Source organism: Gallintestinimicrobium propionicum (assembly GCF_025567525.1).
Taxonomy (GTDB): Bacteria; Bacillota; Clostridia; order Lachnospirales; family Lachnospiraceae; genus Gallintestinimicrobium; species Gallintestinimicrobium propionicum.
In genome coordinates this window covers 1-56,697 of record NZ_JAOQJY010000012.1, presented here as the reverse complement: position 1 = coordinate 56,697, position 56,697 = coordinate 1, and the positions used below count along the sequence as shown (strand labels likewise).

Genomic DNA, 56,697 nt, shown 5'->3' with positions numbered 1-56,697 from the left:
CCTGCGGCACGTACTGTTTATGGGAAAGGGATGTTTACCTGCAGGACAGCCACGAAAATAAGGTGTGGCGGTTTTACCATGAGCAGACGAAAGATTCTATCCTGGCGTATGCAATCCGGCTGGACGGCATACAAGACGGGAAAGTCACCGGCTGTATCTGGCCTCTCGATTATCACGCCCATGTAGAACGGGTCAAGCTGCTTTCCTGTGCGATTGAAAAAGTATCAGTATTGTTCCAGGATGGCACACAGGCGGTATTCCCCTATGATTCCTATATGCAGCAGATTAACATGTTTAAGGCCGAGCATGGAACTTCCAAATGCGTGACCTGGCTGCCGGAAAGTGAGCGGGAATTACAAACAATCCTGCGGCGGGAGCATGTTAAGCGAGATTACCATGCAAAGCCCGGTGATATTCAGGAATATATGGATAGCCTGAAAAAGAGCACACTGCGGGGGAAACTGAAAGAGGTGCAGGCGGCAGCCGCTTTCACCCGGAAACCGCCTTCCCATAAAAAGGAGCCTGAACGATGAAGGCCGGGCATAACAAAAAATCCGTCCGGGTGGAATTCGTCATGTCCGAACAGGAGGCGGAGCTGATAAAGGGGCGCATGGCGGAGCTCGGCATTACCAACCTCTCCGCATATCTGCGCAAGATGGCGGTAGACGGTTATATCATCCATCTGGATATGAGAGACATTCAGGAAATGATACGGCTTCTTCGTATCTGTTCCAATAACTTAAACCAATATACCAGACGCGCCAATGAGACCGGCAGTATTTACGCTGCCGACATGGATGATCTGCGCACACGCCTGGACAGTTTGTGGGATGGCATGGATAAGCTGCTGCGGGGATTTGCGAACATTTCGTAAACGGGAAAAAACGCCGTTGCTTTCCAGAAACCGGCACGGTAGAATTTTGATAGAGGGAGAAATATGTTTCTCTTTGAAACACCCTTCGGGCATACCTGAATGTCCTGAAAAAACGGACATGGAAAAGGAAAGGAGGCGGGCGTATGCGTCTGATTGGCAAACTATTGGCACTTCCCTTTGTACTGGTTACAGGAATTCTTTATCTTGTATGCAAATTTCTTGTGGTGATTTCCGGCGCTGTTCTGGGAATTTTATCCGGGATCGTATTTCTGGCGGCGTTGGTGCTGTTCTTTGCAGCCGGGTTCTGGCCGGGGCTTTCATGGCTGGTGATCGCGTTCCTGATCAGCCCCTACGGTCTGCCAATGGCGGCGGCCTGGCTGGTGGGGATCATCGGCGGCGCAAACAGCGCGTTAAAGGATTTCGTATTTGGTTAAACAGTTTCGGCGGGACTCATTGGCAGCCCCGCCCTTTTTCTATAATTATGGCTGTCTGCTATGGCAGCTTTTTGATTGGAGGGATTTGATTGAAAGATACAACGCCAATTTATTTTCATTCTGCCACCTATGCGCATGAGCATGGGGAGCTGGATCAGTACCGTGCTTCCCACAAGGCAAACATTGCGTGTAAAGAGGCAATCGAACAGGCCATTGCGGACAACTACCGGGATAACCGTTTAGGCCCCGCATGTGTGCAGCAGGTCTTACAACAATTTGATCCTGGCCGGATTTTCTATGTCCTTGCCAACACGGTCCGGCAGAAAGAACATGACGGGCGAATTTCCCGTGATAACAAAGCCTGGGCGCAGACAATCCCGGTCTGTGAAGATAAGGACGGTTTCGGATATGACAGGAATGTTTCCTTTGTGGTAGACCGTAGCCATCCAGGACTAATGGATTTATTTCTTACCCAAGCCAGAGACATTGCAAAGGAGGATTTCAAGATGAATCAAGAGTTTATGAGCCGTAACCAAGTGGAGTTTATACGTCAGACCTACCCACCGGATACCCGGATTTTGTTGCAGCACATGGACGATCCCTATGCCCCGGTGCCCGCTGGCACCCGTGGAACTGTCAAGTATGTGGATGATATAGGCCAGATTGGGGTTGCCTGGGACAATGGACGCAGCCTTTCACTGATTCCCGGTATGGACACATATCGGAAACTGACCCAACAGGAGCTTACTCAGGAACAAGGTGAAAAGCCTTCCATACATGACAGTCTGGGCAAACATGCCGGTCAGCAGGCGGCTCACAGCGACAAACCGAAAATGAAAAAAGAACAGACACGATAACAGAGCCGGTTTTACAGTAAGGGGGTGATGGGATGGCGACCACACGGCTCATGCCGCTGCACGTTGGGAAAGGCCGGGATGTTTCCACGGCCATAGCGGATATTATTGACTATGTGGAAAATCCGCAGAAAACCGATTTTGGAAAATTCATTTATGGCTATGAGTGTGACACCCGGATCGCCGATGCGGAGTTTCTTCTATCCAAGCGCCAGTATGCGAACCTGACCGGACGTAACCGGGGCGCGGACGATGTGATTGCCTACCATCTCCGACAGGCGTTCAAGCCTGGCGAGGTCACGCCGGAAGAAGCGAACCAGATCGGGCGGGAGCTGGCATTGAAGCTGACGAAGGGAAACCATGCTTTTGTTGTCTGCACCCATGTGGATAAACACCATGTTCATAATCACATCATCATAAATTCTACCACACTGGATTGTCAGAAAAAATTCCGCAACTTCTGGGGTTCCACCTGGGCAATCCGGCGTATGAATGACAAGCTCTGCTTGGAGCATGGGCTTTCTATTGTAGAGAATCCGAAACCCAGCCGAGACCATTACGGCACATGGATGGGAAGTCAGAAACAGCCTTCCCACCAGGAGCAGCTACGATGGGCCATCGACGCAGCCCTGGAAGAAAAGCCGAAGGACTTTGAAGAACTTTTGAAGAAGCTGGAGGCGGCTGGGATTGAAGTCAACCGGGAGCGAAAGTACCTCCGTTTTCGCTTGTCACCGGAGGATAGATATACCCGGTGTGACACGTTAAAGGGCGACTATACCGAGCAGGCCATCAAAGAACGGATCGCCGGCACCCGGACGGTGAAGCCGCGCCGTACCTCTCCCCCAAAGCCGGTTTCCAAAGTCGGACTGCTGGTGGACATTGAGGCGGCGGTCCGTTCCGGCAAAGGGCCGGGGTATGAACGCTGGGCGAAGGTGTTCAACTTAAAGCAGCTTTCCCAGGCGGTAATCTATCTCAAAGAGCATGGCGATATGAGCTATGAGGATTTGCAGAAAAAATCAGATGCCGCTACCGCCAGCTTCAATGCGCTGTCGGTACAGATCAAGGAACTGGAATCACAGATGGCCGCCAACGGGGAGCTGCAGAAACAGATCGTAAATTATGCCAAGACGCGGGCGGCCTATGTGGAGTACCGGAAAGCCGGGTACAGCAAAAAATTCCGTGCGGCGCATGAGACGGAAATCCTTCTGCACCAGGCGGCGAAGAAACACTTTGACGAGGTTGGGATTACAAAGCTGCCCTCCGTCAAATCTCTGCGTGAGGAATATGCCGGACTTCTGGAACAGAAACGGAAAGCCTATTCTTCTTACAAACAGGCCAGAGCCGATATGAAGGAGCTTTATAATATCCGGGCAAATGTGGAGCATTTGCTGGACATTCCTACCGGACGGGAACCGCAGAAGGAATCGCAGAAGTCGCGGCAATAGTTTTCCTTCTGCTTTCGGTTTTCAGCGTTCCAACGGAACGCGCAGCCATCACCGCAGGTGATGATCTCAGGGGTTTGGGGATATGTCACCAACAAGCATTTTGGCAGGAATACCGGAAACGGATTCCTGCCAAAATACGCAATCTTACGGAAGATTGCATTGCTTGCCAGCGACAGTGGGTATAAATTTGAATCCGTAATATAAGAAACGCCGGACAGATCCAGTCATCATGTCCGGCGTTCTTTTTCCTTAGCTTCTCGCATTTACAGCTCAGGATAGGTGAACTTTTATAGCCCTAAATTCATAAACAAAAAAAGGGGGTTGTATCCTGAAGCCTCTTTTTATACCAATGTCAAAAAATAAGAGTTGTTTTATAGCCGCAGTTCAGCGCACTTTCAATTTTCATTGTACCACTATGTGCTTCTACAATTTGCCGTACCAACAATACACCAAGTCCATGACGGAGGTTTAGTTTTTCATCTGTGCTTTCAAGATAGTGCGTTTTGGCATTCAATTCTTGCAACTTATCAGCAGATACCCCCACGCCATTATCCGCAACAATAATTTCTGTATGTCCATCCGTACAGTCAACCGAGATTGTTATTGCACAGCCGTTTGGATTGTGGCCGATGCTATTTTGAAGAAGATTTGTAATCGCCCGCTTTAAGAGCGCTTCATCACCCAGCATATAGTGCAGCTCGCTTTCTTCATCCGATTGAAAATCAATAGAGAAGCTTTCATCAAGCCCACTATCCAGAAAATCACATACCACTTGCCGGGCCAATTCTACTGGGGAAATTTTCTCAGTTCGTAATGGCTGCATATCATATTCCAGTTTTGAAGTCAAATTCAAATCCTCAATGAGCTGCTTAATTTTGGTAGCCTGCTGGCGGATTGCCACAATCTTTTCTTTCTGTTCTGTGTTCAAATCCCGGCTTTCCTCTAAGCTGCTGGAATAGCCAAGCACCATTGATAGAGGTGTGCGGATGTCATGTGAAATACCGCTGATCCAGTTTGCCCTTGCCCTGTCCCTGCGTTGCAGGGTTTTGGCGACCTTATTCAGCTTTGCGTTGATTTCCGCCAATTCCCCCCGTTCAACTAACTGTGTTTTCTTCCCAGATGAAATTTCTTCTATGCCGGTGAGGATCGGCTTAATGGATTTTTCAATCTTGCGGTTATTGTGAATGAACAGGATCAGCACAATGATGATATTGAACAAAAATAAAGTAACCAATCCAAATATGTCTATTTTAATGCTGTCAGAAGTTTTGTAAGCAGACAGTTTCCAAAAACTATCCTGCGGGTAGCCGACAACCAGCAGACCATAAGATTGATTTGACACGAATACTGGATAATCCTCTAAGTACCACCTTGTCATTTCTGCAATATCGCCCGGTGTATAGTGCAGAGGTAATTCGGACGGTATTTTGTAATTCCAGACCACATCGCCGGTGTCATTGCTTATCAGCATACACCATGCGTTTTCATTTGTCATTTGGATAGCCGTATTTTCTGAAAGACGGTAGCTTTCTTCACTTTGCTGCAAGTCTGCGGAAACCTGCTCTAATAGTTGCGTTGGGCTATGGCTGCCCCGACTGCTTGACACCACAGCCAGCACAACAAAAAGGACAATGTTTATCAGGATAAAGAAGCAGAACAGCTTCACACTGGAATGAACATACCGCTTAAAAAATCGTTGAATATTATTCATAGGCTCACCTTGACTTGTCCTTTAAGATCAACTTATATCCAATGCCTTTTACCGTTACCAGCGAAACCGGCGAAGATGGTTTTTCCTCAATCTTTTCCCGGATATGGCGAATGTGCGACATAAGTGTTTTCTCATAGCCTATATAAATATCCCCGCAAACCGTTTGGCAAAGCGCACCCAAAGTTACAATGCGGCCCGCATTTGCATACAGTTTTTTCAATATCTCCACTTCTTTTGCGGTCAGGGAAACTGGTTCCTGTCCCTCACGATAGACTTCTGCCTGTTCTAAGTCCACTTTGCAGGCATCCAGTAAGAAGCTGCTTTCCTCACTTTCTTTATAGGTTCGCCGCAGAATGGCCGTAATGCGCCATACAAATTCCTGCGCGATAAATGGTTTTACCATGTAATCATCCGCACCGGCCTCAAAACCTTTTGATTTATCGTCGATTTCTCCTTTTGCCGTCAAAAAAAGAATAGGGATCGGGTTCTGTTCTCGGATTGTCTTTGCCAACATAAAGCCGTCCATATCCGGTAGCATAACATCCAAAACAGCCATATCCGGCTTTGCACTCATTCTTTCCAATGCGCTCAGGGCGGTATTGGCGGTTACTATATTTTCAAAACCATTCTCTTTCAGAATGGATTGGCACATCTGTAAAATTGCCGGTTCATCATCAACCAGCAAAATAATTTTGTCCTTGATTGTACCCATCGGCTCACTCCTTTCCTTATGTATTATACCATATCTTTTCATATTTGCAGCTTTGATCGTGAAAATCAAGGTAAAATCAAGGTTCTCTCCAATGCAATGCAAGGTGGGGGCTATATGATATAAGCAGCTTAGGAAAGGAGCAAGAAAAAATGATTGTAGCAACAGATAATTTGTCAAAAGAATATGACGGTGTTTACCGTGTTCAGGAATTAGATATTCGGATTAAAGAGGGCGACATTTACGGCTTTCTCGGCCCGAATGGGGCAGGCAAGTCCACCACCATGAAAATGCTGCTCGGACTTGTCAAACCCACCAGCGGAACCATTGAAATTATGGGAAAACCGTTCAACGAAAAGAACCGCCGTGATATTCTCGCGTCCGTTGGTTCCCTGATTGAATCCCCGTCCTACTATGGACATTTGACTGGCCGCGAGAATATGGAGATCATTCGCAGGCTGCTTGACTTGCCCAAAAAGAACATTGAAGAAGCGGTGCATATTGTCCGTATGGAAAACCAGATGGAGAAGAAAGTCAAAAACTATTCTCTCGGTATGAAGCAGCGGCTCGGCATTGCAATGGCACTGGCCCGGTTCCCGAAACTTCTGATTTTGGATGAACCGACCAACGGGCTTGACCCCGCAGGCATCGAAGAAATGCGGGAACTCATTAAGATGCTGCCGAAACAGTATGGCATGACAGTGATGATTTCCAGCCACATTTTAAGTGAGATCGATCAGATGGCTACTGTTGTCGGCATTATCAATCAGGGCTGCCTGATTTTTCAGGAAAGGATGTCAGTTCTGGATATGCAGCGGGAGCCACAGATTATATTGAGAACCAGCGATAATAACCACGCTTTCCAGCTTCTTAAAAAGGCCAACCCGCAGCGTACAACGGATGGTTTGCAGATCGGTGCGCTGACTGACGAACAGACCGGCGCTGTTGTGCAATGCCTGTGTTCCAATGGTATCTCTGTTTATCGTGTTGAGGAACACCGGGAAAGTCTGGAAGATATTTTCCTCAACCTGACAGGAAAGGAGCTGACACTGTGATGAAATACCTGTGCCTTGAATTATACAAACTGAAACGCAGAAAGGTTTTTCTGACCTTTGTGCTGATCCTCGGTGTGGAATTGCTCTTTGTATTTTCCAACTATGGAAACAATGAAAATTTCCTCGGTATGATTTCCGACCCCAATGCACCGGCATGGGAGGATTTGATCGTTGGGCCAGCTACTATGAATGGGCTTTTTCTTCCCATTCTGGCAGCGGTTATTGCCAGCCGCATTTGCGATATGGAACACCGGGGAAATACATGGAAGCTGTTGGAGTGCAACAATGAAAACCGCAAGGCAATTTGGTTCTGCAAGTTTACCGTAGTAGCCGTTCTCATGCTGGCGGCAATTCTCATTCAGGCTCTTGTGATTGTCGCCTACGGTAATGCTGTGGGGATTGTTGAGCCGCTGCCGGTAAAAACGCTGTGGGAATTTGTTTTGGGGACAGTAATGGTTACATTTGTGGTTGTAACTATTCAGGTGTTTTTCTCTCTTGTTTTTGCGAACCAGCTTGTCCCGATGTCTATTGGTATGATTGGCGCGTTGATTGGCTTTATTTCTACTTTGCTCCCCACAGGCATCCGCAATATCCTCATTTGGGGAAATTACGCAGAAATGATGGTGCTGGGGCAGGACACTTCTTCCGGCAATTTGCAATCCAGTGAACTTGTCGTTCGGAATATTGACTTTCTTCCGCTTACGATCCTCTTTATTGTTGGATTGATTGCCTTTGTCCTGTTTGAGAAGAAGTTTCAAAAATACGAGTATTAAAGGAGGGATTGTAATGCTTATCAATGCAATTCGGGCGGAAAATCTGAAAAGCCGCCATTCTAATATGTGGGTAGCAGTTCTCATTCTGCCACTTTTGACCGCCGCCATTGGTGCAATCATTTATGGCATCAATGCTTCGGCCAATTTGTACGACGGCGCAGTATGGCAGCAGCTTTGGCTTCAAACAGGGCTGTTCTATGGGTATTTTTTCTTTCCAATCCTGATTGCCATTTGTGCGTCCTATTTGTGGCGGCTGGAACACACAAATCACAACTGGAACAGCCTTATGACAACGCCGGTTTCCCGGCCAACCATTTTCATTGCGAAGCTGGTTGTGCTGACAAAATCTATTCTGACCGCACAGGTTCTTTTGATGGTGTTTATCATTATCGTAGGAAAGGTTGTGTTTCGGTTTGAACAGCCCATCCCTATCAATATGCTATGGTGGCTGTTTATGGGCTGGTTTTCAGCTTTAAGCGTTGGTGCTGTTCAGCTTTACTTGTCCATGCGGATCAGGAGCTTTGCGGTGCCGGTAGGTTTGGCGGTTTGCCTTAGTATCGGCGGTCTGGCTTTCCATATTGCTGGTTTAAGTGAGATGTTCCCTTATTCGCAAATTATTCTCGGTCTATCGTCACAGGACGAAGTGTTGCCCATTGACAGCATAATGACTTTGGTTCCAATGGTTCTTGTTTACACGGTATTATTTGTGATTTTGGCTACTAATCATCTGAAAAAGGCAGATGTTGTAGCCGGATAAAGGAGAAAAAATGAAAGCAGAAAATTTAGGAAGATTATCTTTGTTGGTAAGCGTACTCCCATTGACCCTGTTTATCATCCGGCACTTGAAAATCGGCATGGAAGCGCCGTGGGTTTATATCATCTTTGCAGTGTACGCGCTTTTGATTATTGCGGGCTTTGTATTCGCAATCTGGCTGGTGAAAAACAAAAGGACACGGACGGCCACATCTAAAGCGGCATTAACGCTTAGTTCTCTGTATGTTGCGTTTTTCAGCTTCTTTATTTACCTAACAGTAGCAGCCAGAATTTGACCTAATGGAAGCTGATTATAGCAGCAAACTTATTTCAGATAGCGAAAACCTGCCAGATGACGGCAAAAGGAAAAAGCCGTTGCATAACAAACACATTCAAATCACTTATGGGACAGAAATTTTGAATAAAAAATGGAGGTGATGATGTGATGGGACATTAGCTGTTTTTGATATAGAAGAATCCGGAAAACAGATTGGCGAAAAGTTATTTCTGCTTCTTAACGAGGAACAAAAGAATGCTCTAATGCAATATATTTTGGAACAAGGAGTCTGTCATGGAACGGTATTCAATTCCTGTCACACTTCCTTTGCTGCAAAGAAGAATCCTCTAACAGAAATACAGGAAGGCGAGCTTTATCTATGCCTGGAGCACCGCACTGTCAGGGTTCGCGAACGGATTATCAACCTGACAAGTAAGGAGTTTGATATACTGGCATTACTCATTGCCAATCCCAAACGTGTTTTTACTTACGAACTGATTACCGATTTGGTTTGGAAAGAGGATTGTGATTTCTATTCGAGAAAAGCCATTCATAATCATATAAGTAAGTTGCGTAAGAAATTGCGCTTTGAACCAGATCTTCCAAACTATATTGAGAGTGTCGCCGGAATCGGCTATAAATTTGAACATTTGTAAGCTAAAGCCACGAGATTTTCTTGTGGCTTTAATTAACATCCACTTCCAAACGCTTAATATTGAAGGTTGTATTGTTCGAGCTAAAGAACTATAATAGATTCTATGGAGGTGCGATATGGAATATATGACACTAAAAGAGGCCGCCGAAAAATGGGGTGTGACGCCTCGTAGGGTAAATTATTATTGTGCTGGTGAACGTATCTCTGGAGCAGTAAAGATGGCCGGTATTTGGCTGATTCCCAAAACTGCAGAAAAGCCGATTGATGGTCGGACAAAACAAGGGAGAGAATTGCGCCATGAATAAAATTTTGATTATAGATGATGACAGAGAACTATGCGCTTTGATTAAACGCAGCGTACAATCGGAACATATAGAAGCCGATTTTTGTAATACCGGAAAAGAGGGATTGCAGAAATTAAAAGAACAGGAATACCAGCTTGTAGTGCTGGATGTAATGATGCCTGGTATGGATGGCTTTGAAACGCTGGAAGAAATCCGCAAAGAGAACAGCCTGCCGATTTTGATGTTCACATCCAAAAATGACAGTGCTTCTAAAGTGCGGGGGTTACGGGCCGGAGCGGACGATTATCTGACAAAGCCGTTTGACATGGACGAACTGATTGCCCGTATTGCGTCCCTCATTCGCCGCTACACTCGCTTTAATCAGCAAGCTGGAACTATGCAAAAGCTGGATTTTGACGGATTGCAGATTGACCTTGAAAATCGTTCCATTACTACGGGAAACGGCACTTTTGAGCTTCCTCCAAAGGAATTTGATCTGCTCTTGTACTGTGCAAAACATCAAGGGAAAATTTTGACAAAACAGCAAATTTATGAGGAAGTATGGGGCGAAGAATATTTCTACGATGACAGTAACATTATGGCGATTATCAGTCGGCTTCGTAAAAAATTAGAAGTCAATCCTTCCAGTCCAAAGTATATCCAAACGGTTAAAGGGATTGGCTACCGCTTTAATAAGGAGGTGTAGCCGGTATGGAGATTATCGTTTTCTTGTCCATTGTGATTGCTGTTGTGGCTGTACTGACATCCATTGTTCTCGTTCGGCGCGTAAAAAAGCAAATAGCAGAAATGACCGACGCTCTGGTTGATGTGAAAAATGGAAATGGCAATCGGCGTATTTTGTCTGCAACAAATGAACTGGTATCCCCTCTTGCCTATGAAATCAATGAGATTGTTGTGTCCTATGAAAGCAGACTTTCGATTGTCCGGCAGACAGAGGAAATCAACCGCCAGCTTATGACGAGCCTTTCCCACGATGTTCGGACACCCCTTACAACCCTCATCGGGTATCTTGACGCTGCATATAAAGGGCTTGTTACAGGGAAAGACCGGGATGATTATATCGAAATTGCCCGCCGGAAAGCTCATGATTTGAAAGAATATATTGATGTACTCTTTGACTGGTTCAAGTTAAATTCCGACGAGTTTGCTTTGGAAATCCAGAGCGTTGAAGCCGCAGAGTTGACAAGAAATATCCTGATCGACTGGATACCGATTTTTGAAGATAAGCAAGTCGATTATGACATTGATATTCCCGAACAGCCTGTCCGGGTAAGATTGGATACGGACAGCTATATGAGGATTATCAATAATCTCATTCAAAATGTAATCGCTCACAGCCATGCGGACAAAATTAAAATTTCCCTGTCAAAGCAGGGAAATAACTTGAGGCTGCTGTTGGCAGATAATGGTGTAGGAATTGAGAAAGAAGATTTGAAACACATTTTTGAACGGCTTTATAAGTGTGATAAAGGTCGGTCTGAAAAAGGAAGCGGTCTTGGTCTTTCTATTGTCCATCAGCTTGTAGAAAAGATGGGTGGAAACATAACAGTTGAAAGTTTGCTGGGAAAAGGAACGGAATTTATGTTGCTTTTTCCTTTGGAGATTTAAGCGGGTTCCCGTCTTTATGGCGGGAACCTTTGTCATTTTGCCAGATTTCAAATTGCAAGGTTAATGCAAGGTTGCGGCAAGGTTAATGCAAGGTTGGCATGATAGAATACCTTACAGAACAGGAGGTTTTGAATATGGACACAAATTACATCATTGAAACGAAAAATCTGACGAAGCAATACGGTTCACAAAAGAGTGTGGCTGACTTAAATATCCATGTGAAGCGTGGGAGAATTTATGGTCTGCTGGGCAGAAACGGAGCCGGAAAAACTACTACCATGAAGATGCTGTTGGGCTTAACGAAGCCGACTTCCGGGGAGGTCAAAATCTGGGGAAAGCCCTTGCAGGGGAATGAAAAGAAATTGCTGCCCCGTATCGGAAGCCTGATTGAATCCCCCGGTTTTTATCCAAATCTGACCGGCACAGAGAACTTGCGTATCTTTGCTACTCTGCGGGGCGTACCAAACAATCATGCCATCAAAGACGCTCTGGATTTGGTAGGACTGCCCTACAAAGATAAAAAGCTCTTTTCACAGTATTCTCTTGGTATGAAGCAGCGGCTTGCCATCGCCCTTGCCGTTATGCACGACCCAGAGCTTTTGATTTTGGATGAGCCGATCAACGGGCTTGATCCCATCGGCATTGCAGAAGTACGCTCCTTTATTCGGGAGCTTTGCGACGCAAGAGGAAAAACCATTTTGATTTCCAGTCACATTCTTTCGGAGATTTCCTTGCTGGCTGACGATATTGGAATTATCGACCACGGAGCATTGCTGGAAGAAGAAAGCCTTGCTGAGCTGGAGCAAAAAAGCAGTAAGCATATCCGATTTACACTCTCTGATACTGCACAGGCGGCAAGAATTTTGGAACGCAATTTCCATGAAAATCATTTCTCTATACAGGACGACCACAATCTGCGTCTGCACAACCTTGATCTGCCTGTGGGGAAAATTGTAACTGCCTTTGTAGAAAACGGATTGGAGGTATCGGAGGCGCATACCTGTGAAGAAAGTCTTGAAGATTACTTCAAGCGTGTGACGGGAGGCGAGGGAATTGCTTAAACTGATTAAATGCGAATTTTGGAAATTAAAGCGGAAAAGATTATTATACGCACTGATGTCATTATCGTTATTTTTTCCGTTGATTTTGGCATATATGGCAAAGGCGGGAACAGGTGCAGATACAACGGAACATTATCTTCAAACCCGATTTGATTATGTTTATACAATGATGTTGGGATATGGATTGGTTTTTTTGCTTCCATGTCTAATTGGTATCATTGCCGCTATTTTGTTTTTTATAGAAAGAGATTGCGATACTTCCAAAAACCTTAGAACAATTCCTGTTACAAATACACAACTCATTATGGCAAAAATTTCTATGCTCTTTATTTTTAGCATTGCGTTTTGTCTGACAAGCACATTATCTGTTGCGTTGTTTTGTAAACTGTTTCATGTAGGAATGGTTTATGGTATGACTTATAAGATATTTATGAGCCTTATTTTTGGAGTTCTTATCGTAGCAGCTTCTTTGCCGATTGTATTTTTAATTATTTGTTTTAACAAAAGTTTTTTGCTTTCTATCCTGCTTGCGTTTTTTTATTCTATTTTTAACTGGGGCATACTAGGGACAGTTGGAACATCTATAAGTGCTGCAAAAATTGCTTTCTTAAATTCTTTCCCAGTTATATGTGTTATGAACTGGACAAGCGGCTTAATGATGGATCATTTGCAAAAAGACAATCTTTTGCCGGAAGCCTATGCGATTGTACCAACCACTTGCCATACAATTTTTATTCTGGCAATTACTGTTACACTTTCATTGTGGTTGATCATTCGCTTTTATAAAAAATGGACGAGGTAAAAGATATGGGAAATATAATAAAAACTGAATTTTTAAAACTAAAACGCTATTCCGTAATAAAAGCCGGAATTATTATGACAGTGCTTTCGCCGCTGCTGTCACTGTTTTATTCCACAGCCAACAGTGGACAGACATGGACATTTGACTATTTTATGCAGCAAGTTATGATTAGTAACTGTACCTTGTTTTTTCCGATTATCATTGCACTGATAGCAGGTTATATTATAACAAGGGAATATACAGACGATACGATGAAGAATATATCAACAATTCCTATCCCATATAAACAGTTGCTTTCTGGAAAACTACTTGTTCTATTGTTGTTGACAATCATCTTTAGCCTTATAGGTTGTGTGATAGCATTAGTAATTAACATTATTGCCGGATTTCCGGGAGCGCATTTTGGCAATCTGTTTAATATGTTTATTCGTGTTACTGGGGCGAATATAGGGATCTATATTTCAGTCTTGCCGATTATTTTGCTATTTTGTTGTTCGGCAAATAATTTTTTGGGTGGGGTTGCACTAGCTTTTGTGTATGGATATTTCGGAACTTTTGAAGGAACACTGTTAAATTATTATCCGATTAAAGCAAGCATGATTTTAGTAGACCCTACTTGTGGTGCGGAATATGGTTATACTTATCACATTTTTCCTGCCCTGATCACAATAGCTTTGACTTTTTTAATTTCTATCATTATTCTTGCAAACAAAAAGAAAGCACCCGGTACATTGACTGTCACTAAAAAGAAAAAAGTAGTTAGAAAAAAGGGATGGTGACGTGATGGGACATTAGCTGTTTTTGATATAGAAGAATCCGGCAAACAGATTGGCGAAAAGTTATTTCTGCTTCTTAACGAGGAACAAAAGAATGCTCTAATGCAATATATTTTGGAGCAAGGAGTCTGTCATGGAACAGTATTCAATTCCTGTCACACTTCTTCCGCAGCAGAGAAAAATCCTCTGACAGAAATACAAGAAGGCGAGCTTTATCTATGCCTGGAACACCGTACTGTCAGGGTTCGTGAACGGATTATCAACCTGACAAGTAAGGAGTTTGATATACTGGCATTACTCATTGCCAATCCCAAACGTGTTTTTACTTACGAACTGATTACCGATTTGGTTTGGAAAGAGGATTGTGATTTCTATTCGAGAAAAGCGATTCATAATCATATAAGTAAGTTGCGTAAGAAATTGCGCTTTGAACCGGATCTTCCAAACTATATTGAGAGTGTCGCCGGGATCGGCTATAAATTTGAACATCTATAACATGAGCCCACAAGGTGTTGTTTTCCCTTGTGGGCTTGCTTTTTGTAGCATATATTCTAAGAGCAGAATATGTAGAAAATTGCGAATATAAAGAGTAAAAAGCGAATGTCTGCGGACTGATACAGGAAACATAAACGATATAATTTTCTCCCAAGGAGGTATCAAGCAGCCGATTCAGGTTCCTCCTTGATGGGAGGAAATGCCTATGCGTCTATGCAACACAGATCCGCAGATAAACTGCTTTACATTCAGTCACCTATACGTCGTAGTCCAGCTCGTATGGATTGCGGCGTTTTTGGTTTCGACAAAGTTTGAGCATTTTCGCTGTCAACCTCCCGGAAAAATTTCATACTGCTGCTTTGGCGCGCCTGTTCTTTGTACGGGCGCGCTTTTTTGTACCCTTTTTTTAATCAGAAAGAGACTTAGACCTTATCGCTGCCGCAGCCCACCCTCTGATTTCGATTTTTGCCATCAACTCAAACATCGAAATTGGAGGAAATTACTATGAAGAAAATCAATCTTCGGGATTATTACCCGTATTATACACAGGACATGATCGTTGAGGTGCCGGATGAAGTTGCTTTGTTGCTTCGGGAGTATATGTTGCTGGAAGAAGCCTATCGGATTCGTACATACCGCTATAAAGCATTTTACTCCCTGGATCGAGACGAAGGTATTGAGCGTGAGATATTGCAAAAGCCTCTTAACCCGGCAGAAATTTGGGAACAGCGTCAAATGACGGAGTTGATTTATAAAGGTCTTTCCAAACTTCCGGTAAAGCAGCGCCAACGGATCTATGCACACTTTTTTCTTGGCATGAGCAAAGCAGATATTGCCAAAGCGGAAGGAACACACAAAAGCCGGATCACCCGTTCTATCGAAGCCGGATTGCGTAGTCTGGAAAAATATTTCAAAGAAATTTTATAACAGACGGCAACTTTGCCCCTAAAAATGTACTGAATAGTAGAGGGACATATTCGGCGGGACAAGCTGGACGGGTGTGGTAAGGAAGCATATATCTCCTCCCACCCCAACTGCAATATCAATTTGTCTGCCATGCCCCTTGCTTGTTCCTTGACAACCGAATATACGCTGTTACAGGTACTTCATTCTGTGTTCCGAGCGGCAGATGGGGCGGCGCGGTGACAGGCGGCCTAAGGAGGTGATGAATCCAGGCTGTCCGAGCGATAAACGCAACCTACGAAACCGGCTGTGGCAGGCCGGACGCGATAACGACGCAGATCATAATGGTACTTCTTCACAGCTTCCTAAAGACTTGGGGAGAGTTCCTGCGGCGTTTGCTTGCTCTGGCAAAGCGGCGGCGTATGTGGGACTATGATGCGGTGACGCTATCCGCAGCCTGTAATAGCCCCGTCCTTATAACAGAAGGACTTGCCGGGGTGCGTGGCAAATACGGCAGTAAAATCGAAATCAGATATAATGGGCCGGATTTATGTGTGTAACAACCGTAGATCCGACCTATTCATGTGGTTTTGATAACACAGTTTTCAGAAGGGAGTTGATACTATGGAAATGAACACCATTGTCAGTGAAGTGGGTACGCTGGTAGACATTCGGGATGTTTCTGTCAACAAAGAACTTTCCCGTGATGAACGGATTGCAGAATTTGTTCAGCAGATAAAAAATCCATACCATTTTAAGTGTGGCCGTTTTACTGTACAGGCCAGCTTTTCTGCTGAAGGTGCTACCCTGGAAGAATGTATCAAGGGTATTTTACGATAGGCGCAATTTTAAGAAAGGGGCTGACTTTTCCGTAAAAGCATGGTAGAATAAGAATCGGAAAAGGAATTGAATATGGACTAACCACACTTCTTGAATTGCGGGGATTTTTCTGTGCAACGAAAGGAGTGTTTTTTTATGCAGGTTTACAAAGCGATTAAGTACATCCGTCTTTCTTATACGGATGATAAAACAGTAGAAAGTGACAGCGTTGCCAATCAGCGGCGCCTGATCGATGATTACATAGCCCGACACCCGGAAATTGAGGTTGTGGCAGAAAAAATTGACGATGGTTATAGTGGCGTTTTGTTTGATCGCCCGGCATTTCAGGAAATGATGCAGATGATCGAACAAGGCGAAGCTAATTGCGTGATTGTCAAAGACCTCTCCCGCTTAGGTCGTGAGTACATAGAAACAGGCCGCTATATGCGCAGGGTGTTTCCAGCCTATGGAGTGCGTTTTATCGCAATTAACGATAATGTGGATACGGAAAATGACGCTGCCGATGATCTCACGGTTTCTGTCAAAAACATTATGAATGAGGCTTACTGTCGGGATATTTCCGTTAAGACACGGAGTGCCCTGGAAGTAAAACGGCGCAGCGGGGATTTTGTAGGTGCTTTTACCATCTATGGTTATGTGAAAGTCGGCGATAAACACAAGAGCCTGGAAGTAGACGAATATGCTGCCAATGTTGTGCGGGATATTTTCAGAAAACGGCTGGAAGGATTCAGCGCTTCCCATATAGCGGATGAACTGAACCGATTAGGAATTCTTTCACCGTTGGCGTATAAGCGCAATCACGGAATGCCTCATGCAAAAGGTGGCTATACAGACCGAAAGGATTGCAAATGGTCTGCAACTACAATCATCCGCATTTTACAGGATGAAACTTACACCGGAACACTGGTCCAGGGCAAGCAGACAACGCCCCATTTCAAATTAAAAGAGCGTGAGGACAAACCTTCTTCGGAATGGATTCGTGTGGAGGGAACCCATGAGGCAATCATACAAAAGCACGATTTTGATCTGGTGCAAAGGCTCCGCAGGATTGACACAAGGACTTCTCCTAAATCGGATAAGGTTTACCTGTTTTCCGGCATTTTGATCTGCGGCTGCTGTGGCTGCCGTATGACCCGCAAGACGAACCGCTATAAAGATAAAGAGTATCACTATTATTACTGCCCGACCGGTAAAAAGAATGGCTGCACATCGTCGGTCATGCTGAAAGAGTCGGATCTGATTGAATGTGTACAGGACAGTTTGAAAGGACATATTGAAAATGTTGCTTCTCTGGATGCCCTGCTGTCCAGTATCAGTCAAGAACGGATTAACCGGGAATTGGCGCAGGAATATGCCGCACAGATCAGAGTAAATGAAAAGCGTGTGGCACAGACCGAGGGCTTTAAGGCAAAACTCTATGAAAATCTGGTGAGTGGAATTCTGACAAAGGAAGAATTTCTCTCTTACAAGCGAAAATACAATGCAGATATTGAACTGTTCCAAAAAGCAATCGCTGAATGGAACGAAAAACTTACAGATGTATTAGAAAACCGAAGCGAACGAAACCGTTGGATCAACCATTTTATGAAATTTTCTACTATGGAGGGTATTGACCGTCGGGCAGTCATGCAGCTTATCCGAAGCATACGGGTAATGGGTAAAGATGAACTGCATATTGAATTTAATTACCAGGATGAGTATCAGAAAGCAATCTCTTTGGCGGAACAGATTGCTACAAAAAACGAAGAAAGGATGGTGGGCTAAATGGCAAGAAAAAGCAGAAAACAGACGGCAGCTCCCATGCCGGCACCATCTTTGTATGTACATGTGGCTCTGTATATCCGTCTTTCTGTGGAGGATAACAAAAAGCGGGGCTGCTCAGTAGAAAACCAAAAGTTGGTACTGAATGACTTTCTTTCAGATAAACCGGACTTCGTTGTGTATGATACTTATATCGACAACGGAGCAACAGGGACAAATTTTCACCGCCCTGGATTTCAGCAAATGCTATCTGATATTGAAGCAGGCCACATTAACTGTGTGATTGTTAAGGATCTTTCCCGATTAGGGCGAAATTCTATTGACACAGGTTATTATATCGAACAATATTTTCATGCGCATAATGTTCGGTTCATTGCTGTTACGGATCAGTTTGACACAGCGGATTCCGGAAATCTTCATGGCGGTATCATGCTGCCTTTGAAAAATATGATCAATGAAGCCTATGCTCTGGACATTGGGCGAAAAATCAAAGCACAGGCGCGGCAGGCTATGAAAGATGGCGACTATATTGGTGCACGGGCACCTTACGGTTACAGGAAAGACCCGGATGATTGCCATAAACTTCTGATTGATGAAAATACTGCCCCTGTAGTAAAACAGATTTTTGAATGGGCACATGAACATGTGGCACTGAACCGGATTGTCCGCAACCTAAATGAGATGGGGATTCCGGCACCGAGCCATTATAAAAAGACCACTGGCGAGATTACCAGTCCGGGACTGATCGGAAGCGGCAAATGGCAGACCCGTACAGTGATGAAAATCTTAGAAAGCGAAGTTTATACAGGCGATCTGGTGCAAGGGAAAACAAAGATTGTAGATCATCAGCAGGTCAAGGCTGGAGAAGATAATCTGATTATTGTAAAATGCACCCATGAACCGATCATCAGCCATGAGTTGTTTCATGCAGTTCAGGAATACAGAAAACAGATCTGTGAAGAAAGCAAAGCAACTCCAAAACGTCCCTACACACCAAACATTTTCAAAGGTAAAGTGTTCTGTACTGATTGTGGCAGAAGCCTTCACAGGCAACGCGCCGAGCGCCGGAAAGGACCCGACACTTACTGGTTCCACTGCCTTACAAACAGCCGGGTAGAAAAAGATAGCTGCAAAGGTGCGATGATACAGGAGAAAGAACTGATTTCTACTGTTACGGCTATTCTTGAAAAAGAGCTGACAGTTGCGCTGGGAATGTCGCTGCCACTCTTTCAGTTGGAGGCAAGACAAAAACAGGAAAAAGATAAGCTGAAAATTCAGATGTCGGCCAAACGACAGGAAATTGAAAAAACACGCCGGCTGATCCGTGGCCTATATGAAAATTTTGTACAGGGTATTTTGACAAATGACGAATACTTTGAATTGAAAGCGGATTATGAACATGCTATCAATGCTCTGTCTGGTGAGATTGAAGTATTTGAAAAATCTATGGACTCCCTGGACAACCAGCTTGCCAGATACCGTGCAATGGAAAAGGATGCAAAAACACTGGCACAGGATCATGTACTGACTGCAGAACTGATTGAACGGCTCATTGAACGAATTGAGATCGACCACGAGCGGAATATTCATGTAACCTTCCGTTTCAAAAATGAATTTCAGGGAAAGGCGGTGGAACCGTGCGCAACTATGTGATTGCCCTTTATATCCGTCTTTCTGTGGAAGATTTCAAAACCGAAAGTTTGAGTATACCAAATCAAAAACTGATTCTTCGTGAAAAAGCTATGTCTCTGCCGGAATGGGATAACAGTGAGATTTTGGAATTTATTGACAATGGTCATACAGGGACAAACTTTGAGCGTCCGGCGGTGCAGGAACTTTTAACAATGGTTCAGGCTGGAAAGATCAACTGTATTATTGTAAAAGACCTTTCCCGATTTGGACGTAACAGCATTGAAACCGGCTATTTTATTGAGCGGGTATTTCCTCTTTACCACACCCGTTTTATTTCCGTCAGTGATGATTTTGACACGGCTAATTTCAAAGGTGATACCGGAGGGATTGATATTGCTTTCAAGTATCTTATTAGCGAGTGTTATAGCCGGGATATGTCCATGAAAACCAAAAGTGCAAAATACGCAAAGATGCGTCGTGGAGAATATCAGAGTGTCATCTGTCCTTACGGCTATCGCAAGAGTGCAGACGGACGTATGGAACCGGACGAGGATGTTGCCCCGAATGTGCAGATGATATTTCAATGGGCGTCTGAAGGCAACACCGCAGCCGAGATCACAAGAAGATTGTATGCTATGAATATCCCCACCCCTGGGGAATATCGCAAACTTAAAGGCAAGGACTATTACAATGTTTCCCGAACAAACGGCGTTTGGAGTACATCAACGGTCCTGCGTATTTTAGAAGATCAAAGATATATCGGTACCTATGTAATTGGCAAGAGAAAGGTAAAAGAGATTGGCAGCCGACATACACAGTTAAAGGATGAAAGTGAGTGGTTCAAAATACCGAACCATCATCCGGCTATTATAAGTGTGGATCTATTTGAGAAAGCCAATGCTTCAATTAAGCGTTTCTCTCTGTCAAATAAAAAGCCGCGTGATTATCTGCTCCGCGGTAAGGTATTCTGTGGATGCTGCGATCATGCAATGTCTCTACGAAATGGTGCGTGGTTTTATTGCCGTCATTCCGAGGTGGCTGAAACGCTTCCTTGTCATGGTGTGCGCATAAAGATGGCAGATCTGGAGCAGGTTGTATTTGAAATAATTCGGGCTCAAATGTGTCCGGCATTGGGAATTGACAGCAATAAGGATAAATTGGATTTGCAGACAGTCCAGCAGGCCGAACATGAAGAAAAACTCCGTTCTATTCAAGACAGCAAGCGGCATCTTTATGAGCAGTATGCACTCGGAGAGATTGATTTGGAAACCTATCGAACACGAAAAGCGGTTTATGATACGGAACTGGTACAAGCCAAAAATGTTCATGCTGTCATCACTGCACAGACAAAGCAGATAAAAAGTGATTATGAGATTAAGCTGAAACAACAGGAAATTGTGCAGGAAGTCGGAAACGCCAACATGCTGACAAAAGCTCTGATTGACCGGCTTATCAACAAAGTTTACGTCTTTCCAGGAGATCGGATTGAGATTGAATATGCAACACAGGATTTCTTAGAAACTAAGGAATCCGAAAAGGTATAACCGTGAACACCCATTTGAAACAGCTATGGGCAGCTATGAAGCTGCCCGAAAAACTTCAAAAAAAGTTATAATTTTTTTTGTCGTGGGCTTGACATACGGGTGTCTCAGACCATGAATTGAAATTTCAGAAATACCACATGCCTTGCAGTGTCTGGTTAGCACATCATTAACCGTAGAATTATAAATTTTTTTATCTCCGACAAAAATCGGTTGATCTTCTGGCAGGTTCTTTGTTAATTCAGAAAATTTTACTACAATCTGCCAGTCAATTTGTATTTTTCTTACAGAAGATTTATTTTTTGTTGGTAAGAACCCACCTTTCCCTTTATAATCCCACGTTTTGCTGACAGATAACGTCTGTCTGGCAAAATCAAAATCTCCGGGAGTAATCGCTAACGCCTCAGAAAAACGCATGCCGGTTTTTGCAACCAATAAAATAAACCAATCCCAGTTCACTGCTTCTTTAATATCTAAATGTGCAATCAATGTATGAAGCTCAAACTGATTCAAATATTTTATTTTTTTAACTCCCGGCGATTTTCCTTTAATGATCGCCTTTCTGGTTGGATCGCGTTCGATCATCCCTTCGTCTACTGCATCCAGTACTGCCCCTTTCAACTGATGATGGAAATCCAATGTAGTCTGTTTTTCATGATTTTTCGCATAATCATTCAACAATTTTTGATACGCAGTTCTCGTAAGTTCATACACTTTTAATTCCGGTGCCAGTTTTTCTACCCATTTCTGCGTCATCAAATATTTGTCCAACGTTGCTTCTCTGATTGCTCCCTTTTTGTATACGTCAATCCACTGTCTGTAATACTCATAAAATAATTGTGCATTTTCTACAGGCTGTTGCATAAGTTTTTTCCTTTCTCGAAATCACTTACGCTGATATAAACAATTATTCTCTCGTATTTCTTATCCTGCAATCGTCAGTAATGGCTTAATCTCCTCATCCAGTGTTTTTCTTAATTCTGCCATACACTGGGTATAATATCTGAATTTAGGCAATGCTTTTTCATGTACATCCTTATAACTCTGATAATCAATCGTTGCTTTAATCACACTCTCATTCGGGATCTCACCATTCCGATAATGCAGTGCAGCATACATCACATCATCTTTAGAAGCATACCAGGTAACACAAAAATCTGAGATCACTTTATTGATGCAATCAAGTTTCATATTTTCAACAATATTTAAAATAGACTGCCCTTTATACTTATTCTCATCCTGAGCTATCTCATTGATCAACTGAAGCATAATTTCTGCTACTTTGGGATTATCTTTCTGCATTTCTTCAACATATTGTTTTACTTCTTCAATTTGTTTCTGTCTTTCTTCAGGTGTAATAACTTCCGCTTCTTCGCTTGGTGTTACGATATTCTGAATCAGATTGATGATATACTCATAATCAATTTTGGTGCTGCTGTATGCCATCAATTCATAATCCAAATCTACCGTATCATCTTCCTGATGCTCCTTATCCGAATCGTCTTCCGCTTCTGCAAGTTTGATCTCTTCCAATGCATTTTTATAAACACCGGCATACTTATCATACTCTTCTTCTGTAATTCCATAATCATCCAACATACTATCTTCATATTGCGTAAAAGATTTGAGCTGCGCAAACAAATGATCAAAGGTCTGGAACATCTTAACAAATACTTTTTTCTCTTTTATAGACATTGGTGTGACCTTTTCCGGTGTCTCGGCAGATACTTTCAATGCTGCCAACGCCTTCCGAAATGCCGGTTCAATTTCTTCCCATTCAGCTACCAGTGCTTTCTCTGTACTCCCTGCAGAATACAATTTTACGGCATTATCCACACTTTCTTTAAATAATTTAGGTGCCTGAAAAGTTACAATCTGTCCATAGGTTTTATTTTTGTCAAAAATACGATTTGTCCTTGAAAATGCCTGAATCAAATCATGCGGTCCCATCGGTTGTCTGTCAATAAATATTGTAGACATACACGGCGCATCAAAACCTGTCAGCAAACGATCTACCACAATTACCAGATCCAGCTGTTCATTCCTTCTCTTGAATTTTGCATCTTTTCGTGCTAATCGTTTATTCAGGTTTCCATTATATCCCTGAATCTGTGAAAGCTCATACTTTGTACCAAACATTTCATTATAATCATTTAAAGATTTCTGCATCTTCTCCTGATTGACATGTGATCCTTCTTCATTTTCTGTTACCGAATATGTGATGGCAAACTTCGGAAAATCCGGAAGAACCTGTTTGATTTTTTCATCAATTACAAGCGACGTTTCACCACTTTTAACTTTACACAAAAGCTCATAATATTTCTGTGCCAGCTGAATCGAGCTTGTTGTAAGAAGTCCTTCATACGTCTTCCCTTTTCCATTCTGAAATCCCAATTTATAAAAAGACTTATTGAGAATAATATCCAACACTTTCAGCATATGAGTTTCATTATCATATACGCTGGCATTTGTCTCATCCTCAAGATTTTTTGCTCCATTATGCTCTACCTGAAATCCAAGCACAGCATTATCATGAATCGCATTTTGAATCGTATATTTATGAAGACGTTTTCCATATAATTCTTCTGTAGTACGAGCTAAATCCCCCATCTGTGGATACGGATTTTCAGCAAACCTGGGTGTTCCTGTAAATCCATACCAAAGTGATCTTCCAAAAAATTTTTCCAGTTCTCTTTTGGTCTTTGGTGTAACCGCTCTGTGACACTCATCTACTACAAATGCAATTTTCAGATTCTTGATCTTGCTATATTCTGTTGTTCCTTCCTGAAGTCTTTTACTAATCAGGATCTGCATTTTCTGAATCGTAGTAACGATCACCTGCCGATCACTGGATTTTAGTTTTTTCTTCAGATCATTCACATTATCAGTCTCATCCACATCTACCAGATCATTATTTGCATATGCCTGAAATGCCATGGTTGTCTGTGCGTCCAGATCTTTTCGATCAATCAGAAAAATTGCTTTATCGATCGCCGGAATATCCATAAGCAAATTTCTGGTTGCTTTGTAAGAAGTCAGCGTCTTTCCGGAACCTGTTGTATGCCATACATACCCGGATTTTCCTGTCCTCGAAGCCTCCCTTATAGATTCAATTGCATGAATCTGATATGGACGAAGTAAAATCAACCTTTTTGCATCTTCATCTAAAACCGTATACCGGGCTATCATTTCATGCGCTTGTGGAATGCGCAGGACACTCTTGGCAAAATCGATATAATCGGATACAGGATTATTCTCTGTATCAACCCAGCCGCTCATAAATTTCGGATTCAGTTCCGTATCACCTGCCGCTGCAAAGTATTTCGTATCTACTCCATTACTGACCACAAACATCTGAACTGCAGAAAAAATTCCAGTAAATTTTCCCTCACTGATATACTTTTTTATCTGCCAGAAAGCATCCATATATGAATGCTGACGATTTTTCAGTTCAATATGTATCATCGGAAGCCCGTTAATCATTAGCGTAACATCAAATCTTCTGTCCCTTTCCGCTATACTCTCTTCATCGTCTGACTTTAATGCACTGTACTGATTGATTACCTCATAAACACTGCTTCCCCCCGCAATGTGTTCATGATTCATCACAACTAAATGCAGCCTTTCCGTATCTCGTTGTACATGAACCATCACTTTTCCATTTTCACCAACCAACCACTCACCTGCCTTATAAAAAGAAGAAAACTGCAACTGATTCTTCACCTGTTCAAACTCTGCATCCGACAAAGCTTCTCCATTCAGGCGATCTTTATTATTCTGTTCCAGAATATACTTGAAATTTTTCCAAAGATCGTCCTCCGTCTTTAAATCTTCCCGGTAAGTCCACTGAGACTCTCCATAAATCAATTGCTCTATTAACTTTTTTTCGATTATTTTCTCCAATTCTGGCATTTTCGTTCTCCTTTACGTTTATTAGAGTTCTTTTGTTTGGTTAAATGTATATATATGATAAAAATACTTCTGCTGGTGAAGGGTGATAAGGGTGTCGAGCTGCTTGAAAAAACCGCCAATTTGCTCTTGCTCTAAAAGGCTCGGCAGATATATTTCCATTGATTCAACATCTCTGGCATTGTAGGACGGTAATGCTCCAACTTGAACCAAGGAAGTCAAATCAACTGTTCCAAAGAGAGCCTTTGCAAAGTCTGCGTCCCACTTCGTTGAGCTGAGAGAATACGCCATTGTGTTGTTGTCCAAAAGGAACGGAAAACGGCATAAACGCTTGCGATTTAGCATCACAGCAGCTCCAACCTTTGCAAAGAAAATAGCTGGCAATTCTGTAATAGGCGACCACCTGTGAACAGCGATCTGCTCTGCTGTAACATAGTTATTAGCAACCGTCATTTCATTCTCATTGCCGTCTAAATTCATATCGGAAACTTTGAAGAACGGTATACCGGTTACCCCTCCTTGTTCGGCGTCGGGAAATCCTACTCCAGAGCGAGCTTTACCAATATCACCGAGCTTACGCTGTTCCCAAGCGAAAATGGCTTCCGTATGCAAGCCAACTTGACTTACGCTGGTGAAGAGTGATAAGGGAATTTAAATTGACAATACACGTTGCAATTTTCTTTTGTTCCTCAATTTCAGGTATCGGAACTACAAGTTTTGTGTAGTCTTTCAGATTATAGTTCGACCTTCCATCACCTGTTGCCATTGAAATAGCCCATTGCTTATGAGTATCGGTATTCAAATAAGTCGCAAAATAATTCGAGTCCAATATTTCTTGATTTGGTCTAGTTACAATTGTTGCGAAACCTATTGAATTTACTTCATTTTCGCCTATTACAGCAGATGTTCCTATATCACCAGTATGCACTGTTATTACATCACCTAGCTGATGCATTCTTGATTTATTCTGCTCAGAAAACTCTTCATCAAGATAAATTGGATTTTCTCCAAATTCAAAATATCCATCTTTTATATCTGAATTTCTAATCAATAAATGCCCCTTATCGGTATAGTGTTCTGTCATTGTCGTTACTAAACCAATATATATTTCACCTAAATCTGTAACCTTACGCTGTTCCCAAACATATGGATCATATTCTTTCTCTCACCATCATCAAAGCGTAACCAAGTAGATTTTGACCTTGCCATTTCATCCGATTAAGCCGGTCTGGGTCATGCATTGATAAACCAATCCCCCATACCCGATCTTTCACTGCACACTCTGCCAGAATTGCTTTTCCCGTTTTTTTTAATTTTTCCCGCAATTCAGGATTTTGTGAGAACTTCTCCAAGAGTCCCTCATAAACAATAATCTGTCGAACACCATTCCACATATTTTCGTCATATCCAGTCACATTCCTTCCAAAAGCCTTGATCTTCGCACAGTCCTCTGTAGCAAGAATCTGCTTTGCAATCTTATCATCCTTAAAGCATACTGCCTTACTGTACATCATATACTGTTCCATTGAAGAATACCTAATACCATTAATAGAAAACGTAGATGGATACCAGTTACTCAGGTATCCATTTTCTTCATTTTCGTTATGAAAACAAACTATTGCCATTATACCACCCCAACTTTTTTCACTGCCAAATCAAGTTCCAGGTCATGAAGTCCTGTATAAGCTTTTTTCAAAAAGGAAACCGGAATTTTTCTAACTACCTCCGCACTCGGTAAGTTATAATACCACTGATAATAGGCATAGAATTCACCAATCCAAAATGGCATGAATCCTTCCAGCGCATTGCCATCTCTCAAATGATAGTTTTCTGTTTTATTAAAATAATTCCAAAGTTCCTTTGCATCCATCGTATTGACATATGCTTGGGCTTCATCAATACTTTTTCTTGTTTTGCTTGCCATATAAGTATTGATAAATTCCTCCGTATCCTTATCAGGATACGTCTGTGCAATAAAATCAAAGAGCTTTCCTTGATTTTCTACCACATCATTTAAATACTCCTCTGCGTATGCTCGCATTATCATCACCTCAAAATAAAGTACTGAATACTTTTGTAACCTTATTTGCATCAGAGTCAACAAGATCACGCATATTTTTTCTAGCCATCACGTCTCTCTGATTATATCTATCATTAAACTCAGCATATGGAACAATACGCAAGTCATCGCTCTTCTCCGTCAGATTCGCATACGCTTTTTCTGATTTGATGCAATACTGGATTCCCAAACCCCCCAGTGAAAGAAGTTCTTCAAGAATATCGATATCAATATTATCCCGAACAAACTCCTTCGCAATATAAAAATAAGACGCATTTGCTCTCCACCCTCGAATAACGTCATATTCGTTTGTATCTACTCCGTATTTTTCAATAAACTTTGCTGCAAGCATGCGATATCGTTTAGAATCCGCTGCATCCCTATGCTTCATCAATTCAGCAAGCCATGAAAGTACATCCTTCTGCTGAAAATCTAAAATTTTTAATCCATCTGTTTCAAGTTCATACTTGTGAACCCAGCCATTTATTTCATTTGGGCGGCAAACCGCCCACTCCTTAGCAAGTTCAATACTTTCCGTGAGATAAAAACCTTTTCCATAATCGTGTTTTTCATCCCCACCACCGTATTTCGGCACAACAACCCGATCCGGAGTCCCGTGATAAAGAATTATTTTTCCCATTTTCTACGTTCCTCCCTTATACAAACATCTTTCCAAGCATAAATTTCTTGATATTTTGGAGATTTTCTAACTCTCGCTGGTGAAGAGTGATGAGGTGGTCTATTTGAGAAAAATAAGAACCAATTTTTTTCTGCTCTTCATATGATGGAAATAATCCAATCATATTTTTAAACTTTTTCAATGATAAAACATGCTGCCCTGTTCCCTCAGAATTTATCTTGATTTGATCCTCTAAACCATAATTTAATCTGCGTAACAGAAAATCTGAATCTACTCCCCTTGGTTTGAATACAGGGTAAAAATAGCTTATTATTCCCATATCCACTGCATCATTACGGTTAAAGACAAATACATCATTATCACTTCTACTTCGAAAAGCAAAGTATCCACGCGGAATTATAAAATACCCTATATTTCCATTTTGATTCACTCTATCCCCTGCGAAAAAATCGTCTTGTAACACAATTCCTTTTCGCTGAGATGAGGTTAAAACAGGATATTGATCTTCCACTGTTGTTTTTTCGACATAATCTTCAACCACATCCCCCAACTTACGCTGTTCCCAATCATCAGTAAATCCTGAAAATCGAATTTCTGGAACTTTTTCCCCATTTTGCGGAAACATTTTTTGAAGCATATATTTTTTCAGTCTTTTTGTTTCATCACACTTTCGCTGGTGAAGAGTGATGAGGGTGTCGAGGTTGGCAAAATATTGACCGATTTTCTTCTGTTCTTCAATATTCAAAGGAAACACAAATTCAAAAGAATCTATTTCTTTTGATGAAACATTTGGTTGTGCACCTGCCACTAAGACTGACATTAATTGCTCTTTAAATAAATCAGAACGAACAATTGTAGAAACAAAATCATAATTATATTGTATATTTCTTTTAAAGTATCCAACACGCTGATTTTGATAGTATTTATCAGTATTTTTGCATTTTAAAATAGATACTTTTCCAGTTGTAGCTCCTGACATTGCAAGTAATGCGTCACCATTTCTAAGGGATATATTTTCATCATTCTCCATATCATCATAACATGCAAAATCAGCCCCAATTGAACCATCCGGAAGAATATTTGATATTCTAACAATTGGTGTGCCATCTTTTTTATATTCACTACTTTTAAATGCATATCCACCACGTAATGGTGCAACATCTCCCAACTTACGCTGTTCCCAATCATCCTGATATCCTTTAAATCTAATTGTAGGTTTTGCCATATCCATTACCTCTCCATCCTTCCAATCAGCTCATTTAATGAAGACATAATAGCCTCATCTGATGATGTCAGCTCTTTTAAAAGGGATACAAATTCTCCATGCACCTGTTTCAGCTCATCATCCGTTTTTTCCATATCTTTTAAAAGTGCATCAAGATCGATTTCTTCTTCTTTTTCAAAATTATCAACATATCGCGGGATATTCAGATTGAAATCATTTTTTTCGATCTCATCAAAGCTTGCTAAAACTGCTTCTCCTTCTACAGTTTCTCTCTTGCTATACAATGCAAGCACTTCGTCAATATGGGCATCCGTCATCTCGTTTTGTTTTTTGCCTTTATTAAATTTCTTAGAGGCATCAATAAACAGTACATCCCGTCCATCTCTGTGTTTCTTTAACACAATAATACAAGTCGGAATGGACGTATTATAAAATAAGTTTGCCGGAAGACCGATTACCGCGTAAATATTGCCGGAGCGCAACAATTTCTCTCTGATTTTTCCCTCTGCTGCTCCTCTGAAAAGGACGCCATGCGGAAGCACAATTGCCATTGTCCCACTGCTTTTCAGATGATACAATCCATGCAGTAAAAAAGCATAATCTGCTTTTGATTTTGGTGCCAGTACACCATAATCACTGAAACGCTCATCCTGTAAAAATCCTGCCGCCGCGCTCCATTTTGCAGAATAGGGCGGATTCATAAGAACCATATCAAAATCCGTTTCTTCTCCAGTCGGCCAGTCTCCATCCAGTGTATCACCGTTTCTAAGCTTTTGGTTCTCCGCTGCAATTCCATGTAAAAACATGTTCATTCTTGCCAAATTATATGTCGATGTATTCAATTCCTGTCCGTAATACTTAATATACTTTGGCTTATCCGCATACTTTTTTGCATTTAATAGGAGCGATCCTGATCCCATACACGGATCATATACAGACAGTCCAATCTTATCTTCCTGTCCCGAAATAGCGATTCGTGTCAGGATTTTCGATACAGCTTGGGGCGTATAGAATTCTCCTGCTTTCTTTCCAGTTTCAGATGCAAACTGCCCAATCAGATATTCATATGCATTTCCAAGTATTTCTGCATCCGAATTCAGTAAATCAGCTTTATCAATTTCTTTTATAAGACTGGCTACTGTATCGCTCTGTTTCTGATCTCCTGTACCCAATCGATTGGAATATAAATCAATATCAGCAAACAAATCAGCAAAAATAGGATCACTCTGCTCAATGTTGTTGAAGCCTTTTTGCAGCTGCTCTCGGTTAAAAGAATTATTTCTTGCTTCCTCTGCAAAATGCGTATATGTAAGTTCTGGTTCCATCACATAATGGCATTCTTCTGCAAGCTGTTTTTTTAATTCTTCTGAACTTTCTTCGTCATTCAATGCCTCTTTGTATGCCTCTACTGCATCCTTCAGTGTAGATGGTTTTTCATCGTAAAGCAGATCATATACCTTGATCAGGAAGGAATCAGAAAGATATTTATAAAACACGATCCCCAGCAGATAATCTTTATACTCATTTGCGTCCATTTTTGAACGCAAGATGTCTGCCCCACTCCATAATACACTAATCAGATCTTTACTATTTTCAATTTCTGTCATTTTCTTTCCCTCACATTCGCTTTATCTCTCAAACATTTTACTTTTTATGATGCCAGAGTCGAAAGAGCTAAGCTCACATGAGCTTCCTCATAAATAAGTGAAAGTCTTTTTATCCGACATCTTTTTATCATTGTAGCACATTCCCTGTTCCTTGTCAGGAAACAAAAATGCAGTGCTGTATAACGCACTGCATTTTTGCTTTTCAAAATACATTTTTACTTTTCCACAATCACCGGTGCAGACAAAATGCCGACCTTCTGCAGCACATATTCCTCTGACCAGCCATCGTCCTGTGTGCGCCAGCTGCCGGGATTCAGGAATCTGTCATCCTCACCAACCATATGGACTGCGCCAAAGGTATTGACGCGGTTTCCAAACAGCACCAGTTCCAGGGACTCTGTCTTTCCAACAGTCAGATCATAGGGTGCAAATGTCGTCTCACCCAACCGTTTTCCATCTTTTTCTATTGCAACGAGTGCGCCGCGATAATGAGGAATATGTACAACAGCGCCATTTGCTCCGATCGATACCGGCAGATGATAGGTAATATTTCCACCATAAAAAGGAAGTCCCTGGGGTACGATATCCCCAAAGCTTAACGCTCTGACAGGTGCTGTCACCACACCGGCTCTGCCTTCGATACGCACGCCAAAATCACCGAGGAGATAACACCATTCGAGACCGATTCTGTGCGTGAAAGGAACTGTCGCTTCCACTATATTTGTGCCTTTCTGAAGTGTGCCGATTTCAATCGTCCCGATGCAGTGGTCCGTATACCAGCCGGACACCTTTTCGTTCACTGTTTTCCCATTCAGTTTTACAGATGCATGCTCCGCTTCCTCCAGCGCCAAACGTACCGGTACTTCCACTTCACTTTCTATCGTAAAGCGAAGTGTCGCAAAATGTTCTGTCTTTTCCTCCGGCAATACCCAGGGCTGCGCCACTTCTCCACCGCGGGCCGAAAAGCCCAGCTGGCTGCGCAGTACGTTATCAGCCCGCAGAAGCTCCTGCGCAGGCTGATATGCTCCGCCATCCAGACAAAATTCCGCTCGATCCAAAAGAAGAACGTTCGGCTCACTTAAAGTAACGGCAACACGATTCGGAAGGGTTTTCGGCGCCGCGCCGGACGCAAGGAGCTGTTCCCGGAGGGCTGCAGCCGAAGTAAAATCGCCGCATGCTGCGCAGCTTTCTGCCGTGCTGGATGCGCCAGATACCGCCTGCATCGCGCCAGGCACGCCAGCTGCTTGTGTTGCATCGTTCGCTGCAGCCGCCTGCACGCTGCCGCTCGCCTCGCCCACTGGCATCAGCTTTAACAGCAAGCTGCTCTGGTTATAAAAGATATGATTTATAACCGTCTGCGCCCCTCTTTTTGCCGTCTTCACATCCCGGATTCTTCCGGTCATGGTATCGTATTCTTTCACCGTGAACCTGCCGTTTAACACGATGTTCACAGGATCCTTTTTCACAAAATCCAGATTTTCTGCAGGCTCTCCCACTGCAATAAACAGCCAGCCGCAGTCCTGATCTATGCGCAGCTGATAGATGTAATGGTTTGTCAGGCTTCCCGTCTCATTTTCCAGACGCAGTGCGCGGTACGGTTCAACCGCTTCCAAAAGCGCCGCTTTTTCAAAAACGATCTGTCTGGAAAGGGCTGCAAGCTCTGCGCCATCGTTACTGGGCACTGCATCTGTCATAGTCGGTGCTTCTCCCATCAGAATCAGCTTACCGCCCGCTCTTGCAAAGGTTTTCAAACGTTCTATTGTCGTACTGCGCAGCGTTTCGCAGCCGGGAACGATAACAGCATCATAGGACATTGCACCGACCTTCAGCGGGTTTCCTGCTTCTGTACAAAGTCCGGGCAAAAGAGATTCATCAATATAATCAAAGTCACAGCTGCCAAACAACAGCCAGCGGGTCACATTCTGGAACCGTTCCTCCATCTGCTCGCGGATCAATCCAGTCTGGGACTCCGGTCCCCAGTGAAGCCAGTAGCTTTCAATTGGATGGATGACGCCGACACGCACAGCTGCCTTACCGCGCGTCATGGCTGTGTTTACTCTTGCAAAATGATCTTCCACTGTTTTATATTCCTTACACCACGGCGACTGATAATTGATGCTCGCCGGATAATCACGCTTTGCCTCCCCCTTCATCGAAACCCAGGACAGATGCGGCACACGCAGTGTAATGCCCAGCGCTGCCTGCCAGTCTCCCTGCAGCTTATGGCGTCTGAAATCAAAACTCCAGCTCGTTACACCATAAAGCTCGCTCATTACGCCTTCACGCCCAAACTGATGAGATGCCGACTGTGCCTGCTTTGCCGTCGTGTATTCATGGCTGTCACACAGCATGTCGATGCCGGGCAGTTCAAAGCTTCTGTACGCACGCATCGCCTCGCCCAGTGCTGCAGTCTGACTGCGCAGTGTGGGTTCTTCCATCATATGTCCGGTCAGCGCGATATTGTGCTTTTTGCACCATGCTCCAACATTGTCTGCAAATGCGCGGGTAAAACGCTCCGTCACATGATCATGATAATGATACCGGATCGTGGAAACGCTTCTGTCTGCTTTTTCCCAGATCAGCTCCGGAAGCTTTTCCAGAATATCCTCCTGATACATTTCCTGATAGGTCTGAGCAAAATCCTCAGTCCAGGGCAGGATCACATCCCGTTTTTCCTGCGGAAACTGCAAAAGTGTTTTATGAGAGAACTGCGGCTCATCCGTAAAGATCGTCGGCACCGTTTTTCCAAACTCGTCCCCGATCTCCTTTGCATAAGTCTCGTGGGTGATTTCCAGAAAACGATCCATTGCCGCTTTATCCAGCGTATTTACATAGGTCTGATGGTTGTACCAGGTGCTCGGCAGCGGGCGTTCCAGATAAGCATACCAACAGGTTCCCTGGGGCTGCATGCCTTCCTCCAGTTTTTTACCGGAAACCAGATAACCCTTTTCATCCAGAACGACATCGTAAACCTCAAGCAGCCTGCCGTTTAAGGTTCTTGCTGCTCTCGCGCTGGAGTCTGTCTGCTTCTGTGCCTCTTCCCCTGCTTCATAAGGCTTGTTTGTAAACAGAAGATACTGCGCACGGTATTTTTCCTCCTTCGTCACAAGACCTCCCGCAAATCCGGATGGCCAACGATCCTCATCATACAAATAAACCTGTAGGTTTTCCTGCTTTGCTTTTGCCAGGCAGCCCTTGATCCGATCCATGAATTCCTCGCTTAAATACGGTGTTTCCAGACCGGTACGGGGATGCAGATGTGCACCGCCAAAGCCCATCGACTTTAAGACCTCCATCTGTCTGTCGAGCTCTTTTTGCTCCAGCCTCGTATTCCACGCCCAAAAGGGAGCTCCCCTATACTCCGCTGTGGGCTGCTGAAACAAGCTGTCTTCCAGTTTCTCTGCCTGATTCTTTTTGTACAGCATTTAACCGCTCCTCCTCTTATGTTTTCCCCTTTATCTTTATCGCTTATTTCTGCTGCATTTTTCTGATCGCTTCCAAAATGGCAGCATACGCTGCTTCCGGACTGCCGCAGGAAGAAACTGCGCATTCCATTGGACATAATCCGGTATTTTGGCGATTTCGGATGTTCTCTGTCAGTTCGTCTGCTTCTGCAGGTATGTTGTATTCCGCCAAAAGTTCTTTCGCACCCCTGCTCATCACAGGCGCATACACCCCAGCTGCTCCGAGCTTCACATATAAAAATGCCGCCGTGCGTCCGACGATTTTATCCGCCGCGTAAAATCCGTTCAAATCCTTCCCCTCCCGGATGCGTGTCAGCAGCGGACGCAGACCTGCTTCCTTACTCGTCAAAAGCTCGTTGTCCCTGCACCAGACACAGGTATAATTTCCCTGTGCAAAAGTTTCCTTTGCTTTCTTCATTGCCTGATTCATCTCTGCTGTTCCTCCCCTGCCTCTTTGCTCAAGAGGCATACCATTTCTATATGTGCGTCATTGTCCAAACTCAAGCTCATATTTTCCGCAATGATTGGAGCTTGAGCTGGTTTTCCGTATCCTCGATTTTATCATACATCTTGTAAAGCCGGTCATCAAGGTCTGCTTAGCGTTTCATGTAGTGCTTATCATCCGGGTCGAGGGAATCAATCTCCTCCATCAGTCGTGCCTTTACGGAATAACTCTGTCGAAGCTGCTTTTCATGCGCCGCGATCTCCTGCTCAATGGCAGAGATATCCACCTTCATGCTGATCTTTTCCTGCATCATGGCGGCGAACTTCGGATTGCTTACCTGCTTTACGATAACCTCTACAACAATGCTGTCCGGCAGCTCTTCATTTTTTCTCAGGGTGTTGCGGTAAAGCGCACTGGTGTACTGGGTACCACGATCGTAGTGAAGCACTGCACCTCGAATAAGCGTTACAGCGGCTTTTGAAAAATCTGTATTGATTTTTCTGCGCGAGGTGCTATAATCGGTATATACCGAAAACAGAAGGAGGAAAGCGCCCATGCCAAGACCGCCACGGTGCCGTCGTATTTGTGGCGCACCACAAGTTGATACCTTCTGCCCCAACGGGTGTGAAGATACCGAGCCGATCCTGTTGACGCTGGACGAATACGAGGTTATTCGGTTGGTTGACTTGGAGCAGCAAACCCACGAGCAATGTGCCGCACAAATGGATATTTCCCGCTCTACCGTGCAGGAGATTTACGAAAGCGCACGGTGCAAAATCGCAGCGTGCCTTGTCCATGGGAAGCCGCTGCACATCACCGGAGGTAACTACCGCATCTGCGGAGGACAGGAGGCAGCCCACTGCGGCCGCTACTGCCGTATGCAGAGAGCTAACCCAGAAAAATCCAACAAAAATTGTAAAGGAGATTCCATTATGAAAATTGCAGTTACCTATGAAAACGGTCAAATTTTTCAGCATTTCGGCCACACTGAACAGTTCAAGCTTTATGAAGCTGTGAACGGCAAAATCACTCATGCGGAAGTCGTTGACACCAACGGCAGCGGTCACGGCGCACTGGCAAGCTTCCTGATGCAGAACGGCGTGGACACTTTGATCTGCGGAGGCATCGGCGGCGGTGCGCAGACAGCTCTGGCCGAAGCGGGGATCAAGCTCTACGGCGGTGTCAGTGGGGAGGCTGATGCGGCGGTAAACGCATTGCTCAGCGGAAATCTGGGCTACAATCCCAATGTTCACTGTGACCACCATGACCATGCGCACGGCGAGGCCGGCCACACCTGCGGTGACCACGGCTGCGGTAAGCATAGCTGCCATTGATATGGAACGCACACTGACACAACTTCCGTTCTGGTCATCCTTGGCCGAACACGAAATGGAGACGCTGCGCCGAAGTGCCTTTGTCCGCCATTATGAAAAAGGGGCGTTCGTACACAGCAGCGACAACGAATGAGATCATGTTCAAGGGATTGGATCGGCGGCTGGCAGAATTTCTCCTTACTGAAGCGGAGCGTACCGGCTCCGACACGATACGCATGACCCATGAGCAGATCGCCCAGCACATCAGCTCGGCACGGGAGGCAGTGGCACGGATGCTCAAAAGCTTCTCGGAGGACGGACTGGTGGAGCTGAAGCGTGGTGCAATCACGCTGCGGGATAAGAACAGACTGATTCGTCTAAAATAAAAAGGAATGTGACTTCGTCACAGAAGAAAATCATAGATTTGCTACAATAAAAGCAAAAAAAAGGAAGGAGTATCCACCATGAAAGAAACGAAATACGCAGGAACTCAAACCGAAAAAAACCTGATGGCTGCCTTTGCCGGTGAGTCCGAGGCACGCAACAAGTACACCTATTTTGCATCCAAGGCCAAGAAGGAAGGCTTTGAGCAAATCGCGGCACTGTTCCTCAAAACCGCTGATAATGAGAAGGAACACGCCAAGCTGTGGTTCAAAGAACTGAACGGCATTGGCGACACCGCAGAAAACCTTCTCTCCGCCGCTGAGGGTGAGAACTACGAGTGGACGGATATGTACGACGGCTTTGCCAAAACCGCCGACGAGGAGGGCTTTCATGAGCTGGCGCAGCGCTTCCGCCTGGTCGCCGCCATTGAAAAGCACCATGAGGAGCGCTACCGTGCCCTGCTGCACAATGTGGAGACAGCGCAGGTCTTTGCCAAGAGCGAGGTCAAGGTGTGGGAGTGCCGCAACTGCGGTCACATCGTCGTGGGGGAGAAAGCCCCGGAAGTCTGCCCCGCCTGCAACCATCCCCAGAGCTACTTTGAAATTCACGCGGAAAATTATTAAAGAAAAGGAGAATCATCATAGAGCAGAAGTTTTACCTTTGCAAGCATTGCGGTAATATCATTACCAAAATCAAGGACATCGGCGTTCCCGTCATCTGCTGCGGCGAGCCGATGAGGGAGATCGTTCCCGGCACCACCGATGCCGCCGTGGAGAAGCATGTCCCCGTCTGGACGGCGGAAAACGATATCGTCCATGTCAAGGTCGGCTCCGTGGAGCATCCCATGCTGCCGGAGCACTACATCGAGTGGGTATCTCTCCAGACCAAGCAGGGCAATCAGCGCAAGGAACTGCATCCCGGCGAGAAGCCGGAGGTTTGCTTCGCTCTCTGCGAGGGCGATGAAGTCGAAGCGGTCTACGCCTACTGCAACCTCCATAGTCTGTGGAAAGCGTGATTCATCTTTCAAAAGGGGCTGCCGCCCAGCAAAAAATATTTGCTAGTGCGACAGCCCCACTTTCTAATCAAAATCTCTGGTAATGTTTGTGAGCCATTTACCTCTGATATAGTGGATGAAGACCACCGGCATTTTTTCGAACTCATCCAGCGTCATTACAAAGTATACCCAGACAGGCGGCAGCTTTAAGACATATGCTGCAAGAAAGGTAAGTGGAACTGCAACAAGCCACATAAAGAGGGAATCTATGATCATTCCAAATCTGGAATCACCGCCACCCCTGAAGCAGCCGCATATAAGGCAGGTATTGATGCCTTCTCCCACAAGGCGCCAGGTTGTCATAATTATAAAAGTGCCAAGATAATAAATGGCCGTCTCTGTCAGTTTATCCCGATAGAAATCCAGTATCAGAGGACGAAGTGCCAGAATAATGACGCATCCGACCAGACTTACAACCATTGTTATTCTGAGCATGCGCTTTCCATATTCTCTTGCTGCCTCAATGTTGTCTTTACCCAGTTCCTGACTGACAATGATCGTAGTTGCATTGGCAAAACCACGACAGGCGATCGCACCAATATTTACCACCATAACAGCAACCGCATTTGCGGCAACCATATCATCACCAATATGACCGAGGATTGCTGCAAACGCTGAGCTGGCAAGACTCCAGACAACATCATTTATTACAGCTGGAGTAGCAATTTTCATAAAATCCTGGAACAGAATACCTGATTTCGCAAAGAAGTATTTTATCCGAAATCTGACATCGGAACTTCTTAATGAGTAGATGAGGCAGATCAGTACTTCTGTGATTCTGGCAATGACAGTACCAAGAGCCACACCGGTAACGCCAAGCTTTGGAAATCCAAACAGACCAAAAATAAAGGTGGCATTACAAATAACATTGACACAAAGCGAAACAATGTACGTGACAGAAGGCAGCATTATTTTTCCGATGCTTCGAAGGGCGCTCATAAAAACCTGAGAGAATCCCATAAACATAAAGGAAAATGAAATTACCCTTAAGTATTCACTGCCAGCAGCAATCGTATCCGGACTGCTTGTGAAGATCTTCATGATCGTAGCCGGCACAGAAAAAGAAATCACGAAAAACACGAAGGAAACAATCAGTGAGATTCGCTCCGCCAGGCCGAGAATTCTTTCTACTGTCTTTTTATCACCTTTTCCCCAGTACTGTGCACATAAAACGGAAGCACCCGTGGCCATACCATAATATAAACAGAAAAGAATAAAAGTAAACTGGTTCGCAAGGGATGAAGCCGACATGGCAGTCTGGCTTACATATCCAAGCATTACCGTATCCGCAATGTTTACCAGAGTTCCGATCAGATTTTGGATCATGATCGGAAAGGCTAGTTTTGAAGCGTATTTTAAGAAATCTTTTTTATTCAGCATACCTGATTTTCCTTAGTTTTTAGTATCCACAACCAATTGTATCATACTCTTGCATTACAAAGATATACCTTTTAGAACTATTTTTTATCTGCTGCTAATGCTAATACAGCAGTTAAATAGAATCCAAATATCATATAAATAATCGTTCGTTTTCGGTTATGAAAACAAAACCTATTATATACACCAAAGTGGAACAATAAACACAGCGGCAGCCATACTTTCTATGAATGCAATGTATATTCTTGACACTTTTACCCTTTCCTTTTAAAAATACCCAGCTTTTATTTTAGTTTGGATAGCAAACACACCGTCTCAACTTGCTGTTCATTAGTTCTGACAAATAACGCTCCGCTTTCACCGTCGTAGGTAACAGGGAAGGTGAAATGGATCGTCTTTATCAGATGCTTGTCATCCCGCTTTTCCGGATATAGCTCTATGAACGAAACCATAGCCTGCAACAATGCCTTTTTATCCTCCGGCGACATGACATCGTAGTACTTGCTGAAGCCTTCCAGCATTTCAAAGATGGATTTCTTCGTCATGGCCGACTTTTCAACCATAGTGATTTCCTGATTTATTCCATCAAGTCTTGTCTGTGCATCCTCGATCTTTTCATACAGGTCATCCAGGATACGGTTCAGACTGTCTACCTTATTTTGATAGTGCCTATCCGCAATGTCAAGCTCCGTCAGTCTCTTTTCGGTCTGGAGCAGATTGCCGTTATATTTCGTGATCTCGTTTCGGATTGCTGTTTGCTTCTTTCGCAGAGAATTTACATCTGTCTGGATATCAATCTTTTGAGAAATAAGTTCTACAAACTCCGGGATTGTCACCATGGAGGATATAACTTCTTTCACCTCGGTTTCCAGTTTGGTGCCGCTGTAATACTTGTTGGCAAGAGAACAGCTGATCCCGTTCCTATCTCTACCGGATATGCACCGATAGGAAATATATCTCGGATAATAACCTTCTTTTCCGTTTTTCTTTTTCCTTGGCGGCACAGTATAACCAAAGATGTTTTTTCCGCAGTCTGGACATCTGATCAGGCCGGTCAGTGGATAAACGGTCGTACTGTCACTTCTGGTCTTTCGATGGGCAACATTCTTTTTCAGCCGATCTTCCGCTTTTGCAAAGGTATCCTTACTGACAATCGGTTCATGTACGCCATCCACAAGGATAATCTTGCTTTCATCGTCTTGCTTTACGACCTTCGTTTCGTTGTTCTTTCCTTCAACCTTTACCGTATGGCGGCGGCCGTAGGAAATCATACCTGCATAAACCGGATTGCTGAGAATGATACGGACGGTTCTGTCTGTAAAGCCAGAGATTTTTACATTTCCGCGCTGCTCACGCTGGATGTTTTCATCATTAAGTTTCTTTGCAATGTAGCTGATGCTCTGTCCTTCCTCTGTGTAGAGCCGGAAAATCTCCTTGACCGTTTCCGCTTCTTTCGGATATATCATTAGTTTTTTATCCTTCAAAGAATATCCGAACGGAGCCTGCGCTCCGTTCCAGAGACCATTCCTGGCTTTTTGCTGTCTTCCGGCAAGCGTCTGTTCATGAATGTTCTCAAGTTCGACTTCTGCAACAGCTCCCATAATATTTGCAATCATCTTGCCGGTAACGGTTGAAGTGTCGATTCCGTCCTTGATCCCCAAAAGACCGATTCCATAGCTTGAAAGTTCCTGAAGATACTTTGCGGTATCACTGGTATTTCTGGCAAAACGGGAAAGCTTAAAAACAAGAACATAACGAATGTTGTCCTTCTTGCTCCGAATATCCTCCATCATCTGCGTAAAGGCAGGACGATGCTCGGCATTCTTGCCGGATTTGCCTTCATCCGTATATTTCCCGACGATATTGATCTTGCGTGCTTCCGCAAAAGCTCTAATTTCCGCTTCCTGTGCCTCAAGAGAAAAACCGTCCACCTGTATCAAAGTTGAAACACGTGTATATATGTATGCGTTTTCCATGGACAGTACCTCCTTCACTCCATTTTGTCAGCAGTAAACATCTACTTCAAATAGTATAAATGATGACAGAAAGCTTTTCAATAGCCGCAGCAAAAAAAGAAGAGGGCTGGATGCCTCTTCTTGCATCCAGCCCTCTTGGTCTTCTTCTGTTTCCATAGATTTATACTTCATCAGCAGTTCGGCGATCATCGTAGAACAACGAATGAAGTTTTCGTCCCTCATCAATTCATTGTTCATAAGCTATCCTCAACGTTCGTTCTGCAATCCTGTCGTTTTTCTCCTATAAGCAGCTACAATTTCCGGTGGCATGTTGTCTATCAGAGCATGAAGCTCACAAAGCTCCTGCTCCGTTTTTCCGTATTTCAGTCGGTCCGCAATTCTTTCCTTGCTGGCATCTTTTGCTGTTTTTAATTCCGCTTCCAGTGCGCTGTTCTCATCAGAAAGCGCTTTGTACGCCTTATCATATTTTCTGAGCTTCGTCCGCAGAGCTTCCGTGCCGGGAACGTACTTGCCCAGCAGCGCTTCCAGCTCATCCAGCTTGGCTTTTTTGTTGAACGGATTCGTGTCGTTCAGAATCGCCATGATTTGTTCCTTCATCTGGTTCAGGTGAACGGCCTCCTTGAACAGCCGCGGCGGGATATGGTCACGTCCGGTTTTGCTGGCGCTCTCGCCGCGCTCCAGATCGGGGTATTTTTTGACCATATGCTCCCAGAACCCGTCCTGCCACTGCGTCAGCTTCTTCTTGTTGCCGACGATTTCCTTGGCGCTGAGCCGCCCGTCCGCCGTTAGCGGGACAAAAGAAAGGTGCATATGGGGCGTTTTCTCGTCCATATGCACCACGGCGGATATGATGGTTCTCGGATTCTGGTGCTGCTGGATGAAGTCCAGCGCTTCCTGAAAATAAGCTTTGACTTCTGACTTTTTCTTACCCTTGAAAAACTCCGGGCTGGCTGTCACGAGAGCCTCCACCACGCGCACGCTGTCCGAGCGTGTACGGCAGCCAGCGTCCTTGATCTGTCGCTCTGCCTCTGCCCGGTATTTTTGTTCCGGCGTAATCAGGTGAAAATTCAAGTGGCTGCGGGATGTGTCCACATCGGGATTGCTGGCGTATTTTTCCTTTGTGCGCTCGTTGTGCGCCTCAATATTGGAAATCTCTGGCCCTTTGTACTTGGCAAAGCGGAGAATGGCGTACTGCGCTTTCATCGGCGCGCCCCTCGCTTTACCCACACGATGTCACAGTCCAGCACGTCGGCCAGCTCCACGACTTCTTTATATCGGATGCTCTCCCTTTGCAGCTTGGCAGACAGGTTGGAAACGCTGTCTGACCAGCCATATTCGTCATGAAGAAGATCGACAACCTCCTGCATCGTAAAACCGGCGCGGACGATCTGCGCCTTGATTTCATTGCGTACATTCATATTCAAATTCCCTCCAAAATTCAGATAATGAAAAAGCGATGCCAACACGCCATTCGGCGCATTCGCTTCGCTGTCTGGTGTAAAAATCTGTTCTGCTCAAATCCGCTGGAAACGCGGCGGTCGATGCCCTCTTCATAGGTGAGGGGTATCGACTTTACGAAACCGTGTGGCATTTCATAAAACCGTGCAGATGCACACTTTTTCGTAATGCCGGTACGCTGTTCCGAGCAGCGCGGTTTCGTGAAGCCATTTCTGTCAACGGTCAAATTCTTTGCGGATTTCACTTGTCTTGATTCACGCCCCCAAATATAGGCTCTGCCGGTCAGCATTCTCCCCATATATCGGCGTTCGTGGCAAAACGCTGCGTACATACGTACACAGCACAGTCGCAGAAAAATCATCGCCAGTCCTCCGGTACGTACGTATGCTCCGAGATGTCGGAAAACCCATTTATATTGGGTCTGGCAATCGCTTCAATCCCGAAGAAACCCCATACACGCCGACCGGCAGTGTTCGTGATTTTGTTGCAGTATTCAAGATTGTACTTGCTTTGGTTCGCAATCACACTCTCACTGAAACTGCGGCGCTTTAGCGGTGTCAGATTGTTTTCCTCGCACCACATCCGGTAAATTTCGTACAAGTCTTTAGAGCTGATGGTACAGTCTGCTTTCAGCCGGATATAGCCCTCGGATTCCAGAAAATCAAAGACGTTGTTGTTATCCCGCTTGACCGCCTCCCGGTTATCCCGTGTGCGCTGGCTCTCCGTGAACTTGAAGTTGTTGGCAACAAGCCGCTGTAAGCCCTCAAACGCCCACAGGAAGATACCCTCGACCTCCGCCTTCATTTTTTCGGCAAGGTCAGGATCATCTATCCGTCCCGCAGGCTTTTCCCTGGTGGTCAGCACAAGCTGTCTGCGATAAAAGCCATCGCTCCTGTCGTAAAGTGCTTGCAGGTCGCCGTTGGAGAACGCCAGCAGCCGGGCAAACATCCAGCCCTGGTAGCTCTGCTTACCCTTGCGCTCCAAATCCATTTTGCCTTGGGCGGTCACGATAGACTTGACATAGTTGGTCTGCCGCAGCGCTTCCATCCGCATATCATCATCCACGCACAGCAGAATGTGTTCCAGATCCGCACGGGCAAAACGGTTTTCAGAAATTTTGCCGATGCTGCCATCCTTCATGTTGCTGCCAAGCAGCGCACCCAGCACTGCGCCGATCTGCGATTTTCCTTCGCCGCCGTTTCCCTTAATCACCATCATGCGCTGCCCCTTGTTGCTGGGAATCAGGCAATAACCGATGAACTCCTGCAAGGTGGGAATATCCTCTGCATACAGCAGCCCGTCCAAAAAGGAGAACCAGCGTTCAGGCGCTGGGGCATCCGGGCGGTATGCTACCGGCAGTCTGCTCCGCACAATATCAGGTCTGCCCTCGGTGAAGTTACTATCTAATGTCAATGTGCCGTTCGCCAGATGGATTTTGTCAGTCTCCGGCGCGAAATCCTCCACATGAGCCGCCAGCTTCATCACTTCCAAAATGTTGGTGATTTTCCGTGGGATGTTGTTCACGGCGCAGCATTTCAGTTCCTCATAGATTTCGCCCCGAAGCGGCAGATCATCGGTCACCCTGCCGTCCGGCGTGAAAAACGCGGCATCGGCAAAGATGATTTTTCGACTGTTCAGAAATTCATCGCAGAACAGCGCCTCATTGATATTGGTGCCATCAAACCAGATGGGCGCGTCTAAATTAGCCGATTTCCGTTTCGTCACGGGCATCCACCTCCTTTGCCCTCCGTTTCAGGCGTTCTTCCAGCCGGTCGATCATGCCGTCCTTTTGAAGCATATCCACAGTTTTCACACGAGCCTCCAACTCCGCAAAGGTTAAAATATCTGTCAGATCCTCGATATAATCGAGCATCTGGCAGGCTTCCACAAAGTGGTCATCAAGAGTATCCTCCGGCGTTTTGGGTGCGTACTGCACCTTCCAGTTTTCCAGAAGATGCAGATAATCGCACAATACCCGCTGACAATGCAGTTCCTCTCTCTGGAACGCCTTTGCCAGCGGATATTTCGGTTTCCGCAGCGCTGCCGTAGCCGGAGGCTTGTCCGGGTTGATCCCAAAGTCATACGCCAGCTTCTTCGCTGCATCATAGCTGCTCAGGTTGAACAGCCTTGCCACAAGGTCGATCACATCGCCGTGGATCCCGCAGCCGAAGCAGTAAAAGTAATCATCATTCAACTTCATGCTGGGTGTACGGTCATTGTGGAAGGGACAGCAGACCATGTTGCCACGGTTTACTTCCAATCCGTAGTATTCGACAGCCTCTTTCACGGAAACTGCCATCTTGATTTGTGTAAATAAATCCATACCTGTTTCCTCCTATACAATAATTAAACTTCGCCGTTCTGCCCGATGCCGTTCCTGCCCGAGTTCTTACCCCGGCGTTGTCTCTTCCTTGGCACGCGGAATGCGGTACTTCTCCGGAAAGCATATCCTCATCGGACGGTCATGAAATTTTCAAGGTGCTGCGTGGTTTATGTCTAAATTCTAGTAAGAAAACAGGTCCTTTCCCGTATATCCAAGAGGTAGGAAAAGTGGGGTAGAAGTTGAAATTTTCCACGCTTTGAGACACAAAATGAAAAAGCATGATATAATACAGGAAAATGGAAACGGAGGCTGCTGTATGCAAGTCAAGCTGACAATCGGAGAGCGGTTGAAAGATTTACGAGTAGAACGAAAGCTGACCTTGGAGCAGCTTGCTGCCGAGGTGGGTATCTCGAAATCCGCACTTGGCAAATATGAATCAGATAACGGCAAGGACATCAGCCCGTATAGCATTTTGGTGCTGGCTGACTATTACGGTGTTTCCTGCGACTATCTGATGGGGCGGACGGAAACAAAAAATCACCCAAACACAGCTCTGCATGAGCTGCATTTGAGTGATGCTTCGATTGATGTATTAAGAACAGGCAAGTTCAACCACCGGCTGCTGTCGGAGCTGATCTGCAACAAGGATTTCCAGCGGCTTATGCTGGATGCTGAGATTTACGTTGACCGGATCGCAGATATGCGGATCAAGGATATGAATACGGTTCTGGAAGCTACCCGCCAGATGGTTCTGATGGAGCATGGCGAGGAAGCTAACGATCTGTACCTCCATACTCTGAAAGCGGCGCAGATACAAGAGGAAGAATATTTCGGGCATCTCGTTGCGGACGATCTAAGCAATATCCTGCGGGACATCCGTGAGGAACACAGGACAGATGCTCTGACCGCAGACGATGACCTGTCTGCCGCCGCTGTGCAGAAGCAGTTGATGGAGGCCGTACATTTTGAGGGAAGCTCCGAGGAAAAGAAAATCCGCGCGTACCTTGCAACACTTGGTATTGATTACGACACGCTCACGAAAGAAGAGTTTGTTTCGCTGATTGGAATCCTCAAGAAGTCCAAGCACCTAAAAACTCCCATCAGCCAACGCGGGAAAACGACCATGACCCACGGCAAAGGGAAACGGAAGAAGCGCTGAAACAGGAGCATCTCTGCGGCGGGACGAGGGCTGTATATACCTCTGCTTCCTTCTCCGGCCAGTCGGATTTTTCTTTTCAAAAATCCTGCATTTGTGTCACCTTGGTGCCACAAAATCCGCCTGTCCTACTGCCGCAGAAAAGTGTCTGCCTACCGCTATCTGCCCTCATAGCAGATGGCGAAGCCAGCCCCTTTCCCGCGTCAGCCGGAAGCAAAGGTATAACACACTAGACTTTGCAGAGCAAAATCGTGTGCCAACAGGGATGCTGCGCGCCCCTATTGGAAACCCAGCGGCAAAGAGATATTCTCTTTGCAATCCCTCATTTTCCTCGCAGATGCATATACAAACTGCAAAAGCAACAGCTTGAAAATAGAAAAACGCTGCAATCTTCGCCATATAATTGGGCGAAAATTGCAGCGTTTTTATCACACTCAATGTAAATAAAAAGTGGGCAGCCGTTTCAACAGCATTGATATAAGATATCCAATCAGCACAAACATCACCATTACGGAGAGATAGTCGATCAGGAAGAGGATCACAGGCTCGGAATAATCGTAGAATACGAAGTGGCTTCTGAGCAGCAGATACAAACTAACTCCTCTGCGTCGGAAAGCGAACGCACCATACACTGCCCAGAGCCAGCCGATCAGTCGCAGGCTCCATATTCGCATGGATGAAGGCTGCAAGTGTTTGCGCGCCATTGCCAGCATCATGCTCCAGTGAAACCCCAGATGCAGGCTCATACAGACGAAGCCCCAGTAGGCACAGAGAATATGCACCTGCTGTGCAAGCTCATAGCCGCCGTGCCTGGGAAGAAACGCAAACACATGGCGGGACAGCACAATGCCGCTGATCATGGAGCCGACCATGCACAGGAAAATCAGCCCTGCCAGTGCTGTCTGCACGACGCGCAGGGGAGTGTAGCGCCCCCGCGGAACAGCTTGGATCCATCGGTGGTTCAAAATATGGTGCGCCACGGACAAGGCAAACATTCCCATGCCGATCCACTCGTGGGCTGCCTCACCCACAAGGCCATAGGCCATCAGAAGCAGCATGGACACCGACATGGCCGCATCCACGGCGATTTTTATTTTGAGAATTGGTTTCATGTCCTCATCCTTTGCTGTGAGAGATCACCCAGTTCAAATTGTCAGGGTCGTCAAAGACCACATTGGCTCCGCCGTGGTAGTTATAAATGCCCTTTTCGTTGAAGAAGGCGTTGTCGGGTGTTTCGATACGCAGAACTTTGTCGATGTCGGCATCGCTCCAACCGGCGTTTTCATAGGCATCGTGAAGATTTTCGTAGGCCGAGCGGGCCTTGGCGCTGCCGTAATACTCGTCGCCGTCGGCCATGTAGATATAGATCGCCACACTATTCTCCGCAATGGGTGCATAGCTGCCGTCCCACTGAGAAGCGCCGTGGAGATAGGCGGCGTACAGGTCGGGCCGCATAGACACCGCACGAGACATGGTCTCGCCGCCTGCGGAATACCCGGCGGCAAAGACCCGGCTGGTATCCACGGCAAAACGATTGATAAAGTATTCCGTTAGTTCAATGGCCTGCCGGGCGGATTTTTCACCCCAGTCAGTGAGCTGTGCAGAAACCACGATCATCTCGGTGTCCAGCCTCGTCCATGCGGTAAAGCCGTTCCAATTCAGATTGCTACCGGAAGAATCTTCACTGAACCACATCATGCCATAGCCTGGCATAACGACCATCATCGGGAACTTGCGGCTGCCGTCGTAGCTGTCTGGCAGATAATAGCTGTAATGGATGTCGCCGTCCGCGCCGGAGAAAATCTGCTCTGCAAACAGGCCGGTCTGAACCGGCTCCGATGTGACCGCCGACGCTGTACTTTCCAACGGATCTTCCGTCGGTTCGGCACTCGGTGCAGGCGTTGTCTCCGGCTGGGTCGGCGCTGCTGTACCGGCTCCACACCCCGCGAGAGCCAGTATCAGCGCAAGCACCAGAACAAGCGAAAGAAAGCGTTTCACTTCTGCTCGTCCACCGGCGGAACCATTTCCGCATATTTTTTAAGCATTTCCGGGGTGCTGGTGTAATAGCGCACGTTTTTGTTGAGCGCGGCGATCTTCTGCATTTCTTCACCGGTCAGGTCAAAGTCAAACAGGTCAAAGTTGACCTTGATATGCTCCGGATTTTTAGAGCCGGGAATGACAATGTTGCCGGACTGGATGTGCCAGCGCAGGATGACCTGCGGTGCGGACTTGCCGTATTTCTTGCCAAATTGGGCGAACAGCGGCTCCTGAAGCAGCGCCTTGTCGCCGTGGCCCAGCGGATACCATGCCTGCGGCACGATGCCGTTTTCCTTCAGAAAGGCTTTCAGTTCAGGCTCCTGATGATAGGGGTGCAGCTCGGTCTGTAATACCGTGGGGCGCACCTCGCAGATGGAGAGAATCTCCTCAATCTGCGCTTTGTTGAAGTTAGACAGACCGATGGCTCGCACCTTGCCCTCCTTGTATGCTTTTTCCATCTGGCGATAGCCTGCAATGTAGTTGCCCGCAGGCTGATGGATCAGCAGCAGGTCGATGTAGGGGGTATCCAATCGGGCAAGGGTCTTGTCCACCGTGTCGGGCTGCTCATAGAAGCTGGGCCACAGTTTGGTTTCGAGGAAAATCTCCTCCCGCTGCAAGCCAGACTTCTTCATAGCGCGGCCAACGGCCTTTTCATTCACATAGGCGTTGGCGGTGTCGATCAGGCGGTAGCCGTTCTGCAAAGCGGAAATCACCGAGGCTTCCGCCTCGTCCGGTGTCAGCAGAAATGTGCCGATACCGGCCATAGGCATTTTCACGCCGTTATTGAGTACTGCGTATTCCATAATAAATTCCTCCTTAAAGCGTTTTTTTGAGTTTTGCGGCATCATTTTTGTTGGTTGCCATGCCGCCGTAGGTCATACCATAGAGGCCGGCGAAGCGCTTCATAGTGTACTCGCCGGCTTCGAGCATCCACTTTTCCGGAGCCGCGCCCTGAAACACAAAATACAGTTTGCGTCCGGACAGTTCGCCGTCCTCCACCTTGCCGTAGAAACGATCCAGCACGTTGCGGACGCTGCCGCAGATGTTATGCCAGTAGAGCGGCGAGCCGATGACAATGGTGTCCGCTTGCTTCATGGCACCAATGACAGCATCCAGCCCATCGCCGGGGAGATTCTGACCGTAAGCGCCGATGGTGTAGTCCGTGAGGTTCAAAGTCTCATATTCGTGATCCTTCAGCAGCTCCGCCGCCAGTGTAGCAGTGTTCCCGTTTTTGTTGGGACTGCCGTTGATAAATAAAATGCTCATAGCAATGCTCCTTATTTCAGTTTTCGATATTCTTCTTCACTCACCTGCTCACACCACTGACTGCGGCAGTTTTCTCCGGGTACTTCCACCGCCAGATGGGAGAACCAGCTATCCGGCGCAGCGCCGTGCCAGTGCTTGACACCGGGCATAATGTTGACTACATCGCCGGGATGCAGCTCCTGCGGCTCTTTGCCCCATTCCTGATAGTAACCGCGCCCGGCCACGCAGATAAGGATTTGTCCGCCGCCCTTGTCCGCCTCGTGGATGTGCCAGTTGTTGCGGCAGCCGGGTTCAAAGGTTACATTGAATATTTTGACCTGCTCCGTGGAAAGCGGCGCAAGATAGCTCTGCCCGCTGAAATACTGTGCGAAACCGTCATTGGGTGCTCCGATGGAAAATACCATGCTGTTTTGATGACGCTGCTTTTCGTCGGTGTTTTCCTTGTCTGCCCAGATGTCCTTTGTCATGCGGAATGCTGCCCATGCCTTCGGCCAACCCGCATAAAATGCGGCGTGTGTCAGGATCTCCGCAATTTCACTGCGGGTGATCCCGTTTTCTTTTGCCATTGACAGATGATGACCGAAGGAGGTATCCGTCAGCCCCTGCGCCATCAGCGCTGTCACGGTGATGAGGGAACGGTCACGGGCGGAAAGCTCGCTTTCACGGCTCCATACCTCACCGAAAAGAACATCGTCATTGAGCTGTGCAAACTTCGGCGCAAATTCACCAAGCACATCTCTGCCTGCTGTAATTTTTCTCATAATGCAGCCCCCTTATCTGTGAAAGTTTGTGAAAATCATTGGTTCCTTATGGAGCAGTTCCACTTCGATGCCCTCGGCCTCCAGCGTGTTTTTCAGTTCGGTCAGGGCGGTATATGTGCAACCCCTTGGACGGGGGCTGCCGTTTACTAACAATGCTTTCATCGAAATCACTCCTTATGCGAAAATTGTTTCCAGCCATGCAGCGTAATCCCTGACCCAGCCACCGTCAGAGCCGAAGCCGTGAGGCCAGCCGGTCAGCACGATGCGCCCGGCGAAAACGCTGTTCCTACGCATTACAGACCCAGTCCATTGACCCAGGACTGCACATCATCACTGGAAACGCCAGAGGAGAACCGCTGGCCTTCCTGCCAGTCGCCGGTACCGGCCATGTCAGCCAGCAAACTGCCACTCTGACCCATGCCGGAGGAGGAAGAAGTGGCAAATGGGATGACGGTCTTGCCGTTGAAATCATTGTTTTTTACAAAGGTGTCCACAGGCCACGCTGCGATGCCCCACCAGATGGGATAACCGATAAACACGGTGTCATAGGAATCCCAATCGGAAACTTCGGTGGTGGTCAGGGGAACATCCCGCAGGGACTCGTCATCGTGCTCCCGGCTGACGCGGCTGTCGGGGTTCGTCCAATTCAGGTCATCGCTGGTGTAAAGCTCGGCGGGAACGATTTCAAAGAGGTCGGCACCGGCGGCCTCTGCAATATCCTTGGCCACCCGCTCGGTGTTACCGGAAGCGGAGTAGTAGACCACCAGTGTCTTGCCGGTCTCGGGCTGGGTCTCCGGCTCGGATTCTGCGGGAGCGGTCGAGGAGCTTTCAGACGGTTCCGTGGTGGGCTGTTCGGTCGGCGCAGAGGTTTCGGGCTGCGTGATGGAAGAAATAGGCTGGTTTGTAGAGCTGCATGCGGCAAGGCTAAGTGCAAGCACAGCGCTCAGCAAAATTACGGTCAGTTTTTTCATGTCAAAATCATCCTTTCAAATTATTTGCATTCGCAAAGAATGCCATATATTTCATCATGGCTCAGCTTTTTGCAGCAGCCAGCGGTGACGTTGGTAGAATCAGCGATGGCACGGAAGTTGGTGTCGGCAGGAATGCCCAGCTCTGCAAAGGTGGTGGGCAGGCCAATTTCCTTGATGAACGCAGCCAGTGCGTCGATACCGGCAAGAGCGGTTTCCTCGTCGCTGCTCTTGGGTGCGATGCCCCACACATTCTGTGCAAACCGTGCAAACCGCGCTGCGCCGGACTTGTAAATGTGGCGGTACAGGATGGGGTGAATCACCGCCAGACCCGCGCCGTGGTTGCAGTTGGTATAAGCGCCCAGCTGGTGCTCGATCATGTGGCACTGGAAGTCAGTTACTTTGCCGATCTTCAAAATGCCGTTTTCCGCCATGGCGGACGCCCACGCCAGTTCGCTTCTGGCGTCGTAATTTTCAGGGTCGGTCAGCAGAACACGGATGTTGCGGATGACGCTGCGCATGACGGCTTCGCTGATGTCATCGGAAAGATTGTTTTCATCCGGCTTGCCGAAGTAGGTTTCCATGACGTGACTCAGGGTATCAAAGGCACCGGAGATGACCTGCTTCATGGGAACGGACAGGGTATAGCTGGGGTCGAGGAACGCAAAATCCGCCTGTGCGCCCCAGAGTGCACCCTTGATTTTCTTTTCCTCGTGGGTGATGACGGCACCGTTATTCATCTCGCTGCCGGTACCGAACACGGTGACGATGGTGCCGAGGGGGATAAACTCCGTTGGGAATGTGTGCTTGGTGTTCTCCAGTTCCCAAATGTCCTCGTCCAGTTTGGCCTGCGCGGAGATGACCTTGCAGCAGTCGGACACGCTGCCGCCGCCTACCGCAAGAATAAGGTCCACATGATTTTCCCGCGCCAGCTTTACGCCCTCCTGCACCTTGGCATAGGTGGGGTTCGGCATGATGCGGTCGAACTCCACCACACGCTTGCCCGCGGCGTTCAGGATGCCCATGACCTCATCATATACGCCATTGCGCTTGATGGAGCCGCCGCCATACGCCAGCATGACGGTGTCCCCGTAGTTTTTCAGCAGGCTGCCGAGATACTCTTTCACACCGCCCTTACCGAAATACACCTTGGTCTTGTTCTCAAAAATAAAGTTGTTCATAAAAACTCATCCTTTCCGAATGTTATTTCTTCATCTGCTTTTCCCAAAAGGAAACGGCATCGTTGATCCAACCCTCGGCGCTTGTGCCGGTGCCCAGACCGAAACCGTGACCCAGACCGGAATACACATGAAACTCCGTGTCGATCCCGGCCTGCTGCATGGCTTCAAGTCGCGCCTGCATGACCCACCAGTTGGCGATGCCGTCCTTGTCACCGACACAGGCATAGGTGGGCGGATCACTTTCGGAATACTCGCTCAGTCCCGTGTACTGCATGATGACCGCACCGGGACGGGGCAGATTGCCGCCACCAAAGGCTTCTGCACCGTAGGACCCAAGCCACGCCGCCATTCGCGCTCCCGCCGAGCCGCCCCATAGGGAGTAGCAATCGGTGTCCACTTCCAGTTCGTCCGCATGGTCAAAGATGAAGCGGATAGCTCTTGCCAAGTCCTCGCAGGCGGTCTGTGCGCCGGGTCGGTAAATAAGAGCGAAGGCATTATAGCCTTTCTTGGAAAGCTCCAGTGCATGAGGGAAGCTGTCCTGCATGGCACCCACGTAGGCGAACGCACCGCCCGCATTGCAGATGGCAAACTTCTTTCCGGGCGTGCCCTTGAAGAAGAACAGTCCGGTATCCGCCTTGGCAGGGTCAGCGGCCTTTTCCTCGTCGGTGTAGATGTCATAGAAGATGGGGTGGCCGTCCGCTGCCCGATCTCGCAGGGTGTTCACGATCTCCACCGTTTCGTCCGGATCGATATGGCTGTAGTAGGTCAGTTGAAGTTCTTCCAGCGTGTCGCCGCTGTAATAATACTCGTCCATTGGAAACAGCAGCCGCCCGAAACCGTCAAAGGACGGAGCATTGATAACCTCTTCGATTTTTGTATTGCGGGTAAAGGGTTCGGCTTTGTTTTGCACGGATTCGTTCACTTCCTTGTCTACCGCGTCGGAGCTGCATCCGGTCAAGAGCAGCATGGCGCATAGAACCATTGCCATGTATGAGACTGGTTTCATAGGTTCGACCACCTTTTGTTTTCTGTCATCATTATAAAAAAAGCGAGACTTCCGCAGAAGTCTCGCTTCGTTCATCAGTATATACCTTTGGGTTATAATCAGCTGTACAGCTCTTTGCTTATGATTTTGGCTGCATCCAAAAAGCGCTGTACCGTCGGTGTCGGCTCCGGGGAATGGAGAATGCCATAGGGAATGCTGTAATTCCATTCCACTGGGATTACCTTCAAAAGCGGATGGACAGTTGCCCAACCGGGAATAGCCAGCAAAACGTCATTGGTGTTCTCACAGCGGTTGAACACATCCATGTTGTAAAAGTCGAAATCTACGATATGGATCTGCGGATGGTGCTGCCAGAGGTCATCCCGGAGCTGATCCACATAATGGCTCCAGCCCCGGTGCATCAGCATGAGATTTTCGCCATAAAGATCTGTGATCTGTAATTTGTCCTTTGCTGCCAGTCGATGGTGAATGGAAACAGCACAGTGGAACGGGCCTCTGACCAATTCCAGTCCAGCACAACCACGCAGGTTCAGCATGGTCTCATCAAAAATGCCGCCTACTACATCAATGTTCTTTCCGAGATTTGCAAGGATCTCTCTCGCATTTTCCGGGGTGTTTTCAAAGGGGACAATCTGAAATTTGATGTCCGGGTGCAGAGTTTGAACTCTGGACCAGAGTTCCATCAGGAGTTGTGCCGGAGTCATGGGCGAGGAACCGATGCGGATGATATTCTCATCCTCTTGCATGGCGTTTTTTGCCCGTGTCACGGAGTCCCGGCAATATCGAATGATATATTTGGCATCCTGATACATGGAGCGTCCAGCTTTTGTCAATGTCAGCCCACGGTGACTGCGGTCGAAAAGCTTCACGCCGAGGGATTCCTCTAAAAGATTGATTTGCTTGATGACAGCCGTGGGCGTGATGTAGCTTTCTTCGGCGGCTTTGTTGAAGCTGCCTGCATCCGCCACACGGAGAAAAGTCTCAAGTTGTGGGTTATACATGAAGCACCTCCTTTTTTAGAGCATTCCAAAATGCTTCAGTGCTTCCGTAATGGCTCTTTCCTTATCCGGCGGGCATTGCGGCTGTTTAGCATTCTCGGACTTGGGCTTGTTGTAATTCTCTCGCTCAATAATGCCGTGTTTCTGCTTTACCTGTGCGATATAAAGACTACTGACCTTCAAGCCGCTGCGTTCCAAAACATAATCCTTGATTTGCTCATAGGTTGCCAGTCCTCTTTTATCCTGCACCATTTCTTCCACATCCACATCAATGTTGATATGTGTCACCGGGTTTCTCAGAACTAAGAGACATACCGTCTCAACGGTATTCCCTTTGTCCCACAAAAGTTCCGTAACTTCCCCGCCATCCTTGAACACCGGAAAATTCAGGCCAATCCGCTTTAGCGGATATTCAGACTCGTCATTTCTGTAAATTTCAATTTCCTTAATCAAGGCTGTGACCACATTTCTCTTTTCTTCGTCATTTATTATATTATAAACGCAGTCGAAATTCACCATGATTTTGTAAATATTCTCAAGCGTAATTGCCTGCTGCTTAATTGCATCTCGCCGAAGTCTGGCATCTTCGATTTTTTCCTCCAGCTCAACAATGACATCATATAGGGAATCTAACCGCAAGGTCATATCATGGAGCTTTCGTTCCCGGTATTTTGCATCAGCAGGGAGACTGTCAATTTCCCGTTCCAATCTTGTTTTATTCAGATCAACTTCCTTCAGCTTTGCCTGATAGCCTTCCAGTTCTTTATCCACTGCTTTCGTGTCAATCTGAACGCCAATCCGTTCTTTAATGGCCTGGGCATATTCCTCATTCCTTACGATCTCACGAATTGCCTCAATGACCATCGGTTCAATATCGGTCTTTTTCAGCATTGCCTTATATTCACAATGCTTACCCCTGACCATTCTATTCCGACTACATACATAATAGTAAATTTCTTTGTAAGTGCCATCTTTATTTGTCCATGCGTGTTTATTCGTATACATGGGACTTCCACAAACCGGGCATTTCAGCAGACCGGATAACAAATGGACTCGATCCCGCCCAATTTTTGACGGTTGCTTTACTCCGGTTCTAAGACGCTTGGCATGAGCCTTTTCCCATACCTCCTCACTAACGATTCCTTTATGCTGTCCCTCTGTCAGAATGTAATCGTCATTTCTTTTCATCTGGTAATCGTTTTTTGTGCCTTTGACTTTTTCCTTCGTTCTCCGTCCATAGGCAATTTTACCGCAATAAACCGGATTATCCAATATCAGTTTAATGAAATGTCCTGTCCAATCCTCTAATGTGCCATTCTGCCTCGGAATTTTCCGTATACCTTGTAAATTCAACTGATTCGCGATACCACCCAAACCAATTTCCGATGAAGTATATAATTCAAAAATCTTCCGTATTGCCACAGCCTCTGTTTCTTCAATCATCAGCTTGTTATCTTCCAGTGTATATCCGTAGGGAGCAAAGCCACCATTCCATCCACCCTGCCGTGCCTTTTCGCGCCGCCCGTTCATCGTCTGCTCGATAATATTCTCACGCTCAATCTCAGCCACAGCAGATAGTACAGAAATCAAAAGTTTTCCGCTTGTCTGAGAGGAATCAATCCCTTCTTCTATACAAATCAGATTTACACCATAAGATTGAACCAACTCCAAAGAGTTAAGTATATCTGCTGCATTACGGCCAAACCGTGACAGCTTATACACTAAAATATAGTCAATGTCCAAGCCATCCTCAATATCTCTGAGCATTTTTTGAAAGGCAGGCCGTCCCTCAATGGATTTACCGGATTTACCGGCATCTTCATAAGTATCAACAACGATCATTTCCTCACGATCCGCAAATCGTGTCAGCATATTTTTTTGACCTTCCAGGCTGTATCCGTCCACTTGCATCTCTGTGCTGACCCTCGGATACAAAACACAGCGTTTTCCATATCGGTTCATAATTCATACCTCCAAAATTTACTTTTGGAAAATATCCTATGTAAAGCTGCGATTCTCACGCAGCTCCGTCAACCTCGCCCAGCACTCTCATACCATATTTCTCGATGATATGTGCCAGCGAAGTGATAAACGCTTCAAATTTTTGTTCCGCCAGAAGTTCTTCTGACCGGATTTCATCTGAAGGAATCAATGCGCTTTTATGCTGGATATTCTCCATTCAGAATCACCTCCGCAATTCCTAACGAAATTATAACTCTACTTGCACAGCCTGAAAATGATACGGCCTTTCGGCACTTTTATGTAATCCCCAGACTGCACAAGAGCGTCTTGTTTATGTTTTCCATGTCATCCTTGTTTAGATGACCAATATAGTTTTTTAACCTCGACTTGTCGATTGTTCTGATCTGTTCCAGCATAACAACAGATGGTTTCACCAAACCGCATCTGTCATTTAAGTGGTAATGCGTGGGGAACTTTCTGCCTTTTTTGCTTACACTGGTAATTGCTGCAATAATAATCGTAGGACTGAAACAATTTCCCACGTTGTTTTGAAGAATGAGTACAGGACGAGAGCCACTTTGTTCGGAGCCGATACCAGGGCTTAAATCAGCCGAATATATGTCACCTCGATGGAATTTTTCAAACATCACTCTCGCCTCCTTAATATCTTAATACTTAAACAGCCGCACCAGTCTGAAAGAAATCTTCGGATAAAAAACCTGGTGCGGCTACTGTTATTCTGTTCGGATTACTCGTCATATTTGCCACGCCCCCTGACGATGGGAACACAACAGGTCTCCGCTGGCGCGGCTGTCATAACTCCGCAGCATCGTTCGTATCGTGTGCCGCAGGGTTCCCCCCAAG

General features: G+C 45.8%; 63 protein-coding genes and 1 pseudogene (1 of these 64 only partly in view). 28 read left to right on the top strand and 36 right to left on the bottom strand.

All coding sequences use genetic code 11. The features are described 5' to 3' along the window. The 5 genes from OCV62_RS10140 to OCV62_RS10120 all read left to right on the top strand — a co-directional run. Window positions 1–533: the 3' portion of a hypothetical protein gene (locus tag OCV62_RS10140; protein ID WP_055221079.1), read on the top strand. Its footprint begins 169 nt before the window's first position; the window shows 533 of its 702 coding nt (coding positions 170–702); the start codon falls outside the window, past its left edge; its stop codon occupies window positions 531–533. After that, on the top strand, window positions 530–874 hold the full coding sequence (locus OCV62_RS10135; protein WP_055221077.1) for a plasmid mobilization protein: 345 nt from the start codon (window positions 530–532) through the stop codon (window positions 872–874). Before OCV62_RS10140 ends, OCV62_RS10135 begins: the two co-directional genes overlap by 4 nt. A 143-nt stretch (window positions 875–1,017) precedes the next feature. Beyond that, the gene (locus tag OCV62_RS10130) at window positions 1,018–1,308 is read left to right on the top strand and encodes a CD1845 family protein (protein WP_055221075.1); all 291 of its coding nucleotides are present in this window, start codon (window positions 1,018–1,020) and stop codon (window positions 1,306–1,308) included. Between the two features lie 89 nt (window positions 1,309–1,397). Beyond that, the gene (locus OCV62_RS10125; protein WP_082424713.1) at window positions 1,398–2,165 is read left to right on the top strand and encodes a DUF3849 domain-containing protein; all 768 of its coding nucleotides are present in this window, start codon (window positions 1,398–1,400) and stop codon (window positions 2,163–2,165) included. Window positions 2,166–2,197: 32 nt separating this feature from the next. Next, the gene (locus tag OCV62_RS10120; RefSeq protein ID WP_055221073.1) at window positions 2,198–3,607 is read left to right on the top strand and encodes a relaxase/mobilization nuclease domain-containing protein; all 1,410 of its coding nucleotides are present in this window, start codon (window positions 2,198–2,200) and stop codon (window positions 3,605–3,607) included. A 352-nt stretch (window positions 3,608–3,959) separates the two neighbouring features. Here OCV62_RS10120 and OCV62_RS10115 read toward each other — a convergent pair whose 3' ends face one another. After that, window positions 3,960–5,318 (bottom strand): sensor histidine kinase, encoded by a 1,359-nt coding sequence (locus OCV62_RS10115; protein ID WP_055221072.1) that lies wholly within the window; start codon window positions 5,316–5,318, stop codon window positions 3,960–3,962. Between the two features lie 4 nt (window positions 5,319–5,322). Next, a complete protein-coding gene (locus tag OCV62_RS10110) occupies window positions 5,323–6,030 on the bottom strand; it encodes a response regulator transcription factor (RefSeq protein WP_055221070.1) in 708 nt (235 codons plus the stop codon). A gap of 149 nt (window positions 6,031–6,179) precedes the next feature. Between OCV62_RS10110 and OCV62_RS10105 the strand changes: the two genes are divergently transcribed. From OCV62_RS10105 to OCV62_RS10020, 18 genes are all read left to right on the top strand, one after another. Then, the gene (locus OCV62_RS10105) at window positions 6,180–7,082 is read left to right on the top strand and encodes an ATP-binding cassette domain-containing protein (protein ID WP_055221068.1); all 903 of its coding nucleotides are present in this window, start codon (window positions 6,180–6,182) and stop codon (window positions 7,080–7,082) included. Further along, window positions 7,082–7,855, top strand: coding sequence for an ABC transporter permease (locus OCV62_RS10100; protein ID WP_055221066.1), 774 nt, complete (start codon window positions 7,082–7,084; stop codon window positions 7,853–7,855). The genes OCV62_RS10105 and OCV62_RS10100 overlap by 1 nt, the downstream gene beginning before the upstream one ends. A 13-nt stretch (window positions 7,856–7,868) precedes the next feature. Then, window positions 7,869–8,612: an ABC transporter permease gene (locus tag OCV62_RS10095; protein WP_055221064.1), complete on the top strand. Its 744-nt coding sequence runs from the start codon at window positions 7,869–7,871 to the stop codon at window positions 8,610–8,612. Between the two features lie 10 nt (window positions 8,613–8,622). Next, window positions 8,623–8,904, top strand: coding sequence for a hypothetical protein (locus OCV62_RS10090; protein WP_055221062.1), 282 nt, complete (start codon window positions 8,623–8,625; stop codon window positions 8,902–8,904). Window positions 8,905–9,160: 256 nt separating this feature from the next. Beyond that, window positions 9,161–9,541, top strand: coding sequence for a winged helix-turn-helix domain-containing protein (locus OCV62_RS10085; protein ID WP_330667360.1), 381 nt, complete (start codon window positions 9,161–9,163; stop codon window positions 9,539–9,541). A gap of 115 nt (window positions 9,542–9,656) precedes the next feature. After that, window positions 9,657–9,845 carry a helix-turn-helix domain-containing protein gene (locus tag OCV62_RS10080; protein ID WP_055221059.1) on the top strand — a complete coding sequence of 63 codons (189 nt, stop codon included), beginning with the start codon at window positions 9,657–9,659 and terminating at the stop codon, window positions 9,843–9,845. After that, the gene (locus OCV62_RS10075) at window positions 9,838–10,530 is read left to right on the top strand and encodes a response regulator transcription factor (protein WP_055221057.1); all 693 of its coding nucleotides are present in this window, start codon (window positions 9,838–9,840) and stop codon (window positions 10,528–10,530) included. The genes OCV62_RS10080 and OCV62_RS10075 overlap by 8 nt, the downstream gene beginning before the upstream one ends. Before the next feature lie 5 nt (window positions 10,531–10,535). Then, entirely contained in the window at window positions 10,536–11,453 is a 918-nt protein-coding gene (locus OCV62_RS10070; RefSeq protein WP_055221055.1) for a sensor histidine kinase, read from the top strand. A 134-nt stretch (window positions 11,454–11,587) separates the two neighbouring features. After that, a complete protein-coding gene (locus OCV62_RS10065) occupies window positions 11,588–12,514 on the top strand; it encodes an ABC transporter ATP-binding protein (protein WP_002594743.1) in 927 nt (308 codons plus the stop codon). Continuing rightward, complete coding sequence (locus OCV62_RS10060; RefSeq protein ID WP_055221053.1) at window positions 12,507–13,316, top strand: ABC transporter permease; 810 nt, start codon at window positions 12,507–12,509, stop codon at window positions 13,314–13,316. The genes OCV62_RS10065 and OCV62_RS10060 overlap by 8 nt, the downstream gene beginning before the upstream one ends. A gap of 5 nt (window positions 13,317–13,321) precedes the next feature. Further along, the gene (locus tag OCV62_RS10055) at window positions 13,322–14,095 is read left to right on the top strand and encodes an ABC transporter permease (RefSeq protein ID WP_055221051.1); all 774 of its coding nucleotides are present in this window, start codon (window positions 13,322–13,324) and stop codon (window positions 14,093–14,095) included. Between the two features lie 99 nt (window positions 14,096–14,194). After that, complete coding sequence (locus tag OCV62_RS10050) at window positions 14,195–14,587, top strand: winged helix-turn-helix domain-containing protein (RefSeq protein ID WP_055221049.1); 393 nt, start codon at window positions 14,195–14,197, stop codon at window positions 14,585–14,587. Window positions 14,588–15,091: 504 nt separating this feature from the next. Then, a complete protein-coding gene (locus OCV62_RS10045; RefSeq protein ID WP_015542925.1) occupies window positions 15,092–15,514 on the top strand; it encodes a hypothetical protein in 423 nt (140 codons plus the stop codon). Window positions 15,515–15,912: 398 nt separating this feature from the next. Next, a complete protein-coding gene (locus tag OCV62_RS10040; protein ID WP_262586495.1) occupies window positions 15,913–16,050 on the top strand; it encodes a hypothetical protein in 138 nt (45 codons plus the stop codon). Window positions 16,051–16,114: 64 nt separating this feature from the next. Beyond that, window positions 16,115–16,330 carry a DUF6870 family protein gene (locus OCV62_RS10035; RefSeq protein ID WP_033143712.1) on the top strand — a complete coding sequence of 72 codons (216 nt, stop codon included), beginning with the start codon at window positions 16,115–16,117 and terminating at the stop codon, window positions 16,328–16,330. 135 nt (window positions 16,331–16,465) lie between these two features. Continuing rightward, window positions 16,466–18,094 carry a recombinase family protein gene (locus OCV62_RS10030; RefSeq protein ID WP_033143713.1) on the top strand — a complete coding sequence of 543 codons (1,629 nt, stop codon included), beginning with the start codon at window positions 16,466–16,468 and terminating at the stop codon, window positions 18,092–18,094. Then, window positions 18,095–19,744: a recombinase family protein gene (locus tag OCV62_RS10025; RefSeq protein WP_055221047.1), complete on the top strand. Its 1,650-nt coding sequence runs from the start codon at window positions 18,095–18,097 to the stop codon at window positions 19,742–19,744. Next, on the top strand, window positions 19,729–21,267 hold the full coding sequence (locus tag OCV62_RS10020) for a recombinase family protein (RefSeq protein ID WP_055221045.1): 1,539 nt from the start codon (window positions 19,729–19,731) through the stop codon (window positions 21,265–21,267). The genes OCV62_RS10025 and OCV62_RS10020 overlap by 16 nt, the downstream gene beginning before the upstream one ends. A gap of 33 nt (window positions 21,268–21,300) precedes the next feature. Here OCV62_RS10020 and OCV62_RS10015 read toward each other — a convergent pair whose 3' ends face one another. The 12 genes and pseudogenes from OCV62_RS10015 to OCV62_RS18280 form a co-directional block, all read right to left on the bottom strand. Next, window positions 21,301–22,128, bottom strand: a complete 828-nt coding sequence (locus OCV62_RS10015) for a tyrosine-type recombinase/integrase (protein ID WP_262586494.1) — start codon at window positions 22,126–22,128, stop codon at window positions 21,301–21,303. A 60-nt stretch (window positions 22,129–22,188) separates the two neighbouring features. Further along, window positions 22,189–25,176 carry a type I restriction endonuclease subunit R gene (locus OCV62_RS10010; RefSeq protein WP_262586490.1) on the bottom strand — a complete coding sequence of 996 codons (2,988 nt, stop codon included), beginning with the start codon at window positions 25,174–25,176 and terminating at the stop codon, window positions 22,189–22,191. A 21-nt stretch (window positions 25,177–25,197) separates the two neighbouring features. After that, a complete protein-coding gene (locus tag OCV62_RS10005) occupies window positions 25,198–25,785 on the bottom strand; it encodes a restriction endonuclease subunit S (protein ID WP_262586489.1) in 588 nt (195 codons plus the stop codon). After that, window positions 25,748–26,302 (bottom strand): annotated as a pseudogene (locus OCV62_RS10000) (restriction endonuclease subunit S); the annotation flags it as partial. The gene OCV62_RS10005 and the pseudogene OCV62_RS10000, both read right to left, overlap by 38 nt. Before the next feature lie 22 nt (window positions 26,303–26,324). Continuing rightward, window positions 26,325–26,798, bottom strand: a complete 474-nt coding sequence (locus tag OCV62_RS09995; RefSeq protein WP_262586488.1) for an NADAR family protein — start codon at window positions 26,796–26,798, stop codon at window positions 26,325–26,327. Beyond that, the gene (locus OCV62_RS09990; RefSeq protein ID WP_262586485.1) at window positions 26,798–27,214 is read right to left on the bottom strand and encodes a hypothetical protein; all 417 of its coding nucleotides are present in this window, start codon (window positions 27,212–27,214) and stop codon (window positions 26,798–26,800) included. Before OCV62_RS09990 ends, OCV62_RS09995 begins: the two co-directional genes overlap by 1 nt. A 10-nt stretch (window positions 27,215–27,224) precedes the next feature. After that, window positions 27,225–27,872: a DUF3990 domain-containing protein gene (locus tag OCV62_RS09985; protein ID WP_262586483.1), complete on the bottom strand. Its 648-nt coding sequence runs from the start codon at window positions 27,870–27,872 to the stop codon at window positions 27,225–27,227. A 16-nt stretch (window positions 27,873–27,888) separates the two neighbouring features. After that, window positions 27,889–29,097: a restriction endonuclease subunit S gene (locus OCV62_RS09980; RefSeq protein ID WP_262586480.1), complete on the bottom strand. Its 1,209-nt coding sequence runs from the start codon at window positions 29,095–29,097 to the stop codon at window positions 27,889–27,891. Window positions 29,098–29,102: 5 nt separating this feature from the next. Then, complete coding sequence (locus OCV62_RS09975; RefSeq protein ID WP_262586478.1) at window positions 29,103–30,704, bottom strand: type I restriction-modification system subunit M; 1,602 nt, start codon at window positions 30,702–30,704, stop codon at window positions 29,103–29,105. Between the two features lie 215 nt (window positions 30,705–30,919). Next, window positions 30,920–34,129, bottom strand: a complete 3,210-nt coding sequence (locus tag OCV62_RS09970; RefSeq protein ID WP_262586476.1) for a type 1 glutamine amidotransferase family protein — start codon at window positions 34,127–34,129, stop codon at window positions 30,920–30,922. A gap of 43 nt (window positions 34,130–34,172) precedes the next feature. Further along, window positions 34,173–34,598 carry a DUF1893 domain-containing protein gene (locus tag OCV62_RS09965; RefSeq protein WP_262586473.1) on the bottom strand — a complete coding sequence of 142 codons (426 nt, stop codon included), beginning with the start codon at window positions 34,596–34,598 and terminating at the stop codon, window positions 34,173–34,175. A 166-nt stretch (window positions 34,599–34,764) separates the two neighbouring features. Beyond that, window positions 34,765–35,169, bottom strand: a complete 405-nt coding sequence (locus OCV62_RS18280) for a hypothetical protein (RefSeq protein WP_021914243.1) — start codon at window positions 35,167–35,169, stop codon at window positions 34,765–34,767. Between OCV62_RS18280 and OCV62_RS09955 the strand changes: the two genes are divergently transcribed. The 4 genes from OCV62_RS09955 (at window position 35,168) to OCV62_RS18465 (ending at window position 37,325) form a co-directional block, all read left to right on the top strand. Next, window positions 35,168–35,947, top strand: coding sequence for a DUF134 domain-containing protein (locus OCV62_RS09955; RefSeq protein WP_262586471.1), 780 nt, complete (start codon window positions 35,168–35,170; stop codon window positions 35,945–35,947). The two genes, OCV62_RS18280 and OCV62_RS09955, sit on opposite strands and share 2 nt — an antisense overlap. Before the next feature lie 92 nt (window positions 35,948–36,039). Beyond that, a complete protein-coding gene (locus OCV62_RS09950) occupies window positions 36,040–36,312 on the top strand; it encodes a Crp/Fnr family transcriptional regulator (protein ID WP_262586469.1) in 273 nt (90 codons plus the stop codon). A gap of 78 nt (window positions 36,313–36,390) precedes the next feature. Beyond that, window positions 36,391–36,933: a rubrerythrin gene (gene rbr / locus OCV62_RS09945; RefSeq protein ID WP_117960126.1), complete on the top strand. Its 543-nt coding sequence runs from the start codon at window positions 36,391–36,393 to the stop codon at window positions 36,931–36,933. A 17-nt stretch (window positions 36,934–36,950) separates the two neighbouring features. Next, on the top strand, window positions 36,951–37,325 hold the full coding sequence (locus OCV62_RS18465; protein ID WP_262586525.1) for a desulfoferrodoxin family protein: 375 nt from the start codon (window positions 36,951–36,953) through the stop codon (window positions 37,323–37,325). A 63-nt stretch (window positions 37,326–37,388) separates the two neighbouring features. On the opposite strand, the gene OCV62_RS09935 is transcribed toward OCV62_RS18465, so the two are convergent. The 8 genes from OCV62_RS09935 to OCV62_RS09900 form a co-directional block, all read right to left on the bottom strand. Further along, window positions 37,389–38,744 (bottom strand): MATE family efflux transporter, encoded by a 1,356-nt coding sequence (locus OCV62_RS09935; RefSeq protein WP_021915549.1) that lies wholly within the window; start codon window positions 38,742–38,744, stop codon window positions 37,389–37,391. Window positions 38,745–39,025: 281 nt separating this feature from the next. Further along, window positions 39,026–40,717 (bottom strand): recombinase family protein, encoded by a 1,692-nt coding sequence (locus OCV62_RS09930; protein ID WP_262586465.1) that lies wholly within the window; start codon window positions 40,715–40,717, stop codon window positions 39,026–39,028. 27 nt (window positions 40,718–40,744) lie between these two features. Next, a complete protein-coding gene (locus OCV62_RS09925; protein ID WP_154255488.1) occupies window positions 40,745–40,954 on the bottom strand; it encodes a hypothetical protein in 210 nt (69 codons plus the stop codon). Between the two features lie 9 nt (window positions 40,955–40,963). Continuing rightward, complete coding sequence (gene mobV / locus OCV62_RS09920; RefSeq protein WP_262586461.1) at window positions 40,964–41,920, bottom strand: MobV family relaxase; 957 nt, start codon at window positions 41,918–41,920, stop codon at window positions 40,964–40,966. Next, window positions 41,917–42,135 carry an LLM class flavin-dependent oxidoreductase gene (locus OCV62_RS09915; protein WP_262586459.1) on the bottom strand — a complete coding sequence of 73 codons (219 nt, stop codon included), beginning with the start codon at window positions 42,133–42,135 and terminating at the stop codon, window positions 41,917–41,919. Before OCV62_RS09915 ends, mobV begins: the two co-directional genes overlap by 4 nt. A gap of 20 nt (window positions 42,136–42,155) precedes the next feature. Further along, the gene (locus OCV62_RS09910) at window positions 42,156–42,536 is read right to left on the bottom strand and encodes a hypothetical protein (RefSeq protein ID WP_262586457.1); all 381 of its coding nucleotides are present in this window, start codon (window positions 42,534–42,536) and stop codon (window positions 42,156–42,158) included. Next, window positions 42,533–43,900, bottom strand: a complete 1,368-nt coding sequence (locus OCV62_RS09905; protein WP_416822290.1) for a DNA primase family protein — start codon at window positions 43,898–43,900, stop codon at window positions 42,533–42,535. The genes OCV62_RS09910 and OCV62_RS09905 overlap by 4 nt, the downstream gene beginning before the upstream one ends. Further along, window positions 43,878–44,498, bottom strand: coding sequence for a CHC2 zinc finger domain-containing protein (locus OCV62_RS09900; RefSeq protein ID WP_262586452.1), 621 nt, complete (start codon window positions 44,496–44,498; stop codon window positions 43,878–43,880). Before OCV62_RS09900 ends, OCV62_RS09905 begins: the two co-directional genes overlap by 23 nt. A 316-nt stretch (window positions 44,499–44,814) precedes the next feature. On the opposite strand from OCV62_RS09900, the gene OCV62_RS09895 reads away from it, so the two are divergent. Then, a complete protein-coding gene (locus OCV62_RS09895) occupies window positions 44,815–45,657 on the top strand; it encodes a helix-turn-helix domain-containing protein (RefSeq protein WP_156062127.1) in 843 nt (280 codons plus the stop codon). Window positions 45,658–45,822: 165 nt separating this feature from the next. Here OCV62_RS09895 and OCV62_RS09890 read toward each other — a convergent pair whose 3' ends face one another. From OCV62_RS09890 to OCV62_RS09825, 14 genes are all read right to left on the bottom strand, one after another. Next, on the bottom strand, window positions 45,823–46,053 hold the full coding sequence (locus OCV62_RS09890) for a hypothetical protein (protein WP_156062126.1): 231 nt from the start codon (window positions 46,051–46,053) through the stop codon (window positions 45,823–45,825). A 35-nt stretch (window positions 46,054–46,088) separates the two neighbouring features. Further along, on the bottom strand, window positions 46,089–46,766 hold the full coding sequence (locus OCV62_RS09885; protein WP_262586447.1) for a DUF4405 domain-containing protein: 678 nt from the start codon (window positions 46,764–46,766) through the stop codon (window positions 46,089–46,091). A gap of 4 nt (window positions 46,767–46,770) precedes the next feature. Then, the gene (locus OCV62_RS09880) at window positions 46,771–47,652 is read right to left on the bottom strand and encodes a prolyl oligopeptidase family serine peptidase (RefSeq protein ID WP_262586445.1); all 882 of its coding nucleotides are present in this window, start codon (window positions 47,650–47,652) and stop codon (window positions 46,771–46,773) included. Further along, on the bottom strand, window positions 47,649–48,494 hold the full coding sequence (locus tag OCV62_RS09875; protein WP_262586442.1) for an aldo/keto reductase: 846 nt from the start codon (window positions 48,492–48,494) through the stop codon (window positions 47,649–47,651). Before OCV62_RS09875 ends, OCV62_RS09880 begins: the two co-directional genes overlap by 4 nt. A gap of 13 nt (window positions 48,495–48,507) precedes the next feature. Continuing rightward, entirely contained in the window at window positions 48,508–48,957 is a 450-nt protein-coding gene (locus OCV62_RS09870) for a flavodoxin family protein (protein ID WP_262586440.1), read from the bottom strand. Between the two features lie 11 nt (window positions 48,958–48,968). Further along, a complete protein-coding gene (locus tag OCV62_RS09865; RefSeq protein WP_330667358.1) occupies window positions 48,969–49,718 on the bottom strand; it encodes a carboxymuconolactone decarboxylase family protein in 750 nt (249 codons plus the stop codon). 12 nt (window positions 49,719–49,730) lie between these two features. Then, on the bottom strand, window positions 49,731–49,880 hold the full coding sequence (locus OCV62_RS09860; protein WP_330667357.1) for an NAD(P)H-dependent oxidoreductase: 150 nt from the start codon (window positions 49,878–49,880) through the stop codon (window positions 49,731–49,733). A 131-nt stretch (window positions 49,881–50,011) separates the two neighbouring features. Continuing rightward, entirely contained in the window at window positions 50,012–50,689 is a 678-nt protein-coding gene (locus OCV62_RS09855) for a flavodoxin (RefSeq protein WP_262586439.1), read from the bottom strand. A 20-nt stretch (window positions 50,690–50,709) separates the two neighbouring features. After that, the gene (locus tag OCV62_RS09850; RefSeq protein ID WP_262586438.1) at window positions 50,710–51,867 is read right to left on the bottom strand and encodes an iron-containing alcohol dehydrogenase; all 1,158 of its coding nucleotides are present in this window, start codon (window positions 51,865–51,867) and stop codon (window positions 50,710–50,712) included. Between the two features lie 22 nt (window positions 51,868–51,889). Continuing rightward, window positions 51,890–52,948, bottom strand: a complete 1,059-nt coding sequence (locus OCV62_RS09845) for an alpha/beta hydrolase (RefSeq protein ID WP_262586436.1) — start codon at window positions 52,946–52,948, stop codon at window positions 51,890–51,892. Between the two features lie 23 nt (window positions 52,949–52,971). Beyond that, complete coding sequence (locus OCV62_RS09840; protein WP_262586433.1) at window positions 52,972–53,874, bottom strand: LysR family transcriptional regulator; 903 nt, start codon at window positions 53,872–53,874, stop codon at window positions 52,972–52,974. A 15-nt stretch (window positions 53,875–53,889) separates the two neighbouring features. Beyond that, entirely contained in the window at window positions 53,890–55,833 is a 1,944-nt protein-coding gene (locus tag OCV62_RS09835) for a recombinase family protein (protein ID WP_262586432.1), read from the bottom strand. 55 nt (window positions 55,834–55,888) lie between these two features. Beyond that, entirely contained in the window at window positions 55,889–56,050 is a 162-nt protein-coding gene (locus OCV62_RS09830; protein ID WP_171905590.1) for a hypothetical protein, read from the bottom strand. Between the two features lie 79 nt (window positions 56,051–56,129). Then, window positions 56,130–56,480, bottom strand: coding sequence for a type II toxin-antitoxin system PemK/MazF family toxin (locus OCV62_RS09825; RefSeq protein ID WP_069432433.1), 351 nt, complete (start codon window positions 56,478–56,480; stop codon window positions 56,130–56,132). Window positions 56,481–56,697 lie beyond the last annotated feature (217 nt).

Coding starts and splice junctions, on each gene's coding strand:
- OCV62_RS10015 (WP_262586494.1), bottom strand. CDS start 22,128: ATGCAACAGCCTGTAGAAAATGCACAATTATTTTATGAGTATTACAGA.
- OCV62_RS09890 (WP_156062126.1), bottom strand. CDS start 46,053: ATGGCGAAGATTGCAGCGTTTTTCTATTTTCAAGCTGTTGCTTTTGCA.
- OCV62_RS09930 (WP_262586465.1), bottom strand. CDS start 40,717: ATGGAAAACGCATACATATATACACGTGTTTCAACTTTGATACAGGTG.
- OCV62_RS09925 (WP_154255488.1), bottom strand. CDS start 40,954: ATGAACAATGAATTGATGAGGGACGAAAACTTCATTCGTTGTTCTACG.
- OCV62_RS09850 (WP_262586438.1), bottom strand. CDS start 51,867: ATGAACAACTTTATTTTTGAGAACAAGACCAAGGTGTATTTCGGTAAG.
- OCV62_RS10105 (WP_055221068.1), top strand. CDS start 6,180: ATGATTGTAGCAACAGATAATTTGTCAAAAGAATATGACGGTGTTTAC.
- OCV62_RS10100 (WP_055221066.1), top strand. CDS start 7,082: ATGAAATACCTGTGCCTTGAATTATACAAACTGAAACGCAGAAAGGTT.
- OCV62_RS09840 (WP_262586433.1), bottom strand. CDS start 53,874: ATGTATAACCCACAACTTGAGACTTTTCTCCGTGTGGCGGATGCAGGC.
- OCV62_RS09980 (WP_262586480.1), bottom strand. CDS start 29,097: ATGGCAAAACCTACAATTAGATTTAAAGGATATCAGGATGATTGGGAA.
- OCV62_RS10095 (WP_055221064.1), top strand. CDS start 7,869: ATGCTTATCAATGCAATTCGGGCGGAAAATCTGAAAAGCCGCCATTCT.
- OCV62_RS09835 (WP_262586432.1), bottom strand. CDS start 55,833: ATGAACCGATATGGAAAACGCTGTGTTTTGTATCCGAGGGTCAGCACA.
- OCV62_RS09975 (WP_262586478.1), bottom strand. CDS start 30,704: ATGACAGAAATTGAAAATAGTAAAGATCTGATTAGTGTATTATGGAGT.
- OCV62_RS10050 (WP_055221049.1), top strand. CDS start 14,195: ATGCAATATATTTTGGAGCAAGGAGTCTGTCATGGAACAGTATTCAAT.
- OCV62_RS09955 (WP_262586471.1), top strand. CDS start 35,168: ATGCCAAGACCGCCACGGTGCCGTCGTATTTGTGGCGCACCACAAGTT.
- OCV62_RS09950 (WP_262586469.1), top strand. CDS start 36,040: ATGAAAAAGGGGCGTTCGTACACAGCAGCGACAACGAATGAGATCATG.
- rbr (WP_117960126.1), top strand. CDS start 36,391: ATGAAAGAAACGAAATACGCAGGAACTCAAACCGAAAAAAACCTGATG.
- OCV62_RS18280 (WP_021914243.1), bottom strand. CDS start 35,169: ATGGGCGCTTTCCTCCTTCTGTTTTCGGTATATACCGATTATAGCACC.
- OCV62_RS10010 (WP_262586490.1), bottom strand. CDS start 25,176: ATGCCAGAATTGGAGAAAATAATCGAAAAAAAGTTAATAGAGCAATTG.
- OCV62_RS10040 (WP_262586495.1), top strand. CDS start 15,913: ATGTGGGACTATGATGCGGTGACGCTATCCGCAGCCTGTAATAGCCCC.
- OCV62_RS10035 (WP_033143712.1), top strand. CDS start 16,115: ATGGAAATGAACACCATTGTCAGTGAAGTGGGTACGCTGGTAGACATT.
- OCV62_RS09885 (WP_262586447.1), bottom strand. CDS start 46,766: ATGAAACCAATTCTCAAAATAAAAATCGCCGTGGATGCGGCCATGTCG.
- OCV62_RS10030 (WP_033143713.1), top strand. CDS start 16,466: ATGCAGGTTTACAAAGCGATTAAGTACATCCGTCTTTCTTATACGGAT.
- OCV62_RS10070 (WP_055221055.1), top strand. CDS start 10,536: ATGGAGATTATCGTTTTCTTGTCCATTGTGATTGCTGTTGTGGCTGTA.
- OCV62_RS09935 (WP_021915549.1), bottom strand. CDS start 38,744: ATGCTGAATAAAAAAGATTTCTTAAAATACGCTTCAAAACTAGCCTTT.
- OCV62_RS09895 (WP_156062127.1), top strand. CDS start 44,815: ATGCAAGTCAAGCTGACAATCGGAGAGCGGTTGAAAGATTTACGAGTA.
- OCV62_RS10120 (WP_055221073.1), top strand. CDS start 2,198: ATGGCGACCACACGGCTCATGCCGCTGCACGTTGGGAAAGGCCGGGAT.
- OCV62_RS09860 (WP_330667357.1), bottom strand. CDS start 49,880: ATGAAAGCATTGTTAGTAAACGGCAGCCCCCGTCCAAGGGGTTGCACA.
- OCV62_RS10080 (WP_055221059.1), top strand. CDS start 9,657: ATGGAATATATGACACTAAAAGAGGCCGCCGAAAAATGGGGTGTGACG.
- OCV62_RS10110 (WP_055221070.1), bottom strand. CDS start 6,030: ATGGGTACAATCAAGGACAAAATTATTTTGCTGGTTGATGATGAACCG.
- OCV62_RS09915 (WP_262586459.1), bottom strand. CDS start 42,135: ATGAATGTACGCAATGAAATCAAGGCGCAGATCGTCCGCGCCGGTTTT.
- OCV62_RS09900 (WP_262586452.1), bottom strand. CDS start 44,498: ATGGATTTATTTACACAAATCAAGATGGCAGTTTCCGTGAAAGAGGCT.
- OCV62_RS09825 (WP_069432433.1), bottom strand. CDS start 56,480: ATGTTTGAAAAATTCCATCGAGGTGACATATATTCGGCTGATTTAAGC.
- OCV62_RS10055 (WP_055221051.1), top strand. CDS start 13,322: ATGGGAAATATAATAAAAACTGAATTTTTAAAACTAAAACGCTATTCC.
- OCV62_RS09970 (WP_262586476.1), bottom strand. CDS start 34,129: ATGCTGTACAAAAAGAATCAGGCAGAGAAACTGGAAGACAGCTTGTTT.
- OCV62_RS09995 (WP_262586488.1), bottom strand. CDS start 26,798: ATGGCAATAGTTTGTTTTCATAACGAAAATGAAGAAAATGGATACCTG.
- OCV62_RS09910 (WP_262586457.1), bottom strand. CDS start 42,536: ATGATTTTTCTGCGACTGTGCTGTGTACGTATGTACGCAGCGTTTTGC.
- OCV62_RS09865 (WP_330667358.1), bottom strand. CDS start 49,718: ATGAGAAAAATTACAGCAGGCAGAGATGTGCTTGGTGAATTTGCGCCG.
- OCV62_RS09845 (WP_262586436.1), bottom strand. CDS start 52,948: ATGAACGAAGCGAGACTTCTGCGGAAGTCTCGCTTTTTTTATAATGAT.
- OCV62_RS09965 (WP_262586473.1), bottom strand. CDS start 34,598: ATGAATCAGGCAATGAAGAAAGCAAAGGAAACTTTTGCACAGGGAAAT.
- OCV62_RS09870 (WP_262586440.1), bottom strand. CDS start 48,957: ATGAGCATTTTATTTATCAACGGCAGTCCCAACAAAAACGGGAACACT.
- OCV62_RS10115 (WP_055221072.1), bottom strand. CDS start 5,318: ATGAATAATATTCAACGATTTTTTAAGCGGTATGTTCATTCCAGTGTG.
- OCV62_RS09855 (WP_262586439.1), bottom strand. CDS start 50,689: ATGAAAAAACTGACCGTAATTTTGCTGAGCGCTGTGCTTGCACTTAGC.
- OCV62_RS09875 (WP_262586442.1), bottom strand. CDS start 48,494: ATGGAATACGCAGTACTCAATAACGGCGTGAAAATGCCTATGGCCGGT.
- OCV62_RS10090 (WP_055221062.1), top strand. CDS start 8,623: ATGAAAGCAGAAAATTTAGGAAGATTATCTTTGTTGGTAAGCGTACTC.
- OCV62_RS09990 (WP_262586485.1), bottom strand. CDS start 27,214: ATGCGAGCATACGCAGAGGAGTATTTAAATGATGTGGTAGAAAATCAA.
- OCV62_RS10025 (WP_055221047.1), top strand. CDS start 18,095: ATGGCAAGAAAAAGCAGAAAACAGACGGCAGCTCCCATGCCGGCACCA.
- OCV62_RS09985 (WP_262586483.1), bottom strand. CDS start 27,872: ATGGGAAAAATAATTCTTTATCACGGGACTCCGGATCGGGTTGTTGTG.
- OCV62_RS10045 (WP_015542925.1), top strand. CDS start 15,092: ATGAAGAAAATCAATCTTCGGGATTATTACCCGTATTATACACAGGAC.
- OCV62_RS10135 (WP_055221077.1), top strand. CDS start 530: ATGAAGGCCGGGCATAACAAAAAATCCGTCCGGGTGGAATTCGTCATG.
- OCV62_RS10065 (WP_002594743.1), top strand. CDS start 11,588: ATGGACACAAATTACATCATTGAAACGAAAAATCTGACGAAGCAATAC.
- OCV62_RS10075 (WP_055221057.1), top strand. CDS start 9,838: ATGAATAAAATTTTGATTATAGATGATGACAGAGAACTATGCGCTTTG.
- OCV62_RS09830 (WP_171905590.1), bottom strand. CDS start 56,050: ATGGAGAATATCCAGCATAAAAGCGCATTGATTCCTTCAGATGAAATC.
- mobV (WP_262586461.1), bottom strand. CDS start 41,920: ATGAAAGCGCAGTACGCCATTCTCCGCTTTGCCAAGTACAAAGGGCCA.
- OCV62_RS10130 (WP_055221075.1), top strand. CDS start 1,018: ATGCGTCTGATTGGCAAACTATTGGCACTTCCCTTTGTACTGGTTACA.